The sequence below is a fragment of the Plantactinospora sp. B6F1 genome, from assembly GCF_040120695.1.
Taxonomy (GTDB): Bacteria; Actinomycetota; Actinomycetes; order Mycobacteriales; family Micromonosporaceae; genus Plantactinospora.
The window spans coordinates 113,952-170,411 of sequence record NZ_JBEEAC010000014.1; the positions used below are offsets into that span (position 1 = coordinate 113,952).

Genomic DNA, 56,460 nt, shown 5'->3' on the forward strand with positions numbered 1-56,460 from the left:
GGGAGTGGTGCCCAGGGTGCTGCGGCTGCTCTATCTCAAGGACGCGGAGGTGTGTGACTACACCCCCGACGCGGAGGAACTGGTCCGGTTCGAGCGGACCGTGCTGGCACTCTGGCGGGCCATCGAGCAGGCCACCCTGGCCCGCGACTTCCGGCCCAAGCCGAGCCGGCTCTGCGACTGGTGCAACCACCAGGCGCACTGCCCGGCGTTCGGCGGCACTCCCCCGCCGTTCCCCGAGCCGACCGCGCAGGCCGACCCGACGGCGCCGCCGGTCCCGCCACCGTCCCGGCCCGGCGTCCGGCCGGCTCCGGCTCCGGCTCCGACTCCGACTCCGACTCCGACTCCGACTCCGACTCCGGGGAGCGTATCGGGCGGGCCGGCGCTGCCGAGCCAGTCGACCGGATCGGGCCGGGCGGGTACCGCGCCTATCCTCGGCGTCGGGTCCGCCGAGGAGGAGTCGGGCTCCTCCTGAAGGAGGACCCCAGGGTCGCCGCCGGTGACGACCTGCCGCGCCACGCAGCGGCTAGCGTCGCCAGCATGACCCGTACCGATGCCCCCGGGACGCCGGCCCTCGGCCGGATCCTGGCGAGCTGGCGGCGCTTCTGGCACGATCCAGGACAGCGTAGGTGGCTGGGCCAGGACGGGTTGCTCGCGGTCGCCGCCGTCGCGGTGGAAGCGGTGCTCGTCGGCACCGCGCCGCCGGGAGTCGCTCCCTGGGGGTGGCCCGGAACGGCGATCTGGAGCGTGCTCTGCGCCACCCCGATCGTGCTGCGCCGGGTCGCTCCCTGGCCCGCCGTGATGCTGGCCGTCCCGATCTACGTCGCCTCGGTCCTTGCCGACGCGCAAGCGGTCACCGTCGGGGCCACGTTCGTACTGCTGACCTACACCACCGCCGCGCTGCTGCCGCTCCGCCAGGCGGCGCTGGCCGCCGCGGCGCTCTGGAGTCCCGGCCTGGCCGTCGCCCTCGTCGAGCCACCGCCGCCCGACTTCACCGAACCCTCCCGCGCCTACCTGGTCTCCACCCAGGTGCTCCTCGCGTTGGTCTGCTTCTTCGTCGGCCGGACGGTGCACGCCCGGCGGGCCACCATCCTGGCCCTGGAGGAACGGGCCCGGGTCGCCGAGGAGAACCAGCGGTCGCTGGCCGACCAGGCGGTCGCCGACGAGCGCCGGCGGATCGCCCGCGAGCTCCACGACGTGGTCGCGCACCACGTCAGCGTGATGGGCGTACTGGCCACCGGGGCGCGCCGGGTGCTGTCCCGGGACCCGGCCGCCACCGACGGCGCACTCGGCACGATCGAGGAGACCAGCCGGACGACCCTGCGCGAGCTGCGCCGGCTGCTGGACGTGCTGCGTACCGACGCCGAGCCGGCCGCCGAGCTGTCCCCGCAGCCGGGGCTGGCCGGCATCGAAGCGCTGGTGGAGCAGGTGAGGGAGGCCGGCCTGCCGGTGACCCTGCGGGTGGACGGCACGCCCGGCCCGCTGGACCCCGGGGTGGCGCTCACCGTGTTCCGGATCGTGCAGGAGGCGCTCACCAACACCCTGAAGCACGCCGGCACGGCGACCGCACAGGTCCGGTTGAGCTTCGGGGTGTACTGGCTGATCGTCGAAATCGCGGACACCGGCCGGGGCCCGGCACCGGAGGGCGGACGGCTGGGCCATGGCCTGGTGGGAATGCGGGAACGGATGGCCCTCTACGGTGGGACCCTGCGCACCGGGCCCCGTCCCGGCGGCGGCTACCGGGTGTACGCCAAGATGCCGATGGAGCAACTGGGCGCACCGATCGACAAGGGGGCGGGATGAGCGAGGGTCACGAGCGGAACGGCCAGCTCACGGCCGACGTGGCGGGACGTCGCGAGCGGAACGGCCAGGCCGGTGCCGGTGTGCCCGGTGCCGGCGCGGAGCGACACGGGGTGCCGGCATGAGCGACGGCAGGGACTCGACCCGGCCGGTACGCGTCCTGCTCGCCGACGACCAGCCGCTGCTGCGTACCGGATTCCGCATGGTGCTGGGGGCGGAGGACGACCTCGACATCGTCGGCGAGGCCGGCGACGGCGTCGACGCGGTCGACCTGTCCCGGCGGCTGCTGCCCGACGTGGTGCTGATGGACATCCGGATGCCCCGGATGGACGGGGTCGCCGCCACCAGGGCCATCATCGACGCCCGCCTGCCGGTCCGGGTGCTCATCCTGACCACCTTCGACCTCGACGAGTACGTCGTCGGCGCGCTGCGGGCCGGAGCGAGTGGCTTCCTGGCCAAGGACGTACCCGCCGAGGACCTGGTTTCCGCCATCCGCACCGTCGCCGCCGGCGAAGCCGTCGTGGCGCCCCGGATCCTCAAGCGGCTGCTGGACCGGTTCGCCGAGACCCTGCCCGACCCGGACGCCAGCCCGCCCAAGGCGATCGGCGTGCTCACCGAGCGGGAGCGGGAGGTGCTGGTCCAGGTGGCCCGCGGGCTCTCCAACGCGGAGATCGCCCGGGTGCTGTCGGTCAGCGAGACGACCATCAAGACCCACGTCGGGCACGTGCTGACCAAGCTCGGCCTCCGCGACCGGGTCCAGGCGGTGGTGCTGGCCTACGAGACCGGGCTGGTGCGCCCCGGCGCCTGACCGCACCGCCACCTCCGGCACCTCCGCCGACACCGCCAGGTGCGGACGGCGGCCTGCGGAACAGGGTCGGCCGACCATCCGGCAGGCGTGGTCGGCGGCCCGCGTACCAGCCCCGGAGGAGTAGTCCGGAGGGACCGCAGAGCCTACGACCCGCGGAGTGCCGAGTCGTCCGGCCGGAGGACCGGCCCCGGGGCACGCGGCGTACCCGAAGACCATTCCGACGTACGACGGCGCGCCGGTCTCCCCCGGCTACCGTTTATCCCGGGCGACGGCGCCGACACATATCAGTCAGGGGCAACCCTGATTCGGTATCAGGGCCCACCCGCAGCAGATTTTCCGCGTCGGACTCCGCCGTGGGAGGGACGCCGGCCCCGCCCGGATCACCGACGATTAATGCTGCCGGCCGGACCGCACGGGTTCGGCCGGACCAAGACGTCCAGGGGGAGATGAAGAAGTGACCGCGACGGTAGCCCGAGATGCCCAGATGGCCGCACGGGCAAGCGACGTGTGGAAGGTGTACGGCAGCGGGGAGGCGCAGGTTGTCGCACTGCGTGGCGTGAATGCGGAGTTCGAGAGGGCCCGGTTCACCGCCATCATGGGACCGTCCGGATCCGGCAAGTCCACCCTGATGCACTGCCTCGCCGGGCTCGATTCGGTGACCCGGGGAGCAGTCCATATCGGCGACACCGCCGTTACCGGACTCGGTGACGCGGGTCTCACCAAACTGCGCCGGGACAAAGTCGGTTTCATCTTCCAGCAGTTCAACCTGCTGCCTACCCTGAGCGCGCTGGAAAACATCCTGCTGCCGCTCTCGATCGCCGGTCGTAAACCCGACAAGGAATGGCTCGACACCGTTATCGACACCGTCGGGCTGCGGGACCGGCTCGGTCACCGGCCGGCCCAGCTCTCCGGCGGGCAGCAGCAGCGGGTCGCCTGCGCGCGGGCACTCGCCTCCCGGCCCGAGGTGGTCTTCGCCGACGAGCCGACCGGAAACCTCGACTCCCGGGCCGGCGCCGAGGTGCTCGGCTTCCTGCGCCGCTCCGTCGCCGAGTACCAGCAGACCATCGTGATGGTCACGCACGACCCGGTGGCCGCCTCCTACGCCGGCCGGGTCATCTTCCTCGCCGACGGCCAGATCGTCTCCGAACTCGTCGAACCGACCCCGGAGACCGTGCTGGACACGATGAAGAAGCTCGACGGGCTCACCGAGGCGGGGCTCTGATGCTGCGCGCCACCCTGAAGAGCCTGCTCGCCCGCAAGGTCCGGCTGGTCCTCTCCGCCCTGGCGGTCGTGCTCGGCGTGATGTTCGTCTCCGGTGCCTTCGTCCTCACCGACACGCTGGGCCGGTCCTTCGACGCCGTCTTCAGCGACGCGTACGCCGGCACCGACGTCGGGGTCACCGCGAAGCCCAAGATCGAAGTTGGCGAGATGGAGGGCATGCAGCTCGCCGCCCCCTTCCCGGCCAGCACCCTGGACCGGGTCCGCGAGGTGCCGGGGGTGGCCGACGCCACCGGGCTGGCCATCGCCGAAGGCGCCCGGGTGATCGGCGGCAACGGTAAGGTGCTGACCTCCTTCGGCCCGCCCCAGCTCGGTGCGAACTGGACCGGCGAGAGCGGTCAGGTCGAACTCCGCGAGGGCCGGGGCCCCACCGCCGACCACGAGGTGGCGGTCAACGGGGCGGTGGCCAAGGCGGCCAAGATCGCCGTCGGCGACCGGGTCGGGGTACTCACCCTGCAACCGAAGCGTGAGTTCACCGTGGTCGGCATCTACGGCTACAGCGGCGACCGGGACAGCCTCGGCGGCGCCCAGGAGGTGGCGTTCACCGAGCGGGTCGCCCAGGAACTGATGCTGGGCCAGCCCGGCGTCTTCTCCGAGCTGAGCGTGCAGGCGGCCGACGGGGTCGACCCGGCGAAGCTGCGCGACGACATCGCCGGCACGCTCGGCGACGGCTACGTGGTCAAGACCGGCGAACAGCTCTCCGACGAGGCCTCCGCCGGGCTGAAGGAGGGGCTCTCCTTCTTCAACAACATCCTGCTCGGCTTCGCCGGCGTCGCACTCTTCGTCGGCATCTTCCTGATCCTGAACACCTTCTCGATCATCGTCGCCCAGCGCACCAGGGAACTCGCGCTGCTTCGGGCGCTCGGCGCGGCACGCGGTCAGGTGATCGGCTCGGTGCTGGTCGAGGCCGTCGCGATCGGTCTGGTCGCCTCGGTGCTCGGGCTCGGCGCCGGGATCGGCGTCGGCGCCCTGCTGGCGTACGTCTTCGGGCAGACCGCCGGTGGGCTGCAACTGGCCGGGCTGGGCGTACCCCCGGCCGCGGTGATCAGCTCCTTCGCGGTCGGCCTGCTCGTCACCGTCGTCGCGGCGGTACTCCCGGCGATGCGGGCCGCCCGGATTCCCCCGGTGGCCGCCATGCAGGACGTGGCGACGCCGGACCGGCCGCTGACGAAGATCTCCGCCGCCGGTGCGGTGGTGGCCGCGCTCGGCGGCACCCTGATGGCACTGGGCCTGAGCGGCACCGGGGGCAACGTCCTGCTGACGATCCTCGGCGGCGTGCTGCTCTCGTTCATCGGGGTCGCCCTGCTGACCCCGCTGATCAGCCGCCCGGTGGTCGGGCTGCTCGGCCGGCTCTTCTCCTGGTCGGTGCCGGGCAAGCTGGGCCGGCTGAACTCGGGCCGTAACCCGCGCCGCACCGCGATCACCGCCGCCGCGCTGATGGTCGGCATCGCCCTGGTCACCGGCGTGACGGTGATCCTCGACTCGGCCAAGAGCAGCATCACGGCGCTGGCCGAGGACACCATCCAGGCCGAACTGGTGATCTCCGGGGCGCAGACCGGTCCCCGGCCGCCGAGCTTCGACCCGGCGGTCCTGGACAGGGCCGCCGAACTGCCCGGCGTGGCCATGGTCGCCGGCCTGTACAGCGACCGCGCGGAGATCGACGGCAAGCCGGGCTGGGTCAGCGCGACCAGCAACGTTTCCGCGCTGCGGGAGATCTACCGGGCCACCCCGACCGCCGGCAGCATCGACTCACTCGCCCCCGGTCAGCTCGTCGTCGACTCGAAGACCGCGGAGGACCGTGGCCTGTCGGTCGGGGAGACGCTGCCGGTGCAGTTGTCCCGGGGAGAGACCCGGACCTACACGGTCGTCGGCATCTACGCCGAGTCCGACCTGTTCGGTGGGTTCGTCCTCCCCGCCACGGCGGCGGCCGACTTCGCGGTGCCGCAGCCGACGCAGGCGTACCTGAAGCTGGCGCCGGGCGCCTCGGTCGACCAGGTGCTGCCGCAGGTGGAGACGCTGCTGGCGGACAGCCCCGAGGTGTCGGTCGCCGACCGCGCCGACTTCATCGAGCAGCAGACCAGCCAGCTCGACGGGCTGCTGGCGATGATCCAGATCCTGTTGGCGCTGGCGATCGTGATCGCCGTACTCGGCATCGTGAACACGCTGGCGCTCTCGGTGCTGGAGCGGACCCGGGAGCTGGGCCTGCTGCGGGCCATCGGCCTGCGGCGGGGTCAGACCATGCGGATGATCACCGTCGAGGCGGTGGTGATCTCCGTCTTCGGCGCCCTGCTCGGGATCGCGGTCGGCACCGGTCTCGGCGCCGCCGTGGTCCGGGCGCTGCGCGAGGACGGCATCACCGACCTGGTGTTGCCGTGGACCGAGATGGCGGTCTTCCTCGGCCTGGCCGCGGTGGTCGGGGTGGTCGCGGCGGTGCTCCCGGCGATCCGCGCGGCCCGGCTGAACGTGCTCGGCGCGATCGCGCACGAGTAGCGGGCCGGCCCACGGCCGTGGGGGCGGCCATGGGTGGCAGGGCCGGGGGCGGCGTCGGGACGGGCGCCGCCCCCGGCCGCGCTCCCGGCTCGGTGCCGTGCACCGGGGTCGCCGGCCGTGTCGGGAGCGACGCGGGGTGGTCAGCGGGACAGGTCGAGCGGGGCGACCAGGCCGGAGAGCAGGTCCAGGTCCACCCCGGTCAGCGTCTCCAGCAGGCGTACGCCGTCGGCCGGGTCGATCGGCACCGCGTGCGGCACCGCGAGGACGGCGGCTCCGGCCGCGAGCGCGCTGGCCACCCCGGTCGGCGAGTCCTCGATCGCCACGCAGCGGGAGACCGGCACGTCCAGCAGCCGGGCCGCCGTCAGGTACGGCTGCGGATCCGGCTTCGTGGCGGCCACCTCGTCACCGCAGACCACCACGTCGAAGGTGTCCCGACCGAGCGTCTCCAGCGCGATCTCCACCACCGCGCGTCGGGTCGAGGTGACCAGCGCGGCCGGCACCGCGGCGGCACGTACCGCCGTCACCAGGGCCAGCGCCCCCGGCCGCCACCTCAGGTCGGTCAGGAACAGCTCGCCGACCCGCCGGTCGACCCAGGCGGCGCTGACCACCGGGTCACGCCACGGCTGGTCCAGGTCACGGTGCAGGAGCTCCATCGACACGGCCATGTCCGTGCCGACCATGGCGAGCCGGGCGGCCTCGGAGAGCGTGCCGCCGTAGTGCGCGGCGAGTTCCTGGAGCCCGATGTCCCACAACCGCTCGCTGTCCACCAGCGTGCCGTCCATGTCGAAGAGCACCGCGGCGAGATGCTGGCTGTTCAGGGTTGCCTCCCGGATCGAACGCGAGCTGCCGGCTCCGATCCTGCCAACGCGGGCGGACGATCTCCCAGGAACCGCCCTTGAAGTGTGGCGGATGCCTCAGCGGGCGCCGTACCGGACGGCTCCGTCGACGGACCGGCCAGTCACTGGACGGCTCAGGAAAGGTCGCAGGCGTCCAGCGAGCGCCGGTACCCGGCGAAGAACGCGTCGGTGCGCTGCCGCGCGGTGCCGTGCGCCCCCTCGGCGAACCACGGCTGGCCCGGATCGTCGGCGACCGCTCGCAGACCGGCACCGAGCTCGTCGAGGTCGCCGTCCTCGATCGTCAACGCACGGGACCGCACCGAGTCCCCGAGGTACGCCCCGGCCATGCAGTCGGCCTGCAGCTCCTGCTGGATGGTGAAGCTGTAGCGGATGCCGAGCCGCACCTGCACACCGTGCGCGTACTCGTGGCCGAGCAGGTAGAACAGGAACGCGTCGCCGATCTGACGGAAGGCGGCGACGGCCCAGTTGACGTCGTACGCGATGAAGTCGCCCGCCGCGCAGTAGACGGCGTTGTTGCGCGGCAGTCCCTGCCCGGCACAGTCGACCTCGCCGTCCCGCTGGTAGGCGATAACCCGGCGGATCGGCCGGAACCGCTCCCCCGACGCCTCGAACCGCCCCGTCCAGTACTCCTCGGCGACCCGTACCGCACCCTCGATGTCGCGCTGAAACTCGTCGACGGTCATGGTGCCGTCGGCGCCGGCGCTGTCGCCCGCGGAGGTGGCCCGATCATCCGGCACCGGCGGATCGTCCTCACCCGGCCCGCCGGCAAAGCAGGCTCCCGCGACGACCAGCGTCACGATCAGCGCGAGCAGCGGCCAGAACCGGTCGGTACGGCGCCTCGGACGCATCCCGGCCTCCCACAGGGTCGACGGACCAGAACACTTCCCAGGATGGTCGGCCCGGCAAACCCCTACCCGGCCGGCGACCGGAGACCCGGCACCCGCGCGGGCTGGCGGCCTACCTGGCGTTGAAGTAGCTGGCCTCCGGGTGGTGCACCACGATGGCGTCGGTCGCCTGCTCCGGCACGAGCTGGTATCCCTCGGAGAGCCGGACACCGATCCGTTCCGCGCCGAGCAGGTCGACCAGCTTCGCCCGGTCGGTCAGGTCGGGGCAGGCCGGATAACCGAACGCGTACCGGCAGCCCCGGTAGTCGGTACGCAGCAGCCCGGCGAGGTCGGCCGGGTCGTCGTCGGCCACCGTACGGCCGTCGGGCAGGGTCAGCTCGGCCCGGATCCGGCGGTGCCAGTACTCGGCGAGCGCCTCGGTGAGCTGCACCGACAGGCCGTGCACCTCCAGGTAGTCGCGGTACTCGTCCCCGGCGAAGAGCTTCGCGGCATACTCGCTGATCGGCTGCCCGACGGTGACCAGTTGCAGCGCCACGACGTCGAGCCGGTCACCCCGGGGCCGGAAGAAGTCGGCCAGGCAGAGCCGGCGCTCCTGCCGCTGCCGGGGGAAACTGAACCGGGCCCGTTCGGCCTCCGTCCGCTCGTCGAGCAGCACCAGGTCGTTGCCGTCGGAGTAGGCCGGGAAGTAGCCGTAGACCACCGCCGCCTCCAGTACCCGGTCGGCGGCGAGCCGGTCCAGCCAGGCGCGCAGCCGGGGCCGCCCCTCGGTCTCCACCAGCTCCTCGTAGCTCGGCCCGGAGCCGCCGCGCGACCCGCGCAGGCCCCACTGGCCGAGGAAGGTCGCCCGCTCGTCGAGCAGGGCCGCGTAGTCGGCCAGCGGGATGCCCTTGACGACCCGGGTGCCGTGGAACGGCGGCGTCGGCACCGCGACGTCGGTGGCCACGTCCGAGCGGACCGAGTCGTCGGTCAGCTCCGGCAGCGCCGCGGCGGTCCGGGTCCGCTGCCGCTCCCGGCGGGCCCGCCGGGCGGCCAGCGCCGCCTCCCGCCCGGCGTCGACCACCGGGGCACCGCCCCGCTTCGCCGCCATCAGTCGGTCCATCAGGGACAGTCCCTCGAAGGCGTCCCGGGCGTAGTGCACCTCACCCGGGTACGCCGACCGGAGGTCGTCCTCGACGTACGACCGGGTCAGCGCCGCACCGCCGAGCAGCACCGGCCAACGCCCCGCGACACCCCGGGCCGCCATCTCGGCCAGGTTCTCCCGCATCACCACGGTGCTCTTCACCAGCAGGCCGGACATCCCGACGGCGTCCGCGGCGTGCTCCTCGGCGGCCTCCAGGATGGCCGCGATCGGCTGCTTGATCCCGATGTTGACCACGTCGTAGCCGTTGTTGGAGAGGATGATGTCCACCAGGTTCTTGCCGATGTCGTGCACGTCGCCCTTGACGGTCGCCAGCACGATCCGACCCTTGCCGCCGTCGTCGGTCTTCTCCATGTGCGGTTCGAGATGGCCCACCGCGGCCTTCATCACCTCGGCCGACTGGAGCACGAACGGCAACTGCATCTGGCCGGCGCCGAACAGCTCGCCGACCACCTTCATCCCGTCGAGCAGCAGCTCGTTGATGATGGTCAATGCCGACCTGGTGGTCAGCGCCTCGTCCAGGTCGGCTTCCAGGCCGTTGCGTTCACCGTCGACCACCCGCCGTTTCAGCCGCTCGTCGACCGGGAGCGCGGCGAGTTCCTCCGCCCTGCTGGCCCGGGCCGCGGCGGCGTCGACCCCCTCGAAGAGCTCGATGAACCGCGCCACCGGGTCGTGGCCGGGCTGGCGCCGGTCGTAGATCAGGTCAAGCGCCGCCTCGCGCTGCTCGTCCGGGATCCTGGCCATCGGCAGGATCTTGCTGGCGTGCACGATGGCGCTGGTCAGGCCGGCCTGCACGCACTCGTGCAGGAAGACCGAGTTGAGCACCTGCCGGGCCGCCGGGTTCAGCCCGAAGGAGACGTTCGAGACGCCGAGCGTGAAGTTGACCCCGGGATAGCGGCGGGTGATCTCCCGGATCGCCTCGATCGTCTCGACACCGTCCCGGCGGGTCTCCTCCTGGCCGGTGGCGATCGGGAAGGTGAGGCAGTCGACCAGGATGTCCCGGCGGTCGATGCCCCACCGGCCGGTGAGGTCGTCGATGAGCCGGGACGCCACCCTGACCTTCCACTCGGCCGTCCGGGCCTGACCCTCCTCGTCGATGGTCAACGCCACCACCGCGGCCCCGTGCTCGCGGACCAGCGGCAGCACCCGGGCGTACCGGGAGTCGGGGCCGTCGCCGTCCTCGAAGTTCACCGAGTTGACCACGCACCGGCCGCCGAGCATCTCCAGTCCGGCTTCGATCACCGCCGGCTCCGTCGAGTCCAGCATGATCGGCAGCGTCGACGCGGTGGCGAACCGGCCCGCGATCTCCCGCATGTCGCGTACGCCGTCCCGGCCGACGTAGTCGACGCAGAGGTCGAGCAGGTGCGACCCGTCCCGGGCCTGGCTCCGGGCGATCTCCACGCACGCCTGCCAGTCCCCGGCCAGCATCGCCTCCCGGAACGCCTTCGAGCCGTTGGCGTTGGTGCGTTCGCCGACCATCAGCACGCTGGCGTCCTGGGCGAACGGCACCTGGTGGTAGAGGCTGGCCACCCCCGGCTCCGGCGCCGGCTCCCGGGGCGGTGCCACCGTCTCACCCAGCCGGTCCAGCACCGCCCGGATGTGCTCCGGGGTGGTGCCGCAGCAGCCGCCGACCAGGGTCAGCCCGTAGTCGTGCACGAAGCCGGCCAGCGCGTCGGCCAGTTCGTCCGGGGTCAGCGGATAGCGGGCCCCGTCGGCGGTCAGCTCCGGCAGCCCGGCGTTCGGCATCACCGACAGCGGGATCCGGGAGTGCCGGGAGAGGTAGCGCAGGTGTTCGGTCATCTCGGCCGGACCGGTGGCACAGTTGAGCCCGATCAGGTCGATGCCGAGCGGCTCCAGCGCGGTCAGCGCCGCGCCGATCTCGCTGCCCAGCAGCATCGTGCCGGTGGTCTCGACCGTGACGTGGCAGATCACCGGCAGATCCCGGCCCGTCTCGGCCAGCGCCCGGCGGGCCCCGACCACCGCCGCCCGGACCTGGAGCAGGTCCTGGCAGGTCTCCACGATCAGCCCGTCCGCGCCGCCGGCGATCAGCCCGGCCGCGTTGCGCTGGTACGCGTCGCGCAGCTCCGGATAGCCGAGGTGTCCCAGGGTCGGCAGCTTGGTGCCCGGTCCCATCGCACCGAGCACGTACCGGGGCCGGTCCGGGGTGGCCGCCGCGTCGGCGGCCTGCCGGGCCAGCCGGGCGCCCGCCTCGGCCAGCTCGGCTATCCGGTGCGCGATGCCGTACTCCCGCAGGGCGGAGAGGTTGGTGCCGAAGGTGTTCGTCTCGACACAGTCCGCCCCGGCCGCCAGGTAAGCCTCGTGCACCGACCGGACGACGTCGGGGCGGCTCACGTTGAGGATCTCGTTGCACCCCTCGTGGCCCTCGAAGTCGTCCAGGCTCAGCTCGGCCGCCTGCAACATCGTCCCCATCGCGCCGTCGGCGACCAGCACCCGGCCGCCGAGCGCGTCACGTAGCGGAGTCGGCACAGCTCCAGGCTAGTCCGGGCGGCGATCCGGTTGTCGCAGGTAGGCGTACCGTTCCGCAACGTACGCTCCGCCGGGCAATCGCCCGTTCCGTCCTGGATGTCCCGAGCTGCCCCGTCGAGGGCGGCCGCCGGGACCCGCCCCCGGCGGGCCGAGCCGGCGCGGCCGGCGGGCCACATCCGAATCAGGGACGTAGGCTGACGGACGTGAGGGACAACAGGGACGGCAGCACCAGGCACACAGCGCGCACCACCGGACGGCTCCGGACCGCCCGGCTCGGCCGTGGCACGCACGCTGGGGGTAGGGCGTGACCGAGTTCGACGGGCTGCCCATGCTGCGCTCGCCGGTCGCGATCGCCGCCTTCGAGGGCTGGAACGACGCGGCCGACGCCTCCACCGCTGCGGTCGAACACCTGGAACAGGTGTGGCAGGCACGCCAGATCACCGAACTGGATCCGGAGGAGTTCTACGACTTCCAGGTGAGCCGACCGACGATCACGATGGCCGACGGCGAGACCCGCCGGGTCGAGTGGCCGACCACCCGGTTCATGCGGGCCAGCCCGGACGGTACGGACCGGGACGTGGTGCTGATCCGGGGCATCGAGCCGAGCATGCGCTGGCGCACCTTCTGCGAGCAGGTGCTGGAGCTCTGCCACAGCCTGGAGATCAACCGCGTCGTGCTGCTCGGCGCGCTCCTGGCCGACGTGCCATACACCCGCCCCCTGCCGATCAGCGGCAGCGCCTCGGACAAGGACGCCGCCGAGCGCTACCAGCTCACCCCGACCCGCTACGACGGCCCGACCGGGATCGTCGGGGTACTGCACGACGCCGCCACCCGGGCCGAGGTCGACGCCGTGTCGTTCTGGGTGCACGTCCCGCACTACGCCAACAACCCGCCCTGTCCGAAGGCGACCCTGGCCCTGCTGCACCGCGTCGAGGAGGTGCTCGACCTGCCCGTTCCGATGTCGGACCTGGCCGAGGAGGCCGCCGAGTGGGAGCAGCGGGTCCGCACCGCCGCCGAGCAGGACGCCGAACTCGGCGAGTACGTCCGCGAGCTGGAGGAACGGGTCGGCGACGCCGGCATCCAGCCGCTGACCGGCGACGAGATCGCCCAGGAGTTCGAGAAGTACCTGCGCCGTCGCGGCGGCTCGGCCGGCCCGACCGCGGGCTCCTGGTGACCTCCGCCGGCTCCCGACGCCCCGCCGTTCGCTGAGCCGGCGGCTGCGGGGCAACCCGGGCCGGCGTGACCCAACCGATTTCTGACTGTGGCGGTGTCTGTTCCGGTTGCCCGGCACACACTTCGTACGGCATCCTAGGAACCTAGTGCTGTGGCGATGGATCATGATGGGGGTAGTGGTGCAGATCAATCCGGGAGCGGCCGAGTTTCCCCACCGGCAAATCGCCGCGCAGTTGCGGGCACGGATCCGGGCCGGTGACTGGGCGGCGGGTGAGCGACTGCCGTCCATCCCGGCCATCGCCGAGATGTTCGGGGTGGCGAAGCAGACCGTGCAACGCGCCATCGACCAGCTCCGGGTGGAGGGTGTCCTCATCACCAAGCCGGGCTCCGGCACGTACGTCCGGGGCACCCGGCGCCGGCTCAACCGGCTCTCCCGGGGCCGGTACGGCGGCCACCGTGGCTACCACGCCGACCTCGCCGCCCGGTACCGGCAGCAGTTGGTACAGGTCGGCCGGGCACCGGCCCCGCCCGAGGTGGCCGACGCGTTCGGGGTGCCGGACGGCACCGAACTGATCGTCCGGCGGCACCTGGTCCGCACCGAGGAGGTGCCGGTGGAGGTCGGCGCCTCCTGGTTCCGTACCGCCGATGCCGCCGGCACCAGCCTGGAACGGATGGAGGCGTACGGCCGACCGCTCTACCAGGAGGCCGAAGAGGCGATCGGCCGGCGCTACGTCTCGGCGACCGACCAGATCAGCGCCCGGCAGCCGAGCCGGGAGGAGGCGGAGATCCTGCAGATCCGCCCGGACACCCCGGTGCTACACCTGCTGCACGTCGCCTACGACGCCAGCCACCGGCCGATCGAGGTGGCCCAGGCGACCTGGCCCGGCCCGATGACCACGCTGACCGAGCAGTACCAGGTCCCTGGCCCGGCGTCGGAGCCCGACCCGGACCCGGGACTGGTGCTGGGCTGAGCGGCACCCGCCCGCCGGTCGCTGCGCTGACGGCGGGCGGGACCACGCGGGCGGCGCCCCGGCAACGGCGCTGGCGGCGGGCGGGACCACGCGGGCGACTACAGCTTGATCCCGAGCAGGGCGTCGACGGTGGCGGCCATCAGGTCCGGCGCGGCCGGGTCGGTGCCGGACCCGGCGAGCGCGGCATCCGCCCAGCGGTCCACCACGGCCAGCACGCCCGGCGTGTCCAGGTCGTCGGCGAGCCGCTCGCGTACCCGTGCCAGCAGGTCCGGACCGGCGGGCCCGGACGGCGCCGCGGCGGCCTCCCGCCATCGGGCCAGCCGCGTCGTGCCCTCCTTGAGCAGGTCGTCGGTCCACTCCCGATCGGTGCGGTAGTGGCCGGCGAGCAGTGCCAGCCGCACCGCCATCGGGTCCACGTGGTCGGCCCGGAGCCGGGAGACGAAGACCAGGTTTCCCTTCGACTTCGACATCTTCTCGCCGTCCAGGCCGATCATCCCGGCATGCACGTAGTGCCTGGCGAACGGCTCCACCCCGGTCAGCCGCTCGGCGTGCGCCGCCGAACACTCGTGGTGCGGGAAGGTCAGGTCGTTGCCACCGCCCTGGACGTCGATGGTGTCACCGAGCAGCGACATCGCGATCACCGCGCACTCGATGTGCCAGCCCGGCCGGCCGGGACCGAGCGGGCCGCCCTCCCACGCCGGCTCGCCGTCCCGGGCCCCCCGCCAGAGCAGCGGGTCGAGCCGGTCCCGCTTGCCGGCCCGGTCCGGATCCCCGCCCCGCTCGGCGAAGTAGTCGAGCATCTCGGCCCGGGAGAGGTTGGACTCGTAGCCGAACCGGGGCGCGGCGGAGATGTCGAAGTAGACGTCCCCGGTGCCGTCGTCGAGCCGGTACCCCGCCCCGTCGTCCAGCAGCACCCGGACCTGCTCCGCGATCGCCGGAATCGACTCCACGGCGCCGACGTAGTGGGCGGGCGGGATCATCCGCAGCGCCTCCATGTCCTCCCGGAACAGCGCGGTCTCCCGCATCGCCAGGACCACCCAGTCCTCGCCGTCCCGTGCGGCGCGCTCGAGCAGCGGGTCGTCGATGTCGGTGACGTTCTGCACGTACCTGACCGGATGGCCGCCGTCCCGCCACGCCCGCTGTACGAGGTCGAAGGCGATCATCGTGGCGGCGTGCCCCAGATGGGTCGCGTCGTACGGGGTGATCCCGCAGACGTACAGCGTCGCCGGCCCGGACGGGCGGGTCGGGTGCACGCCGCGGCGCGCCGAGTCGTAAAGAGCGAGTTGGGGTCCCCTGCCCGGCAGCCGCGGAATCTCGTGACCCATCCAGGTTTCCATGGTCACCAGCCTAGTCAGCCCGGCCGACCCGGACCCGGGCTCGACCGGAGGGGTGATCAGAACGACAGGAGCACCCGGGCGGCGTTCCGCGGCCCGGAACGGCAGCGGCCGACGGCCGACGGCCGGCGAGGCTGCCGCCGGCGAGGCTGCCGCCGGCGAGGGTCAGATCGGCGGCCAGGGGATGGCAGGCCACTCCTCGGAGGGCTCCGGGAATCGGGCCGCCGCCAGCAACCGGTCGACCCGGCGCGCCAGCGCGGCGACCTCGCCGATCGTCAGGTGCTCGGCCAGGCTCTCCCCCAGCGGGCCAGCCAGCCCTCCGGCCAGCCCGGTCAACATCTCCAGGGCGTCCGGCGGCAGATCCCGCCGCGACCAGCCCCACAGCACCGTCCGGAGCTTGTCCTCGGCGTGGAAGCATACGCCGTGGTCGACGCCGTAGATCCGGTCGTCCGCCCCGACGAGCACGTGCCCGCCCTTGCGATCCGCGTTGTTGATCACCGCGTCCAGCACGGCGAGCCGGGCCAGCCGGGGGTCGTCGGCGTGCGCGAGGGCGAACGGGGCGCCATCCTCGTCGCGGGCGCCCGCGACCCGGAACCACCGGTCCGGCAGGCTCCCGGCCGGCACGAACCCGACCAGCGGCTCGGCCTGCTCCGGCTCGTCGATCCAGAGCTGGCAGGCGCCGGACCCGAGCGGACCGTCCCGGAGCACCGTCGGCGGGACCAGGTCCCACCCGGTCGCCCGGGAGAGCAGGTAGGCGGAGACCTCCCGACCGGCCAGTGTGCCGTCCGGGAAGTCCCAGAGCGGCCGCTCGCCCCGGATCGGCTTGTAGACGCAGCGGGCGGTGAGCCCGTCCAGGGTCAGGAACCCGCGCAGGGTCGTGTTGGAGGCGTCGAGCAACCGGCCCTCCAGCTCGAATTCGCCCGCCTCCAGGAGGCGCAGGGCGACGCTCTCGTCCAGCACTGGCCGCAGCTCGGAGGAGGTCACCGGTCCGGTCCCGGCCGCGCCACGGCGACGGTCACCGGTGGTAGCCGTTGTGTCGGGGACAGAGGTGCCCGGCCGGGTCGAGCGGCTGACCGCAGAGCGGGCACGGCGGCCGGCCGGCCGCCACCACCCGGCGGGCCCGCTCGATGAACTCCCGCGTCGCCTGGGGAGTCAACCGGACCCGCAGCCGGTCGAGGTCGTCGTCCGGCTCCTCGTCGTCCTCGTCCGCCTCGTCTGCCTCTTCGGCACCGCCGAGTTCGACCTCCGCCTCGGCCTCCCCGGCCGCGATCGCCTCGATCACCACAGTGGCGGTGTCCACGTCGAAGGCCAGGCCGAGGGTGCCGACCCGGAACTCCTCGTCGACCGGCGTGTCCAGTGGCTCGTTGTCCGAGGTGACCGGAGGCGGCTCGGGCAGCTCGACGCCGAAGCGGCGATGCGCCTCGGTCAGCAGCTCCTCCAGCTTCTCGGCCAGCAGCGAGACCTGGACCTTCTCCAACGCGACGCTGACCAACCGGCCCCCGCCGCGCGCCTGGAGGAAGAACGTCCGCTCACCCGGCGGACCCACAGTTCCGGCGACGAACCGCTCGGGCGGCTCGAATGCGTGCACCTGGTGGGTCATACCCACGACCCTATCCGGCCGGATAGCACAGCGCGCAGCCCACCGACCCGAATCACCGTACGCCCCGGGTCGGCCGATGTCGCCCCACCATCCGGGCCGATCCGGTCCGGCCGCCCGGTCACCGTTTCCGCCCTTCGGCGGCGGCCGGGCCGGCACCGGACGCGGCCGGGCCGGCGGTAGCCTCCGGGGCGACCGCGCGGGAGCGGGTGGCGGCGCCGTCCGGGGCCGCCGATCCGGCACCGGCCGCTCCCACGCCACCGCCGACCGCCGCGTCCGAGGAGACCGCGCGGGAGCGGCGGCCCCGGCTGGGACGTGGCGGAACCAGGCCGGTCAGGTCGCCGCCGGTGTCGTTGAGCCGCAGCAGGAAGGGGCGGACCGGGGTGTAGCGGATCCCGGTCACCGAGCCGGGATCGGCCACGATCCGCTGGAACTGGTCCAGGTGTACGCCCATCGCGTCCGCCACGATGGCCTTGATCACGTCACCGTGGCTGCACGCCAGCCAGACCGCCTCCGGCCCGTGCTCGGCGGTGATCCGGGCATCCCAGCGGCGTACCGCCTCGACCGCCCGGGCCGCCATCTGGGCCATGGACTCCCCATCGGGAAAGACGGCGGCGCTCGGGTGCTGCTGCACCACCTGCCACAGTGGATCCTTGGCCAGCTTCTTCAGCGGCTGGCCCTGCCAGGTGCCGTAGTCGCACTCGACCAGTCCGTTCTCGACCACCGGTGCGACATCGGGCAGCGCCAGCTCCAGGGTCTGCCGGCACCGGACCAGCGGGCTGGTCACCACCGCCGCCAGCGGGATCGCGCGCAGCCGCCCACCCACCGCCACCGCCTGGGCCCGGCCGGTCTCGTCGAGTTCGACGGGTTGCCGTCCGGCCAGGCCGCCGTCCGCGTTCGCCGTGGTCCGGCCATGCCGGAGGAGCAGAAGGGTCGCCACGACCACACCCTACGTTCCGGCCGTCGGGGCGCCGGCCGGAGCCGACGGGTCTGCCCCGCAACCGCCCCGGCCGGGCAGCCGTACCCGCGCGAAGCGGAACTTCGGCTCGCGTCCCGCTCGGCCGGGTCAGGTGGCGCTGATCGTGCCGGTGAGCAGCAGGGCAAGTACGAGGCTGCCCAGCGCCACCCGGTAGAGCACGAAGACGTAGAGCGTGTGGTGCGTGACATAGCGCAGCAGCCAGGCGATGGCGGCGTACCCGACGCCGAAGGCGATCACCGTGGCCACGATCATCTGCGCCGGGGTCGGGATCGAGCCGCCGCCGGAGGTGTCGAAGACGTCCGGCAGGCTGAAGATCCCGGACATCACCACCGCCGGGATGGCGAGCAGGAACGAGTACCGGGCCGCGGCCTCCCGGGTCAGGTTGAGGAAGAGCCCGGCGGTCAGCGTGCCGCCGGACCGGGACACCCCGGGGATCAGCGCCATCGCCTGGGCGAAGCCCATCACGATGCCGTCGCGGAGGGTGAAGTTCTCCAGCCGCCGGGTCTGCCGGCCCCAGTACTCGGCGAAGGCGAGCACGAAGGCGAAGACGATCAACGTGGTGGCGACCAGCCACAGGTTCCGGGCGGCGGTGCGGATCTGGTCCTTGAACAGGAAGCCGAAGAACCCGATCGGGATCGAGCCGATGATCACGTACCAGCCCATCCGGTAGTCGAGACTCGACCGGACCGAGGGGTCCCAGATCCCGACCACCCAGACCCGGCTGATCCGCCAGATGTCCTTGGCGAAGTAGAGCAGCACGGCGGCTTCGGTGCCGAGCTGGGTGACCGCGGTGAACGACGCACCCGCGTCCTGGTCGAAGAAGATCGCCGAGGTGATCCGCAGGTGCCCGGACGAACTGATCGGCAGGAACTCGGTGAGGCCCTGGACGACTCCCAGGACGATTGCCTCGATCCAGCTCACCCGCGCACCCCACCCGTCACCGCAGCCCGCCCGTGGTTCGCCGGGCCCCCTGGCACCCTCCCGTTCACTCGCCGACCCCGGCGAGGTCCAGCGCCTCGGCGCAGGTGCGCAGGGTCTGGATGCCGCTGGCCGCGTCGGCGGCGAAGAGGGTCACCGAGAGGGTGCTGACCCCGGCCGCCGCGAAATCGCGCATCCGGTCGGCGATCCGCTCCTTCGGGCCGAGCAGGGAGGTGCGGTCGATGAACTCCAGCGGTACGGCCGCCGCCGCGTCGCGCTGCCGCTTCGCCAGGTAGAGGTCCTGCACCTCACGGGCGGCGTCGCCGTAGCCCATCCGGGTGGCGAGCTGGTTGTAGAAGTTCTGCTTCCGGCTGCCCATCCCGCCGACGTAGAGCGCGGCGTACCAGCGGACCAGCTCGGCGCAGGTCGCGACGTCCTCCCCGACCACCACCGGCACGCTGGGAACCACGTCGAAACCGGCGAGTTCCCGGCCGACCTTCGCCCGGCCGGCGGCCACCGCGGCCAACTGCTCGGCGGCGAACTCCGGGGCGAAGAAGATCGCCAGCCAGCCGTCGGCGATCTCACCGGCGAGTTCGAGGTTCTTCGGGCCGACCGCGGCCAGGTAGATCGGGATCTGTTCGCGGGGCGGGTGGAAGCCGAGCCGGAGCGCCTTACCGGGGCCGTCCGGCAGCGGCAGGCGGTAGTGCGCGCCGTCGTACTCCACCGGCTTGCGGGCGATGGCCAGCTTGACGATGTCGACGTACTCCCGGGTCCGGGCCAGCGGCTTGGCGAACCGCACCCCGTGCCAGCCCTCGGAGACCTGCGGACCGGAGACGCCGAGACCGAGCCGGAACCGGCCGCCGGAGACCGCGTCGATGGTGGCGGCGGTCATCGCGGTGGCGGCCGGGCTGCGCGCCGGGATCTGCATCACCGCCGAGCCGACGTCGATCCGCTCGGTCTGACCGGCCAGCCAGGCCAGCATGCTCGGCGAGTCCGAGCCGTACGCCTCCGCCGCCCAGACCACCGAGTAGCCGAGCCGGTCCGCCTCCCGGGCGAGAGCCAGATGGTCCGCCGGAGTGCTCCACGCCGTCTGGTATCCGAGGCTGAGCCCGAGTCGCACTGGTTCTTCTCCCCCATCCGTGGCGCAGGTCGCATCAGGGTACGCAATGACCCCCGACTCTCCTCCGCTGACCCGCCGATGCCGGACCCGTGCCCGGACGTCGGCTTTGTACCGGTCAACCCGGCCCGGGATGGCAGGAGCGAGGATATCGGCGGCGCGATGTTCTGAATAAGGTTCAACCATGCAACAGCGACCGCTCGGCCGAAGCGGGCTGGCGGTTTCCCGGCTCGCGCTCGGCACCATGACCTGGGGTCGGGACACCGATGCGGACGACGCTGCCGCCCAATTGAAGAGCTACCTGGACGCCGGGGGCACCCTCGTCGACACGGCCGACGTCTACGGCGACGGTGACGCCGAAGCGGTGATCGGCTCGCTGCTCGGCACCCTGGTGCCCCGAGACGACCTGCTGATCGCCACCAAGGCGGGGCTGCGACCGGGCCCCGGCCGCCGCCGGGACACCTCGCGGGGCCATCTGCTGCGCACCCTGGACGCCTCCCTGCGCCGGCTCGGCACCGACCACGTCGACCTGTGGCAGGTGCACGGCTACGACCCGGCCACCCCGCTGGAGGAGACCCTCGGCGCACTGGACCACGCGGTCAACAGCGGCCGGGTCCGGTACATCGGCGTCTCGAACTTCGCCGGCTGGCAGACCGCCCAGGCCGCCACCTGGCAGGCCGCGTTTCCCGGCCGGGCCCCGGTGGTCGCCGCCCAGGTGGAGTACTCGCTGCTGGAGCGCGGCATCGAGCGGGAGCTGCTGCCCGCCTGCGAGGGGCTCGGGCTCGGCGTGCTGCCCTGGTCGCCGCTGGGCCGCGGGGTGCTGACCGGGAAGTACCGGCACGGCCGCCCGGCCGACTCCCGGGCCGCCACGGCGCACTTCGAACCCTTCGTCGCCCGCTACCTGGAGCCGCGCTGCTCCAGCATCGTCGAGGCGGTGGCCACCGCGGCCGGCGGTCTCGGGGTGTCGCCACTGGAGGTGGCACTGGCCTGGGTGCGGGACCGGCCCGGGGTGGTCGCCCCGATCCTCGGCGCCCGGACCGTCGGACAACTGCTCGGCGCACTCCAGGTGGAACGGATGACGCTGCCGCTGGAGATCACCCGGGCCCTGGACGACGTCTCGGCCGTGCCGGTCGGCTACCCGGAACGGGACAGCTAGGCACGGAGCAGACGCCTCGCGGCTCACCGCCGTGGAAGGACTGGTGTCCCTCCACGGGGCTGGGCAGGATAGAGGACATGGACTACGAATACGCGCCATTACGGTTACCGCCGAACGTCGACCGGAAGACCGCGATGGCGCAACTGGCGATCCAGGCCGAGTTCTCCGGCTGGGAGCTGGCCCGGGTGCGACTGTTCCGGGACGGTACGCGGCAGGTGGTGCTGCGGCGTCGCGTGGCCAACCAGTCGCAACCGGGCCTGTCCTACTGACCCGCGCTACCGGGCCTGCTCGGTCTCCTCGTCGGCGTCCGACAGGAACGGATGCTCGTCCAACCGGCCGACGAGCCGGTCGTCGGCGCCCGGCGTGAACGGCCCGCTGCTGTCCTCGTCGTCGAAGGACTCCAGGTCGAGCGGGACCGACACCTCGCTGACCATCACCACACCGTCGAGCGGCTCCAGCTCCGGGATGTCCAGGGCACCGAGCGACCCGTCCCCGGTCTGCAGCAGTTCCAGCACCGCCTCGCCGACACCCTCCACCGCCGGCGCCTCCTCCCCGTCCGGTACCGCGGCCCGCCGGGCGGCCTGGGCCACCCGGAGCAGTGCGACAACGCTCGGCACCCGGTAGTCGCGCCGGTGGCGTACCGAGAGGACCAGCGGGTGCGGGTCGTTCGGCTCGGAGCCGTCGACACCGCCGAGACCCACCCCGAAGCGGTCGTCCGCCTCCTCCGGGTCGATCGACTCCACGTCCCACGGCGTGACCTCGCCGAAGGCGTCGAGCAGTTGCTCGTCGTACTCGTACGACGCGTTGTTGAGCTCGACGTACGCCTGCCAGACGGCATCGTCGTCGATCCGGCCCTCGGCGGCCCGGACGGCGGCGAGGTGCGCCCGGGCGGTCTCGATGACCCGTTCCAGGGCGGCGTCCAGCTCGGCGTGCTGGTCGGTCATGGTGTGGCCTGTCCCTTCGCTGCGATGTCACCGGACCCGCCGACCGCGACACGGGCGGGAAGTCGACCCGCGACAGGGGCCGGGCTCGACGGGCCGGGACTGGGTGGAACCGGAAGTGGATGGATCAACCGGGGAACCGTAGACGAGTGCCGCCGGATGTGCCAGGCGGGCGGGTGGTCAGCTCTGCCGGAGGAACCGGTCGAGTACCCGCACGCCGAACTGTAGTCCGTCGACCGGCACCCGCTCGTCGATGCCGTGGAAGAGCGCGGAAAAGTTCAGGTCGGCGGGGAGCCGCAGCGGCGCGAAGCCGAAGCAGCGGATGCCGAGCTTGGCGAACGCCTTGGCGTCGGTGCCGCCGGAGAGCATGTACGGCACCGGCCGGGCACCCGGGTCCTCGGCCCGCAGCGCCGCCGCCATCGCGTCGACCAGGTCACCGTCGAAAGTGGTCTCCAGCGCCGGCTGCCGCTGGATGTGCTCGATCTCGATGTCCGGCCCGATCACCTCGCGCAGTTGCTCCATCAGCAACTCGGACTGGCCCGGCAGGCTCCGGCAGTCGATGGTGGCGCTGGCCCGGCTGGGGATCACGTTGTCCTTGTAGCCGGCGGCCAGCCGGGTGGGGTTCGCGGTGTTCCGGATCGTCGCGCCGATCAGGTTGGCGATCGGCCCCAGCTTGGCGATCGCCAGCTCCGGGTCGTCCGGGTCGAGTTCGATGCCGAGCGCCTCGGAGACCTGCTCCAGGAAGGCCCGGACGGTCGGGGTGACCACGACCGGGAAGCGGTGCCGGCCGACCCGGGCCACCGCCTCGGCCAGCGCGGTGACCGCGTTGTCGTCGTGCACCATGGAGCCGTGCCCGGGGCGACCCCGGGCGTGCAGCCGCAGCCACTCCAGGCCCTTCTCGGCCGTCTCGATCAGATAGAGCCGCCGGTCCGGGCCGACCGTGTAGGAGAAGCCGCCGACCTCGCCGATCGCCTCGGTGGCGCCCTCCAGCAGCTCGGGGTGCCGGTCGACCAGGAAGTGCGCACCGTACTCGCCACCGGCCTCCTCGTCGGCGGTGAAGGCCAGCACCAGGTCACGGGGCGGGCGTACCCCGGTGCGTCGCCAGTCGCGGACCACCGCGAGCACCATCGCGTCGAAGTCCTTCATGTCGATGGCGCCCCGGCCCCAGAGGTAACCGTCGGCGATCTCGCCGGAGAACGGGTGCACCGACCACTCGCTCGCGTCGGCCGGTACGACGTCGAGGTGCCCGTGCACCAGCAGGGCGCCCCGACCCGGGTCGGTGCCGGGGATCCGGGCGACCAGACTCGTCCGGCCGGGCGCGGACTCGCGCAGATGCGCCTCGACACCGACCTCGGCGAGCTTGGCCGCCACGTACTCCGCGGCGGCCCGCTCGCCGACGGTGGTCTCGGGGTCCCCGGTGTTGGTGCTGTCGATCCGGATCAGGTCCCGGCACAGTTCGACGACCTCGTCGTCGGCGCTCGGCTGGGTGGACACGGGCTGGCTACTCATGCGGTTCTTCATACCAGCCGGGTGGCCCCGGGCGTCCCGCCCCCACCCGGTGTCGGGTTCGCCGGCTGCCCCTGGGCCGCACTGCCCGGGTTTCGCCCTTCGGGCCGGAGGGTACCTGCGGATGTCCGCCACAACAGCGCCGGTCGATGGACGGGCCGGACCGGCGGACCTGGAGTGAGGAGGCCAACCGTGAGCGTGCCACTGCCGCCGCTGCCGCCGACCGGTGACGACGAGGACTATCGGCCCGGCGGGCGCAGCATGGTGGAACTGCTCGCCGAGGAGCACGAGCAGATCGTGGCGCTCTGCGCCGAGCTGACCCACGAGGCCGCACCCGAGCGGCGCAGCCAGGTCGCCGAGGTGCTGACCGCGACCGTCGCCCGGCACCTCTCCGGCGAGGAGCAGTACCTGTACCCGACCGTGCGCAGTGCGCTGCCCGACGGCGGGCGGCTGGCCGACCGGGAGCTGGCGGCGGACGGCGACGTCCTGCGTACGCTGCGGGAACTGGCCGATGCCACCCCGACCGAACCCCGGTTCGCCGAGTTGGCCGACGAGGTCACCGGGCAGTTGCGCCGGCACGCGTCGACCGCCTCGACGGAGATCTTCCCCGCGCTGCGGGCGGCGGCCAGCGACGCCGACCTGATCCGGTTGGGTAACCGGGTGGAGATCGCCGAGGAGGCCGCGCCGACCCGACCGCACCCGGACACCCCGGCGACGCCGCCGTGGAACCGGGTGGTCGAACCCGCGCTCGGCGTGGTCGACAAGGTCCGCGACGCGGTGAGCGGCCGGCCGACCTACGTCGAGGACCTGACCCCACCGACGGCGACGCCACCGACGGCGACCTGATCCTCCGGCGCAGGTGGCATGATCCTGTTCGGCCCGGTGCGGACCCCCGCGCCGGGCCGAGGTGCGTGATGTGACGTGAGGTGGACGGAGGTCGTGTGATGCGAGACGCGCTGGTGGTCCGGGGCGGCTGGGAGGGCCACGTCCCGGTGGCCGCGACGGAGCTGTTCCTCCCGTTCCTCCGGGAGGCGGGCTTCGCCGTCGAGGTCCACGACGACCTGGCCGTCTACGCCGACCCGGACCGGATGGCCGCCGTCGACCTGGTGGTGCAGTGCTGGTCGATCGGGACGATCAGCGACGAGCAGGCGGCCGGCCTGACCGCGGCGGTCCGGGCCGGGACCGGGTTCGCCGGGTGGCACGGCGGGATCGTCGGCGCCTTCCACCACAACGCGTACCACCAGCTCACCGGCGGCGTATTCGTGCACCATCCGCCGGGCTTCCTGGAGCACGAGCTGACGGTGCCGCCGGAGCGGGCCGACCATCCGATCGTCCGGGGCATCGGGACGGTACGGCTGCACACCGAGAAGTACTGGGTGCTGACCGACCCGCTCAACGAGGTACTCGCGACGGTGACCTTCGACCCGGCACCGGCGGCCGAGGCGACGGAACGTACCCCGTGGGACCGGTCGGTCACCCTGCCGGCGGTCTGGACCAGGTCCTGGGGTGCCGGCCGGGTCTTCGTCTCGACGGTCGGGCACAAGCTCGACGACCTGACCCTTCCCGCGATCCGGACGATCACCGAACGAGGGTTGCTCTGGGCCGCCCGTCAGATTTAGATGTCCGTTCGGTCGCAGTTGGGGTTCCTTTGGGGGATCTTTAACTAGTCAAAGGTCTAGCCGTGAATCCCTTTCGGGTCCTACCGTCACGCTATGAACCTGGAGCTGCGGCACCTCAAGGTGGTCTGCGCGATCGCGGAGACGGGCAGCGTGACCAAGGCGGCCTCGACCCTGGGCCTGGCACAACCCGCGCTCACCGCACAGCTCCAGCGCATCGAGCGGACTCTCGGCGGCCCACTGTTCGAGCGGGACCGACGCGGCGCCCGACCGACCGCGCTGGGCGAACTGGTGCTGGCCCGGGCCCGGGTGCTGCTGCCCGCGATGAAGGGTCTGCAGGACGAGGCGGCCCGGCTGGCCGGTACCGGCACCACGATGACCCGGTTCCGGCTCGGCGGGGTGAACAGCCCCATCCTCGGTGGACTGGTGCACCGGCTCGCCGCCGACCAGCCACACGCGCAGATCAGCACCCACGCCTCGTGGTCGGTGGACGAGCTGGCCCAGATGGTGCTCAGCGGCAGGCTCGACTTCGTACTCTCCGGGGTCTGCGGTGACGCCGTCCCGTCGGCGGCGTTCGGGCTGACCTGGCGGGCCGTGGCGGTGGACGCGGTCTTCGTACTGCTGCCGGAGGCGCATCCGCTGGCCGCGACCGACGAGGTGCACCTGGCGGCGCTCGCCGGGGAACGCTGGGCGGCGGCACCCGGCGACGGCTGCTTCGCCGACTGCTTCGTGGCGGCCTGCGCCCGGGCCGGCTTCACCCCGGCGAAGATCTACGAGACCGACATCCGCAGCTGCATCGACCTGGTCGAGGCGGGCGAGGCGGTCGCGCTCGCCCAGGCCACCTTCCGGCCGGTCTCCGGGCTGGTCACCCGCCCGCTGGCGCACACGCCACTGCGTTGGCGGCTGCTGCTCGGCTGGCACCCGGACGCCCCGGCGGCCGGCGTCGCCGACCGGGTACTCGGGCACGCCATCGCCGCCTACACCGCCTCGCTGTCCCGGAACCCGAACTACCTCGCCTGGCTGGCCCGCAACCCGAGCTTCGGACCGCAGAACCTGGCCGCCGCCTGACCGCCCCACCGGCCCGGGGCGGTCAGCCGACGGCGACCCGCCGGGCGAGCCGCCACCAGATCGCGAGCTGGCCGACCGCCAGGACCACCGCGAACGGCAGCAGCGTCCATACCCCGACCCCCTGGGCGATGGCACCGGCCAGCCAGGGGAAGACGGCCCCGCCGATCACGGACACCCCGTTCAGCACGCCCATCGCGGTCGGCACCAGACGGCTGGCCGTCAGCCGGGGCACCATCGCCATCGCGGTCGGGAAGAGCGGCCCGAGGAAGAACCCGAGCAGCACCAGGGCGACGCTGGCCACCGCCGCGACCGGCACCGCCCAGGCGAGCACCGCGCTGACCACCACCCCGACCAGGCAGCCGGCGCTGGTGACGACCGGGGTCAGGCCGGCCCGGCCGGCCAACGGGCTGATCAGGAAGCGCCCGGCGGTCAGGCCCAGCCAGTAGCCGCTGACCGCGTAGCCGGCGAGTACCTCCGACTGGCCGTAGCCGCCGACCAGCAGGCTGAAACCCCAGTTGCCGACGCTGATCTCCAGTCCGACGTAGACGGCGAGGAACACCGCCGCCAACACCACCGCCGGCTGCCGCAGCGCCGCGACCAGCAGTCCTCCGTTGCCGGGCCGGCCGGCCACACCGGCGTCGCGCGACGGGCCGTCGGCCGGTGGCGTGCCGTCGGCGGCCGGCGGGACATCGTCCGCGCCGCGCCCGCGCGGGTACGCCAGCAGGAAGCCGACGAGCAGCGGCAGGGCGGCCAGACCGAGTACCAGCCACACCGCCGGCCACGGCAGCGCGCGGAGCATCCAGGCGGCGAGCGCGGGAGCCAGCAGCGCCCCCACGCCGAAGAACGCGTGCAGGCGGTTCAACAGCGTCGTCGCCCCGGCCAGCTCGCTGAGGTGGGCGTTGAGCACCGACTCCAGTACCCCGATGCCGTAGCCGGCCACCACCTGCACGGCGAGGAACGCCACGAACGGCGGCCGGAGTCCCGTGTAGAGGGCGGCGAGCGCGAAGGCACCGGCGCCGACCGCCAGCGCGACCCGGGTGCCGAGGCGGTCGATCAGGCCGCCGGTGGTGATCCCGGCCAGCAGGAAACCGGCGGAGAAGGTGAAGAAGGTGATCCCGATGGTGGCCTTGTCCACCCCGTAGTCGGCGATCTGGGCCGGCAGCAGCACGCCGCCGACCCCGGCGCTCAGGCCGACCAGGACGAACGCGGCATAGGCCAGCAGGACCACCGGCCGCCGGGCGGCGCGGATGACGGGCAACGGGACTCCTCGGCGACGGGTGGCGGTGGCGATCGACGGGGCGACCGGGCGCCAAGATTACGAGACGGGGTCGCCGCGCGGAAGATCTGCTCGCCCGCTCGCCCGTGGCCGGCGGTATGAGTAAGGCGGGATATACCTCTGTCGATTGCCTCCGGTTACCTTAACCATGCCCTGCCCGACCCAGAACCGCAGGTCGCGGCGACCCCGTGTCGACATCGCCACGGCCGGCGGGGCTGACCCCCGGTCCGGCGGGGCATCGGCCACCGTGCGCCGTCCGGTTCCGGGCCGGACGGCGCACGGGCCGACCCGCGTTCGTCGCGGCTCGGCCGAGAGCGACCCGCATCCGTCGCGGGATGCGTGTCAGCGGGAGCCCGGCGGCAGGCGCGGGTCAGCTACCTCGATCCGACCGGTGCGAACCGGCCCGAAGCGGGTACCGGTACCGGTATGACCGACATGATGCCGCCCGAGGACGACCGGGAGACGGTACGCCGGGTCGCCGCCGCGCACACCGCCGCCTCCCGCGACGTCGAGGCCTTCCTGCGCCGGGTACCGGCGCTGCCGAATCCGGAGGACGTCGCGGAGTACGCGGCGTTGCTGGCCCGGGAGGAGGCGCTGCGCACCGAACGGACCGACGCGGCCGACGCGGCCGGGTTGAACGTCCCGACCATCGGCGGCGCCTGACCCACCCACCCACCCCGCGGACCGGAGACGGCGGGTACGCGCCGACGGCCGGAGCCGTGACGCGCTCGTCGGTCACCCCGCTCAGCGTTCGATCAGCGGATCGTGCCCCAGGTCGAGCAGGGCCCGGCGCCACTGCTCGTCGGTCACGCCGCCGGGCGGCCGGGTGTCGATCAGGTCCTGGATCTCGGCGACCGTCTCCCGCATCAGTTGGATGTCGTCGCCGGTCAGGTCGACCTTCCGCTTGCCGAGGATGGCGAGGATCCGCCGGCCGGGCTCCGGCAGCCCGAGATCCGGGTCGGCGCCGAACGCCTCCTCGCCGGAGCCCTGGGTCAGCAGCCAGCTCCGGAGCTGCTCGGAGGTGACGTTGACGCAGCTGTGGAAGTCCTGCCACAGCTGCTCCACCTCTGGCTCCACCCGTTGCTGTCGGGCCATCACCCCTCCTCCTCGGTCGGCGGCGACGCGGGTCGGGCCGGCTCCTCCCCGGTACCGTCGCGGCCCTGCGGTGGCCGGGGACGCGCCGGACCTGTGGCGGCCGGTGGCCGCAGCACGGCGTCGGTCTTCGCGCTCTTCTCGCGGTTCTCCTCGGGCTGGCTCACGCCGTTCTTCCTCTCCTCCCGACCCTCACCGGGCCGTCGGCTCATCGGCCATGCGTGGCGGTGGCCGGGCTGCGCCCGGGCCGCTTCTCCGCCGACACGTCGAAGGTCAGCTCGCCGTCCCTGGCCCCCACCGTGACCCGCTGCCTCGGTTCCACCGTCCCGTCCAGCAGCATCCGGGAGAGCCGGTTGTCGATCTCCCGCTGGATCGTCCGGCGCAGCGGCCGGGCGCCGAACTGCGGCTCGTAGCCGCGCTCGGCGATCCAGTCCACCCCCTCGGTGGTGAAGTCGACCTCGATGTCCTGGGCGTGCAGCCGGCGGCGGGTCTCGTTCAGCAGCAGCTCGGTGATCTGCCGGAGCTGTTCGGTCTCCAGCCGGCGGAAGATGATCACCTCGTCGACCCGGTTCAGGAACTCGGGGCGGAACTGCTCCTGCAACCGGCGCATCAGCCGGTCCCGCAGCTCGGTGTTCTCCTCCTCGACGGAGTCCCCGGCGCCGCCCCCGAAGCCGAAGCTGCGCTGGGTACCGGTGATCAGCTCGGAGCCGAGATTGCTGGTCATGATCAGTACGCTGTTCCGGAAGTTCACCGTCCGCCCCTGGCTGTCGGTGAGCCGCCCGTCGTCGAGCACCTGCAACAGGATGTTGAAGACGTCCGGGTGCGCCTTCTCGATCTCGTCGAGCAGCACCACCGCGTAGGGCCGGCGCCGGACCGCCTCGGTGAGCTGCCCCGCCTCCTCGTACCCCACGTAGCCGGGCGGGGCACCGACCAGCCGGCTCACCGTGTGCCGCTCCTGGAACTCGCTCATGTCCAGCCGGATCATCCGGTCCTGCTCGCCGAAGAGTGCCTCGGCCAGCGCCCGGGCCAGCTCGGTCTTGCCCACCCCGGTCGGGCCGAGGAAGAGGAAACTGCCCATCGGCCGGTCCGGGTCGGCCAGTCCGGTACGGGACCGCCGCACCGCCTCGGCGACCGCGCTGACCGCGTCGTCCTGGCCGACCACCCGCTCGTGCAGGTGTCCCTCCAGGCGCAGCAGCCGGTCCCGCTCCTCCTCGGTGAGCTGGCTGACCGGGATCCCGGTGGCCCGGGAGACCACCTCGGCGATCTCCTGCGTCCCCACCTCGGGGACCGCCGGCTGGTCGCCGTTGCCGTTCGCCACGTCCAGCCGCTCGCGTACCTCGTGCAACCGGTCGCGCAGCTCGGAGGCGCGCTCGTACTGTTCGTCGGCGACCGCCTGGTCCTTCTCCCGGAGCACCTCCTCCAGTTCCCGCTCCAGTTCCCGTACGTCGCCGGCGGGTGTCCGGGTGCGCAGCCGTACCCGGGCACCGGCCTGGTCGATCAGGTCGATCGCCTTGTCCGGCAGGAACCGGTCCGTGACGTACCGGTCGGAGAGTTCGGCGGCGGCGACCAGCGCCTCGTCGGTGAACCGGACCTGGTGGTGCGCCTCGTAGCGGTCCCGCAGCCCGCGCAGGATGGCGACGGTGTCGTCCACCGTGGGCTCCGGTACCAGCACCGGCTGGAACCGCCGGGCCAGCGCGGCGTCCTTCTCGATGTTGCGGCGGTACTCGTTCAGCGTGGTGGCGCCCAGCACCCGCATGTCGCCGCGGGCCAGCGCCGGCTTGAGCATGTTGCTGGCGTCCATCCCGCCCTCGGCGCCGGCACCGCCCGCGCCGACCAGGGTGTGCAGCTCGTCGAGGAAGATGATCAGTTCGTCGCCGTGTGCCCGGATCTCGTCGATCAGCTTCTTCAGCCGCTCCTCGAAGTCACCCCGGTAGCGGGTGCCGGCGACCAGTCGGGCCAGGTCGAGCTGGACGACCCGCTTGCCGATCAGCGTCTGCGGCACGTCCCCGTCGGCGATCCGCTCGGCAAGCCCCTCGACGATCGCGGTCTTGCCCACCCCGGCCTCGCCGATCAGCACCGGGTTGTTCTTGGTACGCCGGGACAGGATCTCCACCGTCTGTTCGATCTCGTCCGACCGGCCGATCACCGGGTCGATCTCGTCGGCCCGGGCCAGGTCGGTGAGGTCCTGGCCGTACTGGTCGAGGGTGGGGGTGCCGCGGTCGGGCTTGCCGCCGCCGTTGCCGCCACCGCTGGCGCTGGCCGCCTGCAACGACTGCGGCTGGATCCGGCCGGCGGCCAGCATTCGGCCGGCCGGCGACTCCGGGTTCAGCGGCAGGGCCATCAGGATGTGCTCGGGCCCGATGTACGAGGCGCCCATCGCCCGGGAGAGTTGGTGCGCGTCGAGCAGTGCCCGCTTCGCCGCCGGGGTGAGCGACATGTTCGACGGTACCTGGCCGTGCTTGGCCGGGCGTTCGATCCGCTGCTCGCCGCCGAGCGCGCCGAGCAGCGCCTCCGGGTCGGCGCCGGCCCGGCCGATCAGGTCACGCAGGGGTTCCCGTTGCAGGGCCGCCCAGAGCAGGTGGTCGGTGTCCAGGTCACTGCTGTTCGCCTGTGCCGCCCGGCGCGCCGCGTCCGCCAGCATCTCCCGGGCGTCCGCGGTCATCAGCCTGGTGATGTCCACCCGCTGCCCCTGCCGGCGGCTTTCTCCCCGGCCGAAGTACCGGGCGAGGAACTCGTCCCACGGATCCGGGCCGAAGTCGCCGGGTCCCTGCGTCATCTCATGTCCCCCTCACGGGCGCGGGCACTGGCGTTGTCTGGCCTACCCGGCGGAAGGCCCGACAAACGCGGCGTAAGCACCTGCCGCACCCCTAGGCGACCCGGGTGGCAGGCTGGACGGATGGCAACCGAACCGCTCGTCGTCGTGGACGCCGCCAACGTGGTCGGATCCCGGCCGGACGGCTGGTGGCGGGACCGGGCCGGGGCCACCGCACGGCTACGGGACCGGCTCGCGCCGGTCGACCGGCGGGGCCTGCCCGGACTCGCCCCGCCGGTCGCGGTGGTGCTGGTGGTGGAGGGCGCTGCCCGCCGGGTGGCGCCGGTCGAGGGGGTCCGGGTCGTCGCGGCGCCCGGCTCCGGCGACGACGCCATCGTCGACCTGGTCGCGGCGGAGGGCATCGGCCGGAGCTGTGTGGTGGTCACCGCCGACCGGGCGCTGCGGGACCGCGTCACCGCGCTCGGTGCCGAGGTACGCGGACCGCGCTGGCTCAGCGCAGACACTGACGCGCCGCACCACCAGTCAACTGTCGGAGATCCGACTGAGTAGTCGTCCGGTGACGCAAAGTGGGAGGAAGGCCGGCGTACGGCCGCCGCCGACCGGACCAGCGGGGAACGGACAGCCGGGCAGCAAATGCGCAGGGCGCCGCAGAGCGCCGGTCGGGATAAGCTCTAATTAGAGCCCTCCCCGCCCCCAGGAGGTTTCGTCGTGGCGAGTGTCGCCGAGCTGAAAGCGGCCATCGATGCCGCACTGCAGCAGATCGGCGACGGCCAGGCCGCGGTGCAGGCCGCCAGCGACAAGCTCGCCGAGGCGCAGCAGACCCTGGCCGGAGCGCTGGAGGGCAGTGGACACTCCACTGTCGACGCCGCACAGGCGTCGCTCTCCCAGGCCGCCCAGGAGTTGGAGGAGTGCCTCGCGGCGACGCTCGCCGCCGTCGAACATGCCCAACTCTACGTCTCGACGCTGTAGAGCAGCGGATGTCCATCATCGAGGAGCTCGGCGCGCAGGTCCGGGCCGCCGCCGACGAGCTGCCGGTCGAGCTGGTGATCAAGGCACTCGACCACCTGAAACTCGCCTCCGAGCGGCTGCGTTGGGTCCGCCAGGAGTCGGCCGACCCGATGGGCGTACCGGAACTGTCGGCGGCCACCGAGCACCTGGAGACGGCCGGGCACGCGCTGCGGCTCGCCCAGGAGCAGGTCGCGACGTACCTGGCCGCGATCGGGCTGGGCCGGGACGGACCACCCGCCGCCGGCGCGCAGCGACCGGCCGCCCGCCCCGGCGCCCGGGGCCCGACCGACTCGTCCGGGCCGGTCCGGCGGGCCGCTCCCGCCGCCACCGGCGGCTGGTGGTCGGTTCGGGTGGCCGAGCTGTTCGACCGGCCGGACACCCCGGCACCGGAGCCGGACCGCGAGATCACCGACGCCGAGGAGCTGCTCCGCCGGGTGACCAGCGGGGTCCGCTCCGGCGACCGGACCCGGTTGCACACCGAACTGCGCGCGGTGGAGGCGAACGTCGGGCTGGGACTCGCCTCGGTCGCCCCGCCGATGCTGCGGGACCTCGCCACCGAGCTGCTCGGCCACCCGCCCCGGGCCGCGGACCTGCCGCGACTGCGCCGCGAGGTCACCGGGCAGGTGCGGGATCTGGTGCCCAACCTGCCGCCGGGGGTAATCGACACGCTGCTCAGTCGGGTCTGCCGGATGCCGCCGCCGAAGGAGCCGGTCGAGCAGCCACATCCGGCCGATCCGGCGGTCGCCGCAGGGGTCCTCACCGGACTGCTGATGCGCCGGCTCGGCCTCGACCAGCGCCCCGTCACCGCTCGCGCACCCCGGGACACCCATGCCTGACCTACGGACCCAGCTCGTCGACCGGGTCCGCACCATGCTGTCGCACGCCCTGGGTGCGTCCCGGGCCCGGCTCACGGCGGCGCGGACCGAACTCGGCAGCGCGCAGGACCGGCTGCGCCGGGTGCGGGAGGCGGCCGCCCGGGTCCCCGCCCGGGTCGGCGCGGAACGGGACCGCCGGGTGACCGAGCTCTCCGACCGGTACGGGGCGGAGATCAGCCGCCTCGCCTCCCGGGCCGCCGGGGCCGCCGGCCGGGAGGCGCCCGGTGCCGCGGGTACGGAGTGGACGGTCTGGCGCCCCACCCCGGTGGTCCGGGGCGAGGTGCCGGGACCGCTGCGGATCGGCACCGTCCGGCTGCCCGGCAGCGTCGCCGTACCCGCGCTGGTGCCGCTGCTCGACGCCGGCCACGTACACCTGTCCGGGGCCGACCGGGGCGGCTGTGACGCGGTGGTCGCCGCACTGCTGCTGCGGGCCCTGGGCCGGGCCGATCCGGGCGCGCTCCGGCTGGTCGGCTACGACCCGGAGCATCTCGGCGGCGGCCTGGCCGGCTTCGCCCCGCTCTCCACCGCCGGCCTGCTGACCTTCGTCGGCCCGGGCGGCCTGGCCCGGCTCCTCGACGACCTCGTCGACCAGATCCGTCGGATCAACGAGACGGTGCTGGCCGGCGAGTACGCCTCGCTGCGCGAACTCGCCGCGGCCACCGGCCGCCGTCCCGAGCCGTGGCGGGTCGCGGTGCTGCTCGGCGGCGACGAACTGTCCCGGCACGAGCGGGGCCAGCTCGACCGGGTGGCCCGGACCGGCGCCGCCTGCGGCGTGCACCTGGTGGTACGCGGCATCGAGCTGCCCGACGAGCCGGACGTGCACCGGGTGGTGGCCGACGGTGGTAGCGCCCGGCTGGACGGCAGCCCCGACCTGCCGGTACGCCTCGACCCGTCACCGCCGGCCGCCCTGGTCACCGAGACCTGCCGGGAGGTGGCGACCCGGGTCAACGCCGGCCCACCGCCGACGCCCTTCACCGACCTGCTCCCGCCGGCCGACCAGATGTGGCGGGAGGACTCGGCCGCCGGTCTGGTCGCGCCGATCGGGGACGGTCCGCACGGCCGGCCGGTGACGCTGACCCTGGGTGACTACCCTCCGCACGCGCTGATCGGCGGCCCGTCCGGCACCGGCAAGACCAACCTGATCTTCGCCTGGATCGGCTCGCTCGCCGCCCGGTACTCCCCCACGGAGCTGGAGTTCTATCTGCTCGACTTCAAGGAGGGGGTGTCGTTCGCCCGGTTCGCGCAGGGCCGCCGCGACCCGAGCTGGCTGCCGCACATGCGGCTGGTCGGGATCAACGTCAACACCGACCGGGAGTTCGGGCTGGCCCTGCTGCGGTTCCTCGCCGAGGAGCTGCGTCGCCGGGCCGACGCGGCCAAGCGGCACGAGGTGACCAAGCTGGCCGAGCTGCGCGCGGTGGACCCGACCGGCCGCTGGCCGAGGATCGTGGCGGTGGTCGACGAGTTCCAGATGCTGCTCGCCGGCCGGGACGCGGTCGCCCGGGAGGCGGCCGACCTGCTGGAGGACCTGGCCCGGCGGGGCCGCTCCCAGGGCATCCACCTGGTGCTGGCCTCGCAGGACGTCCGGGGCATCGAGGCGCTGTGGGGCCGGCCGGCGCTGGTCGCCCAGTTCACCCTGCGGATCGCGCTGCCCAAGGCGCTGCGCATCCTGGCCGAGCGCAACGACGCCGCGCAGATCCTGCCCCGGCACCACGCGATCGTCAACGCCGAGTCGGGGATGTCCGAGGGCAACCAGGTGGCCCGGATCCCGGCGGCCAGCGACTGGGGTACCTGGAGCGACCTGCAGCACCGGCTGTGGCGGATGCGGCCACCGGACGCGGCGCCGGCCCGGCTCTTCGACGGCGACGCGATTCCCCGGCTGGAGGAGGCACCCGACTTCGTCGCGTTACGCCCACCGGGCGAGCCGGCCCCGGTCGGCGGACTGCCGGACCGCGCCGGACGGACGACCACGGGCGGGCCGTCGGCGGCCGGCGGTGCGATCTGGCCGGCCGGGATAGCGCCGCAGCGGGTCTCGGTGCCGAACGGCGGCACCCCGGCCCAGGTCGGCGCCGACCGGACCGGCGGCACCGACCGGACCGGTGCGGGGGCTCGTGGTCCGGTGGCGCTGCTCGGCGAGATCATCGACGTTCAGGCGCGTTCGGCCGGAATGCGGCTGCCCCGGGCACCGGGCCGGAACCTGGCCGTACTCGGCACCGGCGTGGACGAGGCCTGCGCGGTGCTGGACGCGGCGGCCCGGTCGCTGCGTCGGCAGCACCTGCCCGGCACCGCCCGGTTCTCCATCGCCTGCCTGGACCCGGACGCCGACACCGCCGCCCGGTCGCTCTACGAGGCGCTCGGCGCCGACGCCGCCTGGTACTCCGAGGACGACATCGGCGAGCTTATGGCCGAGACCGCGGACGGGCTGGGATCCGGCGGCGCGCCGGGCGAGCCGCACTACCTGCTGCTCTACGCCGTCGACGCGGCAGCCGGCCAGCTCGGCAACACGATCGGGAGGCGATCCGGGCTGGAGCACCTGCGGCACGTGCTGCACAACGGGCCGGAGCGGCGCACCCACACCCTCGCCTGGTGGCGGGGGGTGGCCCGGATGCGGGCGGACCTCGGCGGCCCGGCGTCGCGTACCGACCAGATCGGCGCCTGGGTCGCGCTCGACGTGCAGGGCGGGGAGCTGACCTCGGCGCTCTATCCCGGGGCCGGCGGCGGCCCGGACTGGTACCCCCGGCCGTGGCGCGGGCTCTTCTTCGACCGCTCGGTGCACCGGACCGGTCAAGTGATCATCCCCTATGGACCATCCCGATGAGCGGCGACCTGGAACCGGAGACCAGCTACGCGCAGGCGATCCGGCGGCTCGCCGAGCTGACCGGCCGCGCCGAGGCGGAACGCGCCGAGGCGAACGCCTGGTACGAGCGCCAGTGCGCCGCCGCCGACCGAGCGGTACACGACGCGGCGCAGGCGGTACGCCGGGCCGAGGCCGAGGTGACGGCCGCCCAGCAGGAGGTGGACCGTACCGAGGCCGAGTCGATCCACCTGTGGAGCATCCTGCGCGGGCAGTTCGGTACGGCCGACCGGCGGGTAGGCGAGCCGCCGGTGCCGCGCAACGGGGTCGGCGCACCGGTCGACGTCGAGGCGCTGCTCGACGGGGTCCGCGAGCTGCTGGACCGGGCCCGGAAGCCGGGTGAACTGCCGCCGGGGGCCCGGCCACTGCTGGCGTTCTTCGGGGTGCTCGGCGCCGCCGCCGCGTACGCCCTCGGGATGGTCGCCCGGGCCGTCGGCGACCGGTACGGCGGGGACCTGGCGGTGGCCATGCCGGTGCTCGGGCTGCTGGTGACGCTGCTCGGCCCGGTCGTCGGGCTCGCGCCGGCCCGGGCACTCGCCGACCGGCGGCACGCCGGCCTGGACGTACGCTCCGCACTCGTGGTCGTGGTCGCCGGCCTGCTCACCACCGGCGCCCTCTTCGCCCTTCTCCGCTGACGGGTAAGGAAGGCCCCCGCACATACAGAAAGCGGTATGCGGGGCCCCTTCCTACCCGGGTACCGCGACCGCCTCCCGGAGCAGCCGCCGGGCCAGCACGATCCGGTCGGCGTCGCCGTCGAGCCCGGGAAGGTCGCCGACCCGGTGCACCCGGCCGGCGAGGAACGCCCGGAGCGCCGGCTCGCACTGGGCCGGAAAGGTCACCGTGCGGTCGAAGAGCGACAGCGCCACCCGATCCGGGCCGTCGCCGTCCTCGGCCTGCTGGGCGGCGGTCAACCGCCAGCGCAGCCCGTCCCGGGGCACCAGCCGGGTTTCGGCGTCCAGCGCGGTGATCGCCGCCGCCTGGGCGAGGGGCCGGATCGGCGCCGGCCTGGCCGCCGGCCAGGCCCGGGCCCGCAGCCGGGCGGCGACCGCGGCCGGGTCCGCCCGCGGCAGCCAGTCCCGCAGCGCCTCGACGGTCTCGGTCAGCTCCGGTCCGATCTCGTCGGCCTCGGCCACGTCCATCCCGAACGGCAGCGTGGCGCGCAGTCGCGGATCCTCGGCCGCCAACTCCAGCAGCGCCTCCACCAGGGCGTACCGGGTGAACGCCCGGACGCCGACGGTCAGGTGCAGGCTGCTCTCGTCCTGCGCCCGGGCGCTGTGCAGCCAGCCCCGGGGCAGGTAGAGCGCGTCGCCCGGACCCAGCACCACATCCAGCACCGGTGGGCCGTCCGCGACCGCCGCCACCTCGTCGGCCCGGCCGCCCCACGGCTGCCGCTCCAGCGGGTCGGGCAGCACCGGCTCGTGCACCTGCCAGTGCTTGTGCCCGTCGACCTGGAGCACGAAGACGTCGTGCGTGTCGTAGTGGGTGGCGAAGCCCTGGTTTCCCGGCGGCGTCAGATAGGCGTTCACCTGGAGCGGCTGGCCGAGCTGCCGGCTCAGCTCGCGGGTGAAGTCGATCAACGGCGGCCAGGTCCGGTGCAGTCCCTGGAGCACCAGGGTCGCCCCGTCGGCGTAGAGCGCGAGGACCCGCTCGTCGAGCACCTGGTCGGCGATCTCGGCCCCCGCGCCACCGCCGCCGGTGTACTGCCCGGCCGGCAGCACCTGACCGTCCCGGGCCACCCGCAGAAACGGGGTACGCAGTCCGCGCCGGCTGAGCAGTTCGTCGGCGTCGACCGGACTGAGCAGGTCGCGGAAGCCGTCCGGGCTGTCGAGTTCGGCGGCCCGGGACAGCAGCGCGGTCCGCCCCCAGTAGGCGGTGGCGAAGGTCGCCGGTTCGACCGCCACGCAGCGGGTCAGGGCCGATCGGCCGACCGGGCCGGTCCTGGGCGACCGGGCCGGGTGACCGTCGCCGCCCGTCCCGGTCGCCGGATCCGTCACGGCGGCGACCGACGCCACCGGTTCGGGCATCGGGTTCGACCGCTCGGTCGGCGGTGGAGCCTGCCGGTGACCGTCGGCTTCGAGGGCGGGACGGCGGACGACCGCCGGCGGCGCCACCGCCGAGGCATCCGGCCGGTACTCCGCCGCGACCGTGCCGGTCGAGCCGTCGTCTTCGGTCATCGCCGGTACCGCAGCGCTAGCGGGCGGCGCTGTCGGCGCCGCCGTCCTGCTGCCCCGGGGTCGCGCCCGCGTCGGCCGGACCCTCGGCGGCACCGTCGGCACCACCGTCGTGCTGCCCCGGGGTCGCGCCGCCGTCGGCCGGGCCCTCGGCAGCACCGTCGGCACCACCGTCGTGCTGCCCCGGGGTGGCTCCGGCGTCGGCCGGACCCTCGGCAGCACCGTCGGCGCCGCCGTCCTGGCCGAGCGGGTTGGCCCCGCCGTCGGCCGGACCCTCCCCACCGCCGCCGCCCGCGGTCCGGATGTCGTCGTCGTCGAGTCTCATCAGGTGCTCCCTCGGGTCAGCGCCCTGCCGGGCGGCCGGGCGTCACTTCGCGGGTGGTGGTACCCCGCCCCCGATCACCTCTAACCCGGCAAACCGGTCCGCTCGCGTGCGGGAGTGACTCGGCACCCAGCCGACCGCTGTCGGTCAGCCGGTACGGCAGGCGGCGCGGCCGGGGGCAAACCGCTTGCCGGGCCGGCCACGTGGCGCCCGTCCGACTGCGCCCCGGCAGACCGTCCCTACGGCGCCCCGGCAGGCCACTCCGGCGGCTACCGGAAATCTCCCGGAAGTTCGCGCCGGGCCTCGCACGCGCCCGGCGGGGTCACTTCCGGGCGTACGGAGCCGAACTGTCCCGGACCACCAGGTCGGTGGAGAGTTCGACCCGGGGCGTGTCGAGCGGCTCGCCGCCGGCCAGCCGGAGCACCGTCCGGGCGGCCAGCAGCCCCATCTCGGCCAGCGGCTGCCGCACGGTGGTGAGCGGAGGCGAGGCCCAGCGCGCCTCCGGCAGATCGTCGAAGCCGACCACGCTCACGTCGTCGGGCACCCGCAGACCGCGTCGCCGGACCGCCTCGTACGCCCCGAATGCCATCTGGTCGCTTGAGGCGAAGATCGCCGTCGGCGGCTCGTCGAGGTCGAGCAGCGCGGCGCCGCCGGAGTAGCCCGACTCGTGGTAGAAGTCGCCGGGCACGATCAGCTCGTCGCACAGCGGAATGCCGGCGGCGTCCAGGGCGGCCCGGTAGCCGTCGAGCCGGGCCCGGCTGCACAGCAGTCGCGGCGGGCCGGCGATGAAGCCGATCCGGCGGTGGCCGAGCGAGAGCAGGTGCTCGGTGGCGCGCAGCCCACCGGCCCAGTTGGTCGCGCCGATCGTCGGAATGTCCAGGTGGGGCACTCCGGCCGGGTCGACCAGCACCATCGGCACGTTCAGCCGGCGCAGCTCGGCGTGCACCGGCGGGGCGAGGTCGCTGGCGACCAGGATCACTCCGTCGGTGGCCCGGGTACGCAGGTTCTGCAACCACTGCCGGGTCGAGGCCGACCGGCGGTGGATCGCCGAGACCACCGTGCCGACCCCGGAGGCGTGTGCCACGTCCTCCACCCCTCGGATGATCTCGACGGCCCAGGGGCTGTCCAGGTCGTTGAAGATGAGGTCGATCAGGCTCGCCCCGGCCCGCGGTCTGGTGGCCCGTCGGCGGTAGCCGTGCCGGCGGAGGAGTTCCTCCACCCGTTCCCGGGTCTGCGGCGCCACATCGTTGCGTCCGTTGAGTACCCGGGAGACCGTCGGCACCGACACGCCCGCCTCCTGGGCGATGGCGGTGATCGTGATCCTGCGTCCTTCGTCGACCGTCACGAGGCAGCTCCTTCGTTGAGGCTCCAGCCTACGACCGAAACACTTTCGAGGATGCACCGGCGTCGGTCGCGCGCACTCCCAGTATTTTGCCCCAGAATCCGGGGTTGACTGACCGTCCGGTGGGCCATAACGTTCCGACCGAGTTACGGAACAATTCCGGAAAGTTTACGCCGGAGAGGATCGTCCATGCCCCCGTTCCACGCAACCACGATCCCCCGGGGCCGGGCAACCGGTGAACCGGCCGTGATCGACTCCTGATGACGGTCCCCGGCGACCCGGTCATCCCCGGCTTCCATCCGGACCCGAGCGTCTGCCGGGTCGGCGACGACTACTACCTTGCCTGCTCCAGCTTCGAGTACTTCCCTGGGGTACCGATCTTCCACAGCCGGGACCTGGTGAGCTGGACCCAGCTCGGCAACGTCCTCGACCGGCCCAGCCAGCTCGTACTGCCGCCCGGTACACCCTCCTCCGGCGGGGTCTACGCGCCCACGCTGCGGCACCACGACGGCCGGTTCTGGCTGATCACCTCGAACATCCCGCACGGCGGCACCCTGCTGGTCACCGCCGAGGACCCGGCCGGCCGCTGGTCGGATCCGGTGCACCTGCCCGACGTCCTCGGCATCGACCCCGACCTGGCATGGGACGACGACGGCACCTGCTGGTGCACCGTCGCCGGCATCGACCAACTCCGGATCGACCCGGTCCGGGGCACGGCACGCGGCCGGCCGAAGCGGATCTGGTCCGGCACCCCGGGCGCGCAGGCCCCGGAGGCGCCGCACCTCTACCAGATCGACGGCACCTGGTACCTGCTGATCGCCGAGGGCGGCACCGAGCGCGGCCACGGCATCTCGGTGGCCCGGGCCCCGGCCCCGGACGGTCCGTTCGAGCCGTGCCCGGCCAACCCGATCCTCAGCCACCGCAGCACCGACCATCCGGTGCAGAACACCGGGCACGGCGACCTGGTGCAGGCCTCGGACGGCTCGTGGTGGCTGGTCTTCCTCGGGGTACGGGCCCGGGGCGGCACGCCCGGCTGGCACGTACTCGGCCGGGAGACCTTCCTCGCCCCGATCACCTGGTCCGACGGCTGGCCGGTGGTCGGACCGATCGGCGCGATGCCGCGTACCCAGGCCTCGTCCACGGCGCACCTGGGCACCGTACCGGCGCGGGACGACTTCGACACCACGGAACTGCACCCGCAGTGGATCTCGGTACGGGCCCGGCCGCCGGAGGACGTCTCGCTGATCGAGCGGCCCGGCTGGCTGACCCTGCGGGCCCGGGGCGGCTCGCTCGACGAGCCGACGGTGACCTTCGTCGGCCGTCGGCAGGAGCAGCACGACGTCCGGATACGCGCCCTGGTCGATCCCGGCGTCGGCCGGGGCGGCCTGGCGGTACGCCTCGACGAGGCCCACCACTACGCGGTCGAGTTGGGCGGCGGCGAGATCTGGGTACGGGCCCGGATCGGGCCGCTGTGCCAACGGATCGCCGCCCGCCCGATCACCGGCCCGGTGGTGCTGCGGGTCGAGACCTGGGCCTCCGGGCCGGGCATGGACCATCCCCGGCAGGAGCCGGACGTGGTGCGGCTCGGCTACGAGGCACCGGACGGCGAGTTCGTGGTCCTCGCCGAGCTCGACGGACGGTACCTCTCCACCGAGGTCGCCGGTGGCTTCACCGGGCGGGTGATCGGCTGCTACGCGACCGCCGACGCCATCGGAGTCGACTGGTACGACTACCGGGTCCTGGCCTCGCTGGACCGGGCCGAGGTGATCGACGACCTGGTCGACGCATGAGTCGCCCCGATCGGGCAGCGCGAGCGCCCGTACCGGGATGGTGGCAGGCCGACCCCGGCGGCGCGTTCAGCGGGCGAAGGTGCCGACCATGTTGCCGCTGGCCAGTTCCAGCCTCCGGACCGCACCGTGCACGTCCGGCGCCTGCGGTGCGTCGGGCAGCTCCAGCGGCCGGTTCACCGCGTACAGCCGGAAGAAGTACCGGTGCGGCTCGTCGTCGACCGGCGGATGGGGCCCGCCCCACCCCGTCGTGCCGAAGCCGTTCGTCCAGGCCCGGCCGCCCGGCGGGATCCCGCCCTCGTCGACACCGCCGGAGGTCGCCTCGATCCCGGTCACCAGCCAGTGCAGAAACGGCGTACGCCCGGCGTCCCGGTCCTCGACCAGCAGGACCAGTTCGGTCGCCTCGTCCGGCACGTCGGACCACTCCAGTGGTGGCGAGACGTTGCCGCCGTCCCGGGAGAACCGGTCCGGTAGCCGGTCGTGGTCGTTGAAGGCGCGGCTGCGCAGCAGAATCCCGGCCATGGCGTCGCGCTCCTCCCGGGTTCGGAAACCTGTCCGGGCGCCACCGGTCGACGGTGCCGGTGACGCCGCCCGTCGTTCTCTCGGCGTACCCGGGTTGGACGGGGCGAAACAGCCGGCCGTCGGCCAGCGGCAGCGGACGGCCGGCTGGCCCTGTTCGACCGCCGGCCGCCGGGTGTGCTCAGCCGCGTCGCCTGCCGCACCGGCGGGCGAGCTGCCGGCCCAGGCCGCGGCGCTTGCCGGCGGCCCGACCGAGCAGGTCGTCGAGGAACAGGGTGAGGCCGGCGCCGACCAGCCAGCTGTCCTTGGCGATCGGCACACCCTGCTGGGTCGGCCGGGGGCTGCCCGGCTCGTGCATGCCAGGCGTCGCCCAGTACAGCCGCATCAGGCCGCCGCCGAAGCCGAGCAGGCCCAGCCCGACCAGCGCGGACGGGATCACCGGGATCAGCAGGGCGGCGCCGAGCGCCACCTCGGTGCCGGCCAGCAGCCGGGCGAACTGCCCGGGTGGGATCCGCTTGATCGGCGGGATCGCCCCGGCCGCCATCCCGTGCATGCCCGCCGCCTCCTCCCCCTCGAGATTCCACTTGGCCAGGCCCGAGTTCAGGACGAACGCGCCGATCGCGGCGCGCAACGGAAGATGGGACACGTTCATCGGTCGCTCCGCTCTGCCGGTACCGCTGTCTCGGCCCGCCTACCCGGATGGGCCCGGCCGCACACCGCGACATCGGCGACGGGTGGCGCAGCCGGCTCGCGCGGCCCGGGTCAGCCGGAGAGCTCCCGTTCCAGCGGGGTACGAATTGTGGTGATCCGGGCCGCGCCGAGCCGTCCGGTCAGCTCCGCCACCGCCGCCCTGCTGCCCGGTCAGGGTTGCCCGAACGAGCCGATGACGATCTCGCTGGCCGGCTCGTACCTGCTGATCATCGCCCCGTTGGACGAGACCGTGCTCTGCACCAACTTCAGGCCGGCCGGGACGGTGCCGTCGGCGAAGAGCCTCTTGCCCGAGCCGAGCACGACCGGGAAGACCAGCAGGCGGAACTCGTCGATCAGGCCGTGCCGCAGCAGTGTCTGGATCAGGTTGCCGCTGCCGTGCACCTGCAACTCGGGTCCGTCCTGCTGCTTGAGCGCCGCCACGCCCTCGGCAACGTCACCCTCGATCAGCACGGACTTCTCCCAGCCCAGCGCGGGGCGCCCCCGGGAGGCGACGTACTTGGTGGCCCGGTTGAGCGGCTCGGCGCCTTGCTCCTGCGACGCGTGCGGCCAGTACGAGGCGAAGATGTCGTAGGTCCTGCGCCCGAGCACCAGGTCGAACGGCTTGCCCATCAGGTCGCCCATGGCCTCGGCCACCTGGTCGTCCCAGTAGTTGACCATCCAGCCTCCGTGGGCGAACCCGTTGTCGCTGTCTTCCTCGGGGCCGCCCGGAGCCTGCATGACCCCGTCGAGGGTGAGGAACGTACTCACGACCAAGTTCCGCATATCGGTGTCCTCTCGATCAGGTCCTCCGCGCCGTGCGGCGGGACCGTCGTTGTCGTCGCGCTCGCTTCTGCCAGAAACTTTCGCACCGACAACTTAAATTGTCAAGACTGATTGTCTTGTCGGTCTACGGTCCGCTTCGCCGCAGCCGGAGGGATGAGAGGGGTAGGCGTACGGTGTCGACCCGAAATGCGCCTGGCGGGCACCACCGTCGGTGGTGCCCGCCAGGCGGGGTGACTGGCGTCACTTGAGCCAGGGCTGGCGCCGCACGATCGGCAGCCTCGCCCAGATCCGGCCGAGGCCCCAGGTGTCGCCGGCGCCGACCAGGGCCAGACCTGCCAGCAGCGCGGCGTTGACCAGGTGCTCGTCCAGGAACGGGTTGTTCGGGGGAGGCAGGACGACGGTCCACATCAGCACGTACAGCAGCCCCCCGGCGACGGCGGCGACCCGCAGGCCGATCCCGGCCAGCAGGGCGACACCGATGCCGAGCAGGCCGACCATGAACAGGACGTCGGCCCAGGCGGCGCCGGCGATGTCGTGGTACAGGCCCTGGAAGGGGCCCTCCGCACCGAACGCCAGGAAGCCCTTGGTCGGGCTGCCGCCGTTGATCCAGGCGTCCTTGCTCTCGGTCGCGTAGCCGAAGCCGAAGGTCTTGTCGAGGAAGGCCCACAGGAAGGTCCAGCCCAGGGCGAGCCGGATACCGGCGAAAACGTACCGCGCGGCCCGCTGGGCGCCGGTCTCCGCACCCACCGGGTCGGCCGCCGCGGCGGTCTGGCGGGCGACGGGCTGGTTGCTGGTCGCCGTCATCGTCGTCACGTCCTCTCGTTTCGTCCGCGCTGTCCCTCGCGGCTACCTCTATTCGACAGCGGCGGCCACCCTGCCGGACAGGGCCGCCGGACCGGTCGTTCCCGGGACCTTGTACCCGTTTCCAGGGGCCGTCCGGTTTCCGTCCTGCGGGCCAGGCTGGTCTTCCCGCCCGGGCCGGTCCTTCCGGGCCGGTGCCGTCGCCGGCTCCACCCGGTGGGCCGCCCGCCGACCGATCCACAGCACCATCTGCGGCCGCCCGTACCGGCCGAGTGCCAGGCGGAGTTGCTCCCGTGCCGCCGGGACGACGATCGCCTGCGCCTGCAGGCGGGTGGTCAGACCGGCCGACGCGGCGGTCACCAGGACGCGCTGCAACGCCTGCCCGGCCCGCAACTGGTCGCCGGGAGTGTCCAGCGGGCTGCCCAGCACGGCGACCATCGGCTCACCCGGCTCGGCCCCGGACGCGTGGGCCGGCGCGGACGGGACGGGCCTGCCGGTCGCCGGGCTCCCCCGGTCAGCGCCCGGTCCGGCCCGGTTCCCCGGCTCCCCGGACGGCGGCGCTCCGGCACGCCAGCGGACCGCGTCCGCCGCGTCCGCCGCGTCCGCCCGGCCACGCTCCAGTACCCGCCGGGCACCCGCCTCGATCTCGGTGAAGGCGGCCACGGCGGGATACCCGACGATCAACTCCAGCCATCCGTGCTCCAGCTGGGCGGCGTCGATCAGCCGGCGACGGACCTCCGACGGCACCGGCGCCGGGACGACCGGTCCGGCATCGTGGTAGCCGTGCGACAGCGCCGCGAACAGCTCCCGCTCGGCGGGGCCGGGTGCCTGCGCCGGACCGGGATGCAGCCGCGCCAGCAGCTCCGGCTCGTCGCGGTACGGACGCAGCCGGACGAGCGCGGGGCGGCCGCTGACCGCCAGCGCCAGCCGTACGTTGAACAGCCCGGCGCCGCCGCCGATCCGGGCGGCCCACCCGGCGTGCTCACCCGCCGGATCGCCGTCCGGGGTGACCAGCACGTCGATCGCACCGTCGCGCAGCCGTAGCCACGGCCGGCTCCGTTCCGCGGCGGGTGCCTGGGCCGCGGCGGCGACCGCCCGGCCCAGGTCGGTCCGTGAATAGCCCGTCGGACTCATCCGCTTCCTCCTCGCCATCCCGGCCGGCTCGACGTCCCCGCCCGTCTCCGGCACCCGATCGCGGCAACGGCGGCGGTCCGCTCGTCCCGCCTCAGTCGGCGTACTCGATCACGTCGGCCGGCTCCAGCCGGAGCACCGGCGGCAACGGATCTGGGTCGGCGGCGAAGCCGAGCCGGACCACCACGTATGGCTCACCGATCTCGGCGAGCAGGTTCCGCATCAGCCACCGGGGCCACTCCAGCTCGACCGGGTCGCTCAGCGGTGCGGTGGCGAGACCCTCCGCCACGGCGGCCAGCAACAGGGCGGAGAGTGCCTCACCACCGGTGAGCAGGTCACCGGGGGTGTCACCCGGGCCGAACACGATCGCGTAGGTGGCACCCCGGTCCGTGCCCTCGCCCACCTCCAGGCCGGGCGTGCCGCCGAGCGCGTGTTCCCGGATCGGCACCCGCCGCGGACCCGGGCGGACCGCCGAGGCGGCCGGTACGCCGTCCCGGCTCTCCGGTGGGCGGTTCGTCCAGCGTCGCAGCTCGGTCCGGTACGCGGGGTCCTCCAGCTCGGCCGCGGCCGTGTTGGCCGTCGCGACGGCCAGCATCGGCATCTGGTCGTCGCGGACCAGGTGCAGGAAGGCGCCCTCGGCCTCGACCACCCCGCGGAACCGGCGCAGGGTCGACTCGGCGACGGGCTGCTCACCGAAGGCCCGCCGGTCGGTACGCCGCCGCCGACCCGCCTCGTGCTGCCGGAGCTGCTCCGGATCGGGCTCCAGCCGTCCGGTCACCGTGATCCGGGCCAGTACGTCCGGGTCGGCGTGGTGCGGAAACCGCGCGACCTCGGTGCGGTATCCGGCGACGGCGAGTGCCAACCGCGCGTGGTGCAGGGCCGCGCCGCAGCTGACCAACAGCAGTCGCCGGGTCGGGTCGATGCTGTGCACCTGCCGGGAGCGGTCCGCCCGCAACGTCAGTACGGCGCCGGGGCCGATCCGCCAGCGCCACGGCTGGGTGTTGAACACCGAGGGCGCCAACAGCGCGTACGTGGCGGCAACGCCGAACGCGGCGCGGACCTCGGCGGTGGAGACCGCCGATCCGTCGGTGGCCGTCGGCGCGGTGCTCCGATTGGGGATCATCGCACTTCCTCCTCGTTCGCTGCCTGCCCCACCACCGTGCGCCGCCGCCGGGCCGCGCCGGCAGGGCCGCAGGTCCCCTGTTGCCGGGCCGCATTCCCCGCTCCCGGATGACGGCGTTCGGGACCTTCGACCCTGGCGGCCGGAGCGTTCCCCGGATAGGAAGGAGGGGTGATTAGGGTCTTCCTGCTCGACGACCATGAGGTGGTCCGACGCGGCCTGGCCGGGCTGCTCCAGAGTGACGGCGACATCGAGGTGGTCGGAGAGTCCGGTTCCGCGCAGGAGGCAGCGCGGCGAATACCCGCACTCCGCCCGGACGTGGCGATCCTGGACGCGCGGCTGCCGGACGGCAACGGCATCGACGTGTGCCGGGACGTCCGGGCGGTCGACTCCGGCATCAAGGGGCTGATCCTGACCTCGTACGAGGACGACGAGGCGCTGTTCGCCGCGATCATGGCCGGCGCCGCCGGGTACGTCCTCAAGCAGATCCGCGGGACCGATCTGGTGGACGCGGTCCGCCGGGTGGCGGCCGGCCAGTCCCTGCTGGACCCGGCGGTCACCGCCCGGGTGCTGGACCGGATTCGCACCGGTGTCGAGCAGCCCCGGGAGTTCCAGTCGCTGACCGAGCAGGAGCGGCGGATCCTGGAGTACGTCGCGGAGGGGCTCACCAACCGGGAGATCGCCGGCAAGATGTTCCTGGCCGAGAAGACCGTGAAGAACTACGTCTCCAGCCTGCTGGCCAAGCTCGGTCTGGAACGGCGTACCCAGGCCGCGGTGCTGGCCACCCGCCTGCTCGGCGAGCGGCACTGACCCGCGGACACCGCCCGGCCCCGGCCCGACCGGCACCGGGCCGCTCGGGCCGGGGCTCAGTCGCGCAGCGGTACCCGCCACACGATCGTCGTGCCGGTCGGCTCGGTCCGGTCGATCCGGAAGCTGCCGCCGCACCGCTCCGCGCGCTCGCGAAGGTTGACCAGGCCGCCACGGGCCAGCGCCGGATCGGTGCCCACCCCGTCGTCGGCGACCTGTACGCACAGCTCACCGTCGCTCACGTCGACGGTGACCGTCACCCGACTCGCCCGGGCGTGCCGGACGGCATTCGAGAGGGCCTCGCCCAGCACGGCGAGCAGATCGGGACGGACCCGGTCGGGTACGGCGCTGTCCACCGGCCCGGTCATCTCCAGACCGGGACGGAATCCGAGCGCCTCGGCGGAGTTGGCGACCAGGTCCCGGATCTCGGTCCGCAGCGCCGCGCTCATCGGGGTGCGCAGTTCGAAGATCGCCCGCCGGATGTCCCGGATGGTGGAGTCGAGATCGTCGACGGTGGCGTTGAGCCGCTCCCGCACGTCCGGCCGGGCAGCCAGCGGCGCCACCGTCTGCAACTGGAGCCCCGTCGCGAACAGCCGCTGGATCACCACGTCGTGCAGGTCCCGGGCGATCCGCTCCCGGTCCTCCAGGACCACCAGCAGCTCCCGCTCCTCCTGGGCCCGGGCCCGCTCCAGCGCCAGCGCCGCCTGACCGGCGAACGTCGCCAGCAGGGTGCCCTCGGCGTCGGTGCCCACCTGCTCCCCGCCGGGGTAGCCGACGACCAGCACCCCGTGCAGCGCGTCGCCGACGATCAGCGGGGAGATCAGTCCCGGGCCGCTGGTGACCGCCACCGGCCACGGCGCCGCCTTCGCCAGGCTCTCCGCCACCGCCTGCCGCCGCCGGGTCACCGGCTCGACGAAGGCCGTGTCGTCGGCGGCCAGTACGGCGCCGACCAGGTCCTCGGCCGGCTGGGCGCCGTCGGCGACCTCGACCGTGAACTCCCCGGCGCCCTCGTCGTAGAGCAGCACCATGGCGGTGTCCGCCTCGGCGACCTCGCGGGCTCGGCGGGCGATCAGCCGCAGCGCGTCGGTACGGCGTACCTCGCCCAGCAGCACGCCGGTGATCTCGGCGGCGGCGGCCAGCCAGCGCTCCCGTCGGTGCGCCATGGCGAAGAGCCGGGCGTTCTCGATGATCACCCCGGCGGCGGCGGCAAGCGCGACGACGATCTCCTCGTCGTCGTCGGTGAACTCCGCGGCACCCTGCTTCTCCGCCAGGTAGAGGTTGCCGAAGACCTGGTCCCGGATGCGGACCGGCACGCCGAGGAAGCTGTGCATCGGCGGGTGGTTCGGCGGGAAGCCGTACGACTGCGGGTGCTGGGTGATGTCCGGCATCCGCAGCGGGCGGGGGTCGGCGATGAGCAGACCGAGGACCCCCCGACCGTGCGGCAGGTCGCCGATCCGGGCCTGGGTCTCGGCGTCGATGCCGTGCACGATGAAATTGGTCAACAACCGGTCGGGGCCGATGACGCCGAGGGCGGCGTACCGGGCGTCGGCCAGCCGGCACGCGGCCGCGACGATCCGGTCCAGGGTGCTGTGCAGGTCGAGGTCGGTGCTGATCCCGACCACGGCGGTCAGCAGTGCGCGCAGCCGTTCCCGGCTGGTGACGACCTCGCCGACCCGGTCCAGCATCTCCTGGAGCAACTCGTCGAGCCGGACCCGGGACAGCGGCGTGATGCCCAGCGACGGGGCTGGAAAGGCCGGCCCGGCAGGCGGCGTCGTCTCGGTCACCCGGCGATGGTATCCAACGGTCCGGGCCGGGCGGGGCACCAGCTGATCATGGGGGTCGACCCGGCCGCCGGATCGCGCCCGCTGATCATGGCGTCGACCGGCCCCGCACCGCACCACCGGTCGTCGCGCGCTGTCGACCCGCGACCGCACCGCCGCGGTCCGCCGGGTCCGCCGGGTCAGCCGGCGGACCGGAGGTACCGCAGGACGCGGTTGGGCTCCGCACCGACCGGGGCGAGCCGCAGTTTGGCGTCGACCACCGTCACCCCGGTCGGGCCGACCAGCACCGGGTTGAGATCGAGTTCGGCCACCTCCGGCAGGTCCTCGGCGAGCTGCCCGAGCCGGCAGAGCAGCTCCTCCAGCGCGGCGGTGTCGACCGGTGGGGCGCCCCGGTAACCGGTGAGCAGGGGTGCGGCGCGCAGGGACCGCCACATCCGGCCCGCGTCCAGGTCGGTCACCGGCGTCGGCCGCAGCGACCGGTCGCCCAGCAGGTCGGTGTGCACCCCGCCGAGCCCGACCATCACCAACGAGCCGAACTGCGGGTCGTGCACCACCCCGGCGACCAGCTCCAGTTGGCCGTGTGCCATCGGCTGCACCAGTACCGGCCCGGCCGTTCCGGTGGCCGCGGCCACCGCCGGGTACGCCGCCCGCACCTGGTCCGGGCCGCCCAGCCGCAGCGCCACCCCGCCGACGTCGCTCTTGTGCACCAGGTCCGGATCGGCGGCCTTCAACGCGACCGGGTAGCCGAAACCCTCGGCGGCGGTGACCGCCTCCGCGACGGTCGCCACCAGGCGCGCCGGTACCACCGGGATGCCGTAGCTGCCGAGGACCTCGGCGATCCGGTCGTACGGCTGCCAGCCGGGACCGGTGGCGAGTGCCGCGCGCACCAACTCCCGGCCCCGACCGGCGCCGGCGACCCTCGGCGGGACGGCGCCGGCCGGTTGCCGGAGCCAGTCGGCGTACCAGGCGGCGCCGCCGATCGCCCGGACGGCGCGTTCCGGCAGGTCGAAGACGGGGGTCCGGCGGCTACCCATGGTGGCCGGCGGATCGGCCAGGCCGAGTACGACGACGGCGGCGGTGAGTCCGGGCGCGTCGTCGAGGACCGGCGCGACCGCGTCCAGCATCGCCGGCACGTCGTTGGCCCGGGTCGCCGCGATCACCAGCAGCACCGAGTCGACCTCGCCGCTGGCCGCGACCACCCGGACCGCGTCGGCCAGCGCGGCCGGACTCGCGCCGGCCCCGAGGTCGAGCGGGTTGTCGTCGCCGGCCAGCGGGGTTAGTACCGCCCGCAGCCGCTCCCGCAGCGCCGGGCTGAGCGATCCGACCCGGAGCTTCGCCCCGTCGGCGGCATCGGCGGCCAGCACGTTGACCCCACCGGCATTGCCGATGACGGCGAGCCGGTCACCCGCCGGCAGCGGCTGGTCGGTGAGCAGCCGGGCGGTGTCCATCAGGTCGCCGAGGGTCTCCAGTCGGATCACCCCGGCCTGGGCGAAGAGCGCGTCGACGGTGCTGTCCGGGGCCGCCGCGGCGGCCGTGTGTGAGGCACCGGCCCGTACTCCGGCACGGGACCGGCCGCTCTTGACCGCCAGCACCGGCTTGCGCCGGGCGAGCCCACGGACCAGTCGGGCGAACCGGCGGGGGTTGCCGAACGACTCCAGGTAGAGGGCGACCGCCCTGGTCGCCGGGTCGTCGTGCCAGTACGCGATCAGGTCGTTGCCGCTCACGTCGGCCTTGTTGCCGAGCGAGACGAAGCTGGAGAGGCCGCAGCCGGCCCGCTCGGCGTGCTCCAGCAGCGCTATGCCGACCGCACCGGACTGCGAGGCGACCGCCAGCCCTCCGGCCGGCGGCAGTACGGGTGCGAAGGTGGCGGCGAGCCGGACCTGCGGGTTGCTGTTCAGCAGCCCGATGCAGTTCGGGCCGACCAGCCGGATCCCGTGGGTCCGGGCGACCTCCACCAGTTCCCGCTGGACCTGCCGGCCGGCGGCACCGCTCTCGCCGAGCCCGGAGGTCAGGACCACCGCGGCCCGCACCCCGGCGGCGGCCGCGTCCCGGATCGTGTCGACCACCGCCGATGCGGGTACCGCGACGACCGCCAGGTCCACCGGTTCGGGCAGCGCCGACAGGCTCGGGTACGCCGGCAGCCCGCAGATCTCCGTGGCCTGTGGGTTGACCGGGTGGACCGGGCCGGTGAAGCCGTACCGGATCAGGCTGCGCAGCGTCTCGTGTCCGATTCCGCCCGGGGTACGGCCGGCGCCGACCACCGCCACCGAGCGGGGTTCGAGCAGCGGTCGCAGCGAGGCGCGCGCCGCCACCCGGTCACGGGCGTCGGCCGCGCCGAGTTCCTCCTCGCTGACCTCGGTCGGCAGGTCGACGGCCAGCACCGCGTCGTCGGTCCGGGAACCGGCGCGTCCGGTCAGGTCCGCCGCGACCTGGAGCATCGCGGCGTTCGTCGGCAGGACGTCGCCGCGCAGTTCGGTCACGCCCGCCGCGCCGGCCACCGTCCGCAGGTGCTCCAGCAGCAGCGTGCCGATTCCCCGGTCACGCTGCCCGTCCGCGACGAAGACCGCGAACTCGGCGCCGGATCCGCCGCCACCGGCCTCGTAGGAGGCGACCCCGGCGAGCTGGCCGGCGGTCTCGGCGAGTACGGCGCCGTGCTCGGCGGGTGCCGGGGGCCGGCAGAGCCGGTCGACCTCTGCGGCGATGGCCCGCTCACCCGGCAGGGCGAAGAACCTCATCCGCAGGCTCTCCGGCGAGCTGCGCCGGTACAGCTCGGTCAGCCGGTCCCGGTCCTGCGGCATGACGGCACGGATCCGCACGATCCCACCGTCGATGGCGAGCGCGTCGACGCCGGGTATGGCCTGCACGAACACGGTTGGTACCCCATTTCGAGTGGTCCGTTCTCGCCCAGCGAGCCGCTGGTCGTCCGCCTACCAGCACACCCCGGCGCGACCCCGACCGGACAGGGCCGGAGCGCCCGTCCCGGCGGGCCGCTCGGCCTTGTCCGGCAGGTCAGCCCCATCCGGCAGGTCAGCCTTGTCCGGCAGGTCAGCCCCGGGCCGCCCAGTCGCCGAGGGACCAGTCCCGTACCTCCGGCATGTCCTCCAGGTGCTCGACCACGTACGCCTCGTGCCGGAGCAGCTGCCGCTCGCACCAGTCGCTCAGCTCCGCCGCGCCCCGGGGCAGCCGCCGGGCGTTGTTGATCGCGTCCAGCACGAGGTGGTAGCGGGAGGTCCGGTTCCGTACCGTCATGTCGAACGGCGTGGTGGTCGTGCCCTGCTCCACGAAGCCACGCACCCGGAACCGGTCGACGTCCGGCCGCCCGTGCACCAGCTGGTGGATGGCACCCGGATAGCCGTGGAAGGCGAAGACCACGTCCACGGTGTCGGTGAACAGCTCGGTGAAGTGGGTCGGGCTCATCCCGTGCGGGTGGTCCCGGGGCCGGACCAGCGTCATCAGGTCGACGACGTTGACCACCCGGACCCGCAGCCCGGGCAGGCGTTCCCGCAGGATCTGGGCGGCGGCGACGGTCTCCATGGTGACCACGTCGCCGGCACACGCGAGCACGATGTCCGGGTCGTCGCTGCCGTCGTCGGTGCCGGCCCACTCCCAGATCCCCGCCCCCTGGGCGCAGTGCGCGACCGCGTCCGGCATGGACAGCCACTGCAACTGCGGCTGCTTGTCGATGACGATCAGGTTGATGTACGAGCGGGACCGCAGGCAGTGGTCGGCGACCGAGAGCAGGCAGTTCGCGTCCGGCGGCAGGTAGACACGGGCGATGTCCCCGCGTTGGGTGAGGACCACCTGGATCAGGCCCGGCCCCTGGTGCGAGAAGCCGTTGTGGTCGTTGCGCCATGCGGTCGAGGTGAGCAGGATGTTCAGGCTCGGTACCTTCGCCCGCCACGGCAGGTGCCCAGCCTCCTGGAGCCACTTTCCGTGCTGGACGGTCTGCGACGCGCTGACCATCGCGAACGCCTCGTAGGTGGCGAACATCCCGTGCCGACCGGTCAGCGTGTACCCCTCCAGCCAGCCGTGGCAGTTGTGCTCGGAGAGCACCTCCATCACCCGGCCGTCGCGGCCGATCGCCACGTCGTCGTCGGTGACCCGCTCCATGAAGGCCCGGTCGGACGCCTCGAAGACGGCGCCGAGCCGGTTGCTGTTCGTCTCGTCCGGACAGAACAGCCGGAACGTGTCGGTGTTGCGGCGGTAGACGTCCCGGAGCAGCTCACCGAGCCGGCGGGTCGACTCGACGCGCAGCTTCGCCGGTGCCGGGACGTCGACCGCGTAGTCGCGGAAGTCCGGCAGGTCCAGGTCGCGGGTGAGCAGCCCGCCGTTGGCGTGCGGTGAGGCGCTCATCCGCAGGTCACCCCGGGGCGGAAGGTCCCGCACGGCGGCGACGGTGGCGCCGGCGTCGTCGAAGAGCTCCTCCGGCCGGTACGACCGCAGCCAGCGCTCCAGGATCGCCAGGTGTTCGGGGTTGTCCCGTACCCCGGAAAGCGGCACCTGGTGGGACCGCCAACTGCCGGTGACCCTGACCCCGTCGACCTCCTCGGGACCGGTCCAGCCCTTCGGCGAGCGCAGGATGATCAACGGCCAGCGCGGCCGGCTGCCGTCCCAGCCGCCGCCGTCGCGGGCCGCCCGTTGGATCTCCCGGATCCGGCCCCAGGCGTCGGCGAGGGCGGCGGCGAAGCGGTGGTGCGAACCGGGCAGGTCCTCGGCGTCGACCTCGATCACCTGGTAGCCGTGCCCCTCGAACAGCACCCGGACCTCGGCCGGGTCCTTTCGGGCCAGCACGGTCGGGCCGGCGATCTTCGCCCCGTTCAGGTGCAGGACCGGCAGGACGGCACCGTCCCGGGCCGGGTTGACGAACGACACGCCCTTCCAGGAGCCCTCCAGCGGTCCGGTCTCCGCCTCGCCGTCCCCGACCACGGCGACGGCGAGCAGGTCGGGGTTGTCCATGACCGCGCCGAAGGCGTGCACGAGGACGTACCCGAGTTCGCCACCCTCGTGGATCGAGCCGGGTGTCGTCACCGAGACGTGGCTCGGGATCCCGCCGGGGCTGGAGAACTGCCGGAAGAGCCGGAGCAGACCGGCCTCGTCCTGGCCGACTCCGGGATAGACCTCGCTGTAGGTGCCCTCCAGGTAACCGGCGGCCACCAGCGCCGGCCCGCCGTGCCCCGGCCCGGCGAGGTAGATCGCCTGCTGCCCGGTGAGCCGGATCAGCCGGGAGACGTGGGCATAGATCAGGGACAGGCCGGGACTGGTCCCCCAGTGCCCGAGCAGTCGCGGCTTGATGTGTTCCGGGGTCAGCGGTTCACGCAGCAGCGGGTTGCCGCGCAGGTAGATCTGTCCGACCGTCAGGTAGTTGTTCGCCCGCCACCACGCGTCCAGCCGGGCGAGTTCGGTCTCGTCCGGCGCCGCGAGGGCGTGCAGGATCGCGGCGTCGTCCGCCGTCCCGATCCGGTCCTTCATCTCTGTTACCACGCTCAACCCTTCCCCCAGACGTACGTCGCCGGCGGCCCGGCCCGGCTGCGGATGGAGACCCGCTGTGGTGTCCCGGCCGCCTTCCTCACGGTATGGCCGTCCCACCCACCGCGCAGCGGTCCGAGGTCCACCCGGCACGGGACCTTCGACCCGACCGCAGCGTCGGGTCCCGGCAGGAATCGTCAGGCCTGGGGTCGGACGTAGTGCCAGCTCTCCCGGACGGCCTCCACGCCGTCCGCGTCGACGACGTAGCCGCGCAGCAGCAGCCAGTCCCGGCCGTCGTCGATCTTCGGCGGTACGCGGGTCACCCGCAACCGAAGGTCACCGGTGACCGGGGGTTGGGCGGAGCCGGGGCGTTCCTCATGTTCGACTTCGGGGAGCATGGGGTTCACCCGAAGCCATCCACTGTGTACACCGAGGCCGCTACCGGTGCCGTCTACCTGGACAAAACCAACGAAGTAGCTGCTTACGAGGCGATCTGGGCCAGCGTGGAAGAGCTGGCGCTGGACGAGGACAATCACGGGACCTGATCGACTCCGTTGCGAAGGAGTACGAGTCATGACTGATCTTTCCGGCGCGCACTGGCGCAAGAGCAGCCGCAGTACTCCCGACGGCAACTGTGTGGAGGTTGCCGACAACCTTGCCGGGGTTGTGGCGGTCCGGGACAGCAAGGACCAGGATGGCCGGACCCTGGTCCTCGCGGCGGCGGCGTGGCGGGCGTTCGTCTCCGCTACGGGTCGGCCCGGCCGGTAACCGCGTCGCCGCCAGCCGGCCCCACCGCCTAGCATCGCCGGGCATGGACGACCCGGATCACCGCCGCCATGTCGCCTTCCCGTTGACCCAGGACCGCTCGGCTCCGTCTGGTCGAGCCAAGCGCTCGCCAATCACCGGGGAGACCGCGATGGTATCTTGTCCAGATGGACAGGCCGAATGGACAACCAGCACGGCGACGGCTGCTGGACGCGGCGGCCGAACTGGTTGCCGAGCGCGGGTGGGGGCGGGTGACCACCCGGGCGGTCGCCGAGCGGGCCGGTCTGCCGCACGGGGCGGTGAGCTACCACTTCGCCGGCAAGCAGGTACTGCTCACGGAGGCGGTGCTGGACCTGGTCGACCGGGCGTTCCCGCTGGAGTCGGTACGGGCCGCCGGAGATCTCACCGGGTTGGTGTCGCTGATGCGGTCCTGGGCGAGCGACGCCGCACCGGCCACCTCCGACGCCCGGTCGAAGGCCGATCGGCCGGCCGGTGAGGATCTGGCCGACCGGGTAGGCAGTGCGGTCCTGATGGAGGCGATGCGTGAGGCCGGACGCGACGCCGCCGTGCGGGATCGCCTGATCGGTTTGCTGGGCGACTACCGGCAGGCCGTTGCCGACCTGGTTCGTGCCGAGCAGCGGACCGGGGTCGTCCGGCAGGTCGATCCGCTCGGGTTGGCGACGCTGCTGGCCGCCGCCGGTGATGGGCTACTGCTACACGCCATGCTGGACCCCCACGTCGAGCTTGCCGGTGCCGTCGAGGCACTCGACGTACTCCTGGCAGGCGAGCGCAGCCAACAGGGGGATGGCCGCGTCACGACTGGGTCGGAGGAGCGATGAGCGGTCGGGCCGAGGCCCGGATCGTGCTGGTCACCGGGGCGTCTTCCGGCATCGGCGCGGCGACGGCGGACGTGTTCGCCCGCGCGGGCTGGCGGGTGTTCGGCACCAGCCGCCGCGCCCGCCCGAGCCGGGACGGTATCGAGATGCTGCCGCTGGACGTGCGATCCGACGAGTCCGTCGACGAC

50 protein-coding genes and 3 pseudogenes (2 of these 53 running past the window's edge) are annotated in these 56,460 nt (G+C 73.4%); 25 read left to right on the forward strand and 28 right to left on the reverse strand.

What is annotated here, in order from left to right:
• The 6 genes and pseudogenes from ABNF97_RS19280 to ABNF97_RS19305 form a co-directional block, all read left to right on the forward strand.
• Positions 1–295: pseudogene (locus ABNF97_RS19280) on the forward strand (RecB family exonuclease); its annotated part reaches 629 nt to the left of the window's first position; the annotation flags it as partial.
• 242 nt (positions 296–537) lie between these two features.
• A complete protein-coding gene (locus ABNF97_RS19285) occupies positions 538–1,800 on the forward strand; it encodes a histidine kinase (RefSeq protein WP_130463063.1) in 1,263 nt (420 codons plus the stop codon).
• Entirely contained in the window at positions 1,797–1,922 is a 126-nt protein-coding gene (locus ABNF97_RS19290) for a hypothetical protein (protein WP_349339327.1), read from the forward strand. The genes ABNF97_RS19285 and ABNF97_RS19290 overlap by 4 nt, the downstream gene beginning before the upstream one ends.
• Positions 1,919–2,605, forward strand: coding sequence for a response regulator (locus tag ABNF97_RS19295; protein WP_130463064.1), 687 nt, complete (start codon positions 1,919–1,921; stop codon positions 2,603–2,605). Before ABNF97_RS19290 ends, ABNF97_RS19295 begins: the two co-directional genes overlap by 4 nt.
• Positions 2,606–3,059: 454 nt before the next feature.
• Positions 3,060–3,827 (forward strand): ATP-binding cassette domain-containing protein, encoded by a 768-nt coding sequence (locus ABNF97_RS19300; protein ID WP_130463065.1) that lies wholly within the window; start codon positions 3,060–3,062, stop codon positions 3,825–3,827.
• Positions 3,827–6,373 (forward strand): FtsX-like permease family protein, encoded by a 2,547-nt coding sequence (locus ABNF97_RS19305; RefSeq protein WP_130463066.1) that lies wholly within the window; start codon positions 3,827–3,829, stop codon positions 6,371–6,373. Before ABNF97_RS19300 ends, ABNF97_RS19305 begins: the two co-directional genes overlap by 1 nt.
• 140 nt (positions 6,374–6,513) lie before the next feature.
• Here the strand turns inward: ABNF97_RS19305 and ABNF97_RS19310 are convergent, their stop codons facing one another.
• The 3 genes from ABNF97_RS19310 to metH form a co-directional block, all read right to left on the reverse strand.
• Complete coding sequence (locus ABNF97_RS19310; RefSeq protein WP_349339328.1) at positions 6,514–7,167, reverse strand: HAD family hydrolase; 654 nt, start codon at positions 7,165–7,167, stop codon at positions 6,514–6,516.
• 176 nt (positions 7,168–7,343) lie between these two features.
• Entirely contained in the window at positions 7,344–8,078 is a 735-nt protein-coding gene (locus ABNF97_RS19315) for a neutral zinc metallopeptidase (RefSeq protein WP_349339329.1), read from the reverse strand.
• Between the two features lie 109 nt (positions 8,079–8,187).
• Entirely contained in the window at positions 8,188–11,700 is a 3,513-nt protein-coding gene (gene metH / locus ABNF97_RS19320) for a methionine synthase (RefSeq protein WP_349339330.1), read from the reverse strand.
• 304 nt (positions 11,701–12,004) lie between these two features.
• On the opposite strand from metH, the gene ABNF97_RS19325 reads away from it, so the two are divergent.
• Together ABNF97_RS19325 and ABNF97_RS19330 are read left to right on the forward strand one after the other, a co-directional pair.
• Positions 12,005–12,874, forward strand: coding sequence for a PAC2 family protein (locus ABNF97_RS19325; RefSeq protein WP_130463069.1), 870 nt, complete (start codon positions 12,005–12,007; stop codon positions 12,872–12,874).
• A gap of 178 nt (positions 12,875–13,052) precedes the next feature.
• On the forward strand, positions 13,053–13,844 hold the full coding sequence (locus tag ABNF97_RS19330) for a UTRA domain-containing protein (RefSeq protein WP_130466016.1): 792 nt from the start codon (positions 13,053–13,055) through the stop codon (positions 13,842–13,844).
• 98 nt (positions 13,845–13,942) lie between these two features.
• Here ABNF97_RS19330 and mshC read toward each other — a convergent pair whose 3' ends face one another.
• From mshC to ABNF97_RS19360, 6 genes and pseudogenes are all read right to left on the reverse strand, one after another.
• Positions 13,943–15,181, reverse strand: coding sequence for a cysteine--1-D-myo-inosityl 2-amino-2-deoxy-alpha-D-glucopyranoside ligase (gene mshC, locus ABNF97_RS19335; protein WP_349339331.1), 1,239 nt, complete (start codon positions 15,179–15,181; stop codon positions 13,943–13,945).
• A gap of 162 nt (positions 15,182–15,343) precedes the next feature.
• Positions 15,344–16,162 carry an SCO1664 family protein gene (locus ABNF97_RS19340; protein ID WP_502930520.1) on the reverse strand — a complete coding sequence of 273 codons (819 nt, stop codon included), beginning with the start codon at positions 16,160–16,162 and terminating at the stop codon, positions 15,344–15,346.
• A 31-nt stretch (positions 16,163–16,193) separates the two neighbouring features.
• Complete coding sequence (locus ABNF97_RS19345) at positions 16,194–16,778, reverse strand: DUF3090 family protein (protein ID WP_130463072.1); 585 nt, start codon at positions 16,776–16,778, stop codon at positions 16,194–16,196.
• A gap of 244 nt (positions 16,779–17,022) precedes the next feature.
• Positions 17,023–17,715: pseudogene (locus ABNF97_RS19350) on the reverse strand (histidine phosphatase family protein); the annotation flags it as partial.
• Between the two features lie 126 nt (positions 17,716–17,841).
• Complete coding sequence (locus ABNF97_RS19355; protein WP_130463074.1) at positions 17,842–18,675, reverse strand: undecaprenyl-diphosphate phosphatase; 834 nt, start codon at positions 18,673–18,675, stop codon at positions 17,842–17,844.
• Positions 18,676–18,739: 64 nt separating this feature from the next.
• Entirely contained in the window at positions 18,740–19,792 is a 1,053-nt protein-coding gene (locus ABNF97_RS19360) for an LLM class F420-dependent oxidoreductase (RefSeq protein ID WP_349339333.1), read from the reverse strand.
• 181 nt (positions 19,793–19,973) lie between these two features.
• Between ABNF97_RS19360 and ABNF97_RS19365 the strand changes: the two genes are divergently transcribed.
• Together ABNF97_RS19365 and ABNF97_RS19370 are read left to right on the forward strand one after the other, a co-directional pair.
• Complete coding sequence (locus ABNF97_RS19365) at positions 19,974–20,945, forward strand: aldo/keto reductase (RefSeq protein ID WP_130463076.1); 972 nt, start codon at positions 19,974–19,976, stop codon at positions 20,943–20,945.
• A 77-nt stretch (positions 20,946–21,022) separates the two neighbouring features.
• The gene (locus tag ABNF97_RS19370; RefSeq protein ID WP_101366076.1) at positions 21,023–21,214 is read left to right on the forward strand and encodes a DUF5703 family protein; all 192 of its coding nucleotides are present in this window, start codon (positions 21,023–21,025) and stop codon (positions 21,212–21,214) included.
• Between the two features lie 6 nt (positions 21,215–21,220).
• Here ABNF97_RS19370 and ABNF97_RS19375 read toward each other — a convergent pair whose 3' ends face one another.
• Entirely contained in the window at positions 21,221–21,889 is a 669-nt protein-coding gene (locus ABNF97_RS19375) for a hypothetical protein (RefSeq protein ID WP_130463077.1), read from the reverse strand.
• Between the two features lie 177 nt (positions 21,890–22,066).
• Positions 22,067–23,395, reverse strand: coding sequence for a M20/M25/M40 family metallo-hydrolase (locus ABNF97_RS19380; RefSeq protein ID WP_349339334.1), 1,329 nt, complete (start codon positions 23,393–23,395; stop codon positions 22,067–22,069).
• A gap of 189 nt (positions 23,396–23,584) precedes the next feature.
• Here ABNF97_RS19380 and ABNF97_RS19385 point away from each other — a divergent pair, with 189 nt between their 5' ends.
• The 3 genes from ABNF97_RS19385 to ABNF97_RS19395 all read left to right on the forward strand — a co-directional run bounded on the left by ABNF97_RS19385 (position 23,585) and on the right by ABNF97_RS19395 (position 26,076).
• On the forward strand, positions 23,585–24,238 hold the full coding sequence (locus tag ABNF97_RS19385; RefSeq protein ID WP_130463079.1) for a hemerythrin domain-containing protein: 654 nt from the start codon (positions 23,585–23,587) through the stop codon (positions 24,236–24,238).
• 98 nt (positions 24,239–24,336) lie between these two features.
• The gene (locus tag ABNF97_RS19390) at positions 24,337–25,011 is read left to right on the forward strand and encodes a ThuA domain-containing protein (protein WP_130463080.1); all 675 of its coding nucleotides are present in this window, start codon (positions 24,337–24,339) and stop codon (positions 25,009–25,011) included.
• A gap of 93 nt (positions 25,012–25,104) precedes the next feature.
• On the forward strand, positions 25,105–26,076 hold the full coding sequence (locus ABNF97_RS19395; RefSeq protein ID WP_130463081.1) for a LysR substrate-binding domain-containing protein: 972 nt from the start codon (positions 25,105–25,107) through the stop codon (positions 26,074–26,076).
• Between the two features lie 22 nt (positions 26,077–26,098).
• On the opposite strand, the gene ABNF97_RS19400 is transcribed toward ABNF97_RS19395, so the two are convergent.
• Entirely contained in the window at positions 26,099–27,334 is a 1,236-nt protein-coding gene (locus tag ABNF97_RS19400; RefSeq protein ID WP_349339335.1) for an MFS transporter, read from the reverse strand.
• 444 nt (positions 27,335–27,778) lie between these two features.
• On the opposite strand from ABNF97_RS19400, the gene ABNF97_RS19405 reads away from it, so the two are divergent.
• A complete protein-coding gene (locus ABNF97_RS19405) occupies positions 27,779–28,015 on the forward strand; it encodes a hypothetical protein (RefSeq protein WP_130463082.1) in 237 nt (78 codons plus the stop codon).
• A gap of 81 nt (positions 28,016–28,096) precedes the next feature.
• On the opposite strand, the gene ABNF97_RS19410 is transcribed toward ABNF97_RS19405, so the two are convergent.
• The 3 genes from ABNF97_RS19410 to ABNF97_RS19420 are packed head-to-tail and all read right to left on the reverse strand — an operon-like array spanning position 28,097 to position 31,220.
• The gene (locus ABNF97_RS19410; RefSeq protein ID WP_130463083.1) at positions 28,097–28,447 is read right to left on the reverse strand and encodes a DUF3140 domain-containing protein; all 351 of its coding nucleotides are present in this window, start codon (positions 28,445–28,447) and stop codon (positions 28,097–28,099) included.
• Entirely contained in the window at positions 28,447–28,611 is a 165-nt protein-coding gene (locus ABNF97_RS19415; RefSeq protein WP_165436724.1) for a hypothetical protein, read from the reverse strand. Before ABNF97_RS19415 ends, ABNF97_RS19410 begins: the two co-directional genes overlap by 1 nt.
• Positions 28,612–28,652: 41 nt before the next feature.
• The gene (locus tag ABNF97_RS19420; RefSeq protein WP_349339336.1) at positions 28,653–31,220 is read right to left on the reverse strand and encodes an ATP-dependent Clp protease ATP-binding subunit; all 2,568 of its coding nucleotides are present in this window, start codon (positions 31,218–31,220) and stop codon (positions 28,653–28,655) included.
• Positions 31,221–31,340: 120 nt separating this feature from the next.
• Here ABNF97_RS19420 and ABNF97_RS19425 point away from each other — a divergent pair, with 120 nt between their 5' ends.
• The 5 genes and pseudogenes from ABNF97_RS19425 to ABNF97_RS19450 all read left to right on the forward strand — a co-directional run bounded on the left by ABNF97_RS19425 (position 31,341) and on the right by ABNF97_RS19450 (position 36,586).
• On the forward strand, positions 31,341–31,766 hold the full coding sequence (locus ABNF97_RS19425; protein ID WP_130463085.1) for a PIN domain-containing protein: 426 nt from the start codon (positions 31,341–31,343) through the stop codon (positions 31,764–31,766).
• A 159-nt stretch (positions 31,767–31,925) separates the two neighbouring features.
• A complete protein-coding gene (locus tag ABNF97_RS19430; protein WP_107259179.1) occupies positions 31,926–32,186 on the forward strand; it encodes a hypothetical protein in 261 nt (86 codons plus the stop codon).
• An 8-nt stretch (positions 32,187–32,194) separates the two neighbouring features.
• A complete protein-coding gene (locus tag ABNF97_RS19435; protein ID WP_349339337.1) occupies positions 32,195–33,061 on the forward strand; it encodes a hypothetical protein in 867 nt (288 codons plus the stop codon).
• Positions 33,054–35,441, forward strand: a pseudogene (locus ABNF97_RS19440) (FtsK/SpoIIIE domain-containing protein); the annotation flags it as partial. The gene ABNF97_RS19435 and the pseudogene ABNF97_RS19440, both read left to right, overlap by 8 nt.
• Before the next feature lie 470 nt (positions 35,442–35,911).
• Positions 35,912–36,586, forward strand: coding sequence for a hypothetical protein (locus tag ABNF97_RS19450; protein ID WP_349339338.1), 675 nt, complete (start codon positions 35,912–35,914; stop codon positions 36,584–36,586).
• A gap of 51 nt (positions 36,587–36,637) precedes the next feature.
• On the opposite strand, the gene ABNF97_RS19455 is transcribed toward ABNF97_RS19450, so the two are convergent.
• From ABNF97_RS19455 to ABNF97_RS19465, 3 genes are all read right to left on the reverse strand, one after another.
• The gene (locus tag ABNF97_RS19455) at positions 36,638–37,975 is read right to left on the reverse strand and encodes a cupin domain-containing protein (protein ID WP_130466018.1); all 1,338 of its coding nucleotides are present in this window, start codon (positions 37,973–37,975) and stop codon (positions 36,638–36,640) included.
• Between the two features lie 166 nt (positions 37,976–38,141).
• Positions 38,142–38,447: a hypothetical protein gene (locus ABNF97_RS19460; RefSeq protein WP_130463088.1), complete on the reverse strand. Its 306-nt coding sequence runs from the start codon at positions 38,445–38,447 to the stop codon at positions 38,142–38,144.
• Positions 38,448–38,766: 319 nt separating this feature from the next.
• Positions 38,767–39,789, reverse strand: coding sequence for a substrate-binding domain-containing protein (locus tag ABNF97_RS19465; RefSeq protein ID WP_130463089.1), 1,023 nt, complete (start codon positions 39,787–39,789; stop codon positions 38,767–38,769).
• Positions 39,790–40,046: 257 nt separating this feature from the next.
• On the opposite strand from ABNF97_RS19465, the gene ABNF97_RS19470 reads away from it, so the two are divergent.
• Entirely contained in the window at positions 40,047–41,576 is a 1,530-nt protein-coding gene (locus tag ABNF97_RS19470; RefSeq protein WP_349339340.1) for a glycoside hydrolase family 43 protein, read from the forward strand.
• 66 nt (positions 41,577–41,642) lie between these two features.
• On the opposite strand, the gene ABNF97_RS19475 is transcribed toward ABNF97_RS19470, so the two are convergent.
• The 6 genes from ABNF97_RS19475 to ABNF97_RS19500 form a co-directional block, all read right to left on the reverse strand.
• Complete coding sequence (locus tag ABNF97_RS19475) at positions 41,643–42,095, reverse strand: YbhB/YbcL family Raf kinase inhibitor-like protein (protein ID WP_130463091.1); 453 nt, start codon at positions 42,093–42,095, stop codon at positions 41,643–41,645.
• A 178-nt stretch (positions 42,096–42,273) separates the two neighbouring features.
• Positions 42,274–42,744: a DoxX family membrane protein gene (locus tag ABNF97_RS19480; RefSeq protein WP_130463092.1), complete on the reverse strand. Its 471-nt coding sequence runs from the start codon at positions 42,742–42,744 to the stop codon at positions 42,274–42,276.
• A 209-nt stretch (positions 42,745–42,953) separates the two neighbouring features.
• Entirely contained in the window at positions 42,954–43,550 is a 597-nt protein-coding gene (locus ABNF97_RS19485; RefSeq protein ID WP_207230526.1) for a dihydrofolate reductase family protein, read from the reverse strand.
• Between the two features lie 255 nt (positions 43,551–43,805).
• Positions 43,806–44,378, reverse strand: a complete 573-nt coding sequence (locus tag ABNF97_RS19490; RefSeq protein ID WP_349339341.1) for a hypothetical protein — start codon at positions 44,376–44,378, stop codon at positions 43,806–43,808.
• Between the two features lie 39 nt (positions 44,379–44,417).
• Positions 44,418–45,500, reverse strand: a complete 1,083-nt coding sequence (locus ABNF97_RS19495; protein WP_130463094.1) for a nitroreductase family protein — start codon at positions 45,498–45,500, stop codon at positions 44,418–44,420.
• Between the two features lie 91 nt (positions 45,501–45,591).
• Positions 45,592–46,620 carry an Acg family FMN-binding oxidoreductase gene (locus ABNF97_RS19500; RefSeq protein WP_349339342.1) on the reverse strand — a complete coding sequence of 343 codons (1,029 nt, stop codon included), beginning with the start codon at positions 46,618–46,620 and terminating at the stop codon, positions 45,592–45,594.
• A 168-nt stretch (positions 46,621–46,788) separates the two neighbouring features.
• Between ABNF97_RS19500 and ABNF97_RS19505 the strand changes: the two genes are divergently transcribed.
• The gene (locus ABNF97_RS19505) at positions 46,789–47,427 is read left to right on the forward strand and encodes a response regulator (protein ID WP_130463095.1); all 639 of its coding nucleotides are present in this window, start codon (positions 46,789–46,791) and stop codon (positions 47,425–47,427) included.
• Positions 47,428–47,483: 56 nt separating this feature from the next.
• Here the strand turns inward: ABNF97_RS19505 and ABNF97_RS19510 are convergent, their stop codons facing one another.
• From ABNF97_RS19510 to ABNF97_RS19525, 4 genes are all read right to left on the reverse strand, one after another.
• Positions 47,484–49,154: a GAF domain-containing sensor histidine kinase gene (locus ABNF97_RS19510; RefSeq protein WP_502930521.1), complete on the reverse strand. Its 1,671-nt coding sequence runs from the start codon at positions 49,152–49,154 to the stop codon at positions 47,484–47,486.
• A gap of 230 nt (positions 49,155–49,384) precedes the next feature.
• Positions 49,385–52,075, reverse strand: a complete 2,691-nt coding sequence (locus tag ABNF97_RS19515; protein WP_349339343.1) for a bifunctional acetate--CoA ligase family protein/GNAT family N-acetyltransferase — start codon at positions 52,073–52,075, stop codon at positions 49,385–49,387.
• A gap of 175 nt (positions 52,076–52,250) precedes the next feature.
• Positions 52,251–54,674: a phosphoketolase family protein gene (locus ABNF97_RS19520; RefSeq protein WP_349339344.1), complete on the reverse strand. Its 2,424-nt coding sequence runs from the start codon at positions 54,672–54,674 to the stop codon at positions 52,251–52,253.
• 194 nt (positions 54,675–54,868) lie between these two features.
• Positions 54,869–55,069: a hypothetical protein gene (locus tag ABNF97_RS19525; protein ID WP_349339365.1), complete on the reverse strand. Its 201-nt coding sequence runs from the start codon at positions 55,067–55,069 to the stop codon at positions 54,869–54,871.
• On the opposite strand from ABNF97_RS19525, the gene ABNF97_RS19530 reads away from it, so the two are divergent.
• The 4 genes from ABNF97_RS19530 to ABNF97_RS19545 all read left to right on the forward strand — a co-directional run.
• Positions 55,049–55,216: a Scr1 family TA system antitoxin-like transcriptional regulator gene (locus tag ABNF97_RS19530; RefSeq protein WP_349339345.1), complete on the forward strand. Its 168-nt coding sequence runs from the start codon at positions 55,049–55,051 to the stop codon at positions 55,214–55,216. The genes ABNF97_RS19525 and ABNF97_RS19530 overlap by 21 nt on opposite strands.
• A 28-nt stretch (positions 55,217–55,244) precedes the next feature.
• Entirely contained in the window at positions 55,245–55,439 is a 195-nt protein-coding gene (locus ABNF97_RS19535; protein WP_130463098.1) for a DUF397 domain-containing protein, read from the forward strand.
• A gap of 164 nt (positions 55,440–55,603) precedes the next feature.
• Positions 55,604–56,275 (forward strand): TetR/AcrR family transcriptional regulator, encoded by a 672-nt coding sequence (locus tag ABNF97_RS19540; protein ID WP_349339346.1) that lies wholly within the window; start codon positions 55,604–55,606, stop codon positions 56,273–56,275.
• On the forward strand, positions 56,272–56,460 hold the beginning of the coding sequence (locus tag ABNF97_RS19545) for an SDR family NAD(P)-dependent oxidoreductase (RefSeq protein WP_349339347.1). It continues 648 nt past the right edge of the window; 189 of the gene's 837 nt are visible here — the first part of the coding sequence; its start codon is at positions 56,272–56,274; the stop codon falls past the right edge of the window. Before ABNF97_RS19540 ends, ABNF97_RS19545 begins: the two co-directional genes overlap by 4 nt.

What these genes read in the sequence shown, in the direction of transcription:
- ABNF97_RS19285 (WP_130463063.1), top strand. Translation starts at nt 538, where the DNA reads ATGACCCGTACCGATGCCCCCGGGACGCCGGCCCTCGGCCGGATCCTG.
- ABNF97_RS19290 (WP_349339327.1), top strand. Translation starts at nt 1,797, where the DNA reads ATGAGCGAGGGTCACGAGCGGAACGGCCAGCTCACGGCCGACGTGGCG.
- ABNF97_RS19295 (WP_130463064.1), top strand. Translation starts at nt 1,919, where the DNA reads ATGAGCGACGGCAGGGACTCGACCCGGCCGGTACGCGTCCTGCTCGCC.
- ABNF97_RS19305 (WP_130463066.1), top strand. Translation starts at nt 3,827, where the DNA reads ATGCTGCGCGCCACCCTGAAGAGCCTGCTCGCCCGCAAGGTCCGGCTG.
- ABNF97_RS19315 (WP_349339329.1), bottom strand. Translation starts at nt 8,078, where the DNA reads ATGCGTCCGAGGCGCCGTACCGACCGGTTCTGGCCGCTGCTCGCGCTG.
- mshC (WP_349339331.1), bottom strand. Translation starts at nt 15,181, where the DNA reads ATGGAAACCTGGATGGGTCACGAGATTCCGCGGCTGCCGGGCAGGGGA.
- ABNF97_RS19345 (WP_130463072.1), bottom strand. Translation starts at nt 16,778, where the DNA reads ATGACCCACCAGGTGCACGCATTCGAGCCGCCCGAGCGGTTCGTCGCC.
- ABNF97_RS19365 (WP_130463076.1), top strand. Translation starts at nt 19,974, where the DNA reads ATGCAACAGCGACCGCTCGGCCGAAGCGGGCTGGCGGTTTCCCGGCTC.
- ABNF97_RS19370 (WP_101366076.1), top strand. Translation starts at nt 21,023, where the DNA reads ATGGACTACGAATACGCGCCATTACGGTTACCGCCGAACGTCGACCGG.
- ABNF97_RS19375 (WP_130463077.1), bottom strand. Translation starts at nt 21,889, where the DNA reads ATGACCGACCAGCACGCCGAGCTGGACGCCGCCCTGGAACGGGTCATC.
- ABNF97_RS19380 (WP_349339334.1), bottom strand. Translation starts at nt 23,395, where the DNA reads ATGAGTAGCCAGCCCGTGTCCACCCAGCCGAGCGCCGACGACGAGGTC.
- ABNF97_RS19390 (WP_130463080.1), top strand. Translation starts at nt 24,337, where the DNA reads ATGCGAGACGCGCTGGTGGTCCGGGGCGGCTGGGAGGGCCACGTCCCG.
- ABNF97_RS19395 (WP_130463081.1), top strand. Translation starts at nt 25,105, where the DNA reads ATGAACCTGGAGCTGCGGCACCTCAAGGTGGTCTGCGCGATCGCGGAG.
- ABNF97_RS19405 (WP_130463082.1), top strand. Translation starts at nt 27,779, where the DNA reads ATGACCGACATGATGCCGCCCGAGGACGACCGGGAGACGGTACGCCGG.
- ABNF97_RS19410 (WP_130463083.1), bottom strand. Translation starts at nt 28,447, where the DNA reads ATGGCCCGACAGCAACGGGTGGAGCCAGAGGTGGAGCAGCTGTGGCAG.
- ABNF97_RS19420 (WP_349339336.1), bottom strand. Translation starts at nt 31,220, where the DNA reads ATGACGCAGGGACCCGGCGACTTCGGCCCGGATCCGTGGGACGAGTTC.
- ABNF97_RS19425 (WP_130463085.1), top strand. Translation starts at nt 31,341, where the DNA reads ATGGCAACCGAACCGCTCGTCGTCGTGGACGCCGCCAACGTGGTCGGA.
- ABNF97_RS19435 (WP_349339337.1), top strand. Translation starts at nt 32,195, where the DNA reads ATGTCCATCATCGAGGAGCTCGGCGCGCAGGTCCGGGCCGCCGCCGAC.
- ABNF97_RS19450 (WP_349339338.1), top strand. Translation starts at nt 35,912, where the DNA reads ATGAGCGGCGACCTGGAACCGGAGACCAGCTACGCGCAGGCGATCCGG.
- ABNF97_RS19455 (WP_130466018.1), bottom strand. Translation starts at nt 37,975, where the DNA reads ATGCCCGAACCGGTGGCGTCGGTCGCCGCCGTGACGGATCCGGCGACC.
- ABNF97_RS19460 (WP_130463088.1), bottom strand. Translation starts at nt 38,447, where the DNA reads ATGAGACTCGACGACGACGACATCCGGACCGCGGGCGGCGGCGGTGGG.
- ABNF97_RS19470 (WP_349339340.1), top strand. Translation starts at nt 40,047, where the DNA reads ATGACGGTCCCCGGCGACCCGGTCATCCCCGGCTTCCATCCGGACCCG.
- ABNF97_RS19475 (WP_130463091.1), bottom strand. Translation starts at nt 42,095, where the DNA reads ATGGCCGGGATTCTGCTGCGCAGCCGCGCCTTCAACGACCACGACCGG.
- ABNF97_RS19480 (WP_130463092.1), bottom strand. Translation starts at nt 42,744, where the DNA reads ATGAACGTGTCCCATCTTCCGTTGCGCGCCGCGATCGGCGCGTTCGTC.
- ABNF97_RS19495 (WP_130463094.1), bottom strand. Translation starts at nt 45,500, where the DNA reads ATGAGTCCGACGGGCTATTCACGGACCGACCTGGGCCGGGCGGTCGCC.
- ABNF97_RS19500 (WP_349339342.1), bottom strand. Translation starts at nt 46,620, where the DNA reads ATGATCCCCAATCGGAGCACCGCGCCGACGGCCACCGACGGATCGGCG.
- ABNF97_RS19520 (WP_349339344.1), bottom strand. Translation starts at nt 54,674, where the DNA reads ATGAAGGACCGGATCGGGACGGCGGACGACGCCGCGATCCTGCACGCC.
- ABNF97_RS19530 (WP_349339345.1), top strand. Translation starts at nt 55,049, where the DNA reads ATGTTCGACTTCGGGGAGCATGGGGTTCACCCGAAGCCATCCACTGTG.
- ABNF97_RS19525 (WP_349339365.1), bottom strand. Translation starts at nt 55,069, where the DNA reads ATGCTCCCCGAAGTCGAACATGAGGAACGCCCCGGCTCCGCCCAACCC.
- ABNF97_RS19535 (WP_130463098.1), top strand. Translation starts at nt 55,245, where the DNA reads ATGACTGATCTTTCCGGCGCGCACTGGCGCAAGAGCAGCCGCAGTACT.
- ABNF97_RS19540 (WP_349339346.1), top strand. Translation starts at nt 55,604, where the DNA reads ATGGACAGGCCGAATGGACAACCAGCACGGCGACGGCTGCTGGACGCG.